This window comes from Enterococcus rivorum (genome assembly GCF_001742285.1).
In the GTDB taxonomy this organism is placed as follows: domain Bacteria; phylum Bacillota; class Bacilli; order Lactobacillales; family Enterococcaceae; genus Enterococcus_L; species Enterococcus_L rivorum.
In genome coordinates this window covers 1-57671 of the sequence record NZ_MIEK01000078.1, presented here as the reverse complement: position 1 = coordinate 57671, position 57671 = coordinate 1, and the positions used below count along the sequence as shown (strand labels likewise).

The following is a 57671-nucleotide window of genomic DNA, read 5'->3' as shown; positions in this document are numbered from 1 at the left end:
GTAAACGTCTCTAATTCAAACTTGATATGATGTTCTTCCGCTAAGTCCCTAGCTGCTGGCGTTATAATCGTTTGCTCGGGAATCATACATTTTTCTTGTTTCGTCTCAATTAACTGTTGAATGTCTGTGATACAGATAAGTTTCTTCATTTTCATCACCAACCTTTTAGTTTCTAAAAATGGCAATCTTCATCAATAATACCAATGACCGTTGCATCAATAGGAATAGCTGTTTCCTTGAAAATATTTCTAGAAGATGATCCAGTACATATAATCACTCTGTCCCCTATTCCTGCACCGATTGTGTCTGCCACAATTAGATACTCTTTGTTTTCTTCATGATTAATGATTTCTGCCAACATAAATTTCAGTCCATTGAGGGATTCTATTTTTCTAGTTGCCCACACGTTATCTACTAATTTTGCTGCTAGCATATTAATCACTGCCTCTACTTTTTTTCATTTTTTGTTTAATATCACTTATGGCTGTTTCTACCGAAGAAGTATCACCAAACAACGCCAATAGAATCATATTTTGCGGACAACTTCCTCGAATATCAACTGCGATAATTCCCGCAGCTTTTTCTGCTAAATCAGCAACATAAACCATATCAATTAGTTTTCCCTGAATTAGTCCTATAGCATCATACTGCCTAAATTCTTGTGTCGCAGACTGACTCATTCCCATTCTACGGGTAATGATATCTAATGCTCCATCTGAAGGAGATTGTATAATCCGATAATCCATGCTATCTCACGCTCCCTCTATAAAATTTCTTGGGTACAATTCAATGCTATTCCTAAAGGTGTTACAAACATTGGATTTTCTGGTTTAAATGTTGGAATATTCGTTTTCTTTTCAATAATGGTTTCAATCCCTGTTAAGCAACATGTACCGCCTACTAGATAGATTTCTTTTACTTGATAAGGTTCAACATAGTGATTAACGATACTAGAAACTTTTTCAATAACAGGACTTAAAACAGGCAATAATTCTTTATGATTTTTTTTGTTTCGTTTATATTCATCAGCTTTTTCAAAAGGAATGCCATAGGCTCCTGAAACAACTAATGTAAAGTGTGTTCCCCCAGTTGCTTCATCAGCTACTTCGACAACTTGACCGTTTTCTAAAATGGTAATTCCGGTTGTTCCACCGCCAATATCCACAATTGCTCCATCTTTAATGTTCAAAACAGCATTTGCTGCAGTTGGTTCATCTAACAGAGCCGTTATTTCAAACCCGGCAGCTTCTACTACATGCTGAATGACACCAGAATCTAACGTCTGAGTCCCAGGGGGTAAGGCTGCTGCACAATAGCGTAATTCTTCTCCAAGCTTTTCTTCTAACTCTTCTTTTAGCTGAGTTACAATCTGAATCGCACCTAAGTAGTCCACAACCATTCCATCTTTCACTACATTGGCATAACGATAGCTTCCTGCAACCGGTTGACGCTTTTCATTTAATACGGAAAGGACAATACATGACGTCCCTAAATCAACGCCTGTATAATATATGCCCGTAGTCGATTTTTTAGGTGTGGCAATCACTTTTTCAAAATCGGCAATTAGTTGGTTAGAATAGCTAACCTGTTCTTTTAATTGTTGGCTCACTGTCTTTCACTCCGAATCATCTGGGTCATTACCATTAGCAGTGCCCTTCTTACTTGCTCCACTTCCGTCTGCACATTGTTCTCTGCTTGTTCTTCCTTGTTACAACCTATGCTTCCTTCATTCAAAAAAAGGGAGAGTTCTATCAGACTAGTATTTAGACAATTTAAAATCGCCAACTCTCGACCATAAGGAAGTTGGATATGAAAAGCAGATATTTCTATATTTTCTAGGTTAGCTTCCTCAATAGACACTCTGTTGTCTTGAAACGTTGGTATTTGTTTTCCCTGCTGCCAAGCCTTTTTGACGTCCTCAAGGTGTCTTTGCCAACATAATACTTTTTCTGCTAACAACACATCTTTTTCTAACAAAAAACTAAAACTTAGTAAGAAAAAGGAGAGTGTTTTTTGAAAAGAGGTAATTGCTTGCTCGTTGCTTATACCTTCCTGATTTTGAGGTTCTACCTTGCTTTTGTTTCCTTGTTCCATCTGTTTAACATCAATCTTTCGATCTACCAAAAATTGTCTTGCTTCTGGGGTTAAACGTGTTTCAGAAGGCAACTTATAACTGGAAAAAGGAGCTTTTCTATACTGGACTTTTAATTCCATTTCAGTAATAAATCTCATCGTTCCTTCCCCCTTCTATTTAAGTTTTGCCAACCAACACTCTTTTTCCTTCAATAATTCCAGATCCTCTATATCAAATACAAAATATGGTGCCCTCACTCCCGCTTGGTCCAACATCGCTTCTGCTTTTTGCTTCTCTTCAATAGTGTCATAAGACTTCACCAGTCCAACAACTGGACAAGAAAATGTTTTAGCGAAATTGGGAGGATAAACACTTCTTTCATCTTTACCATTTGCTAAAAACAGAACTATGGCTGCTGTCTGAGAAAGAGAAAAAATATATTTATACATACAGGTATTCTCTAAATAGGCCGCTGGAATATCAATGGTAATCGCCCCATAAATTGCATCTTGTCTCTTCTTTAAGGGTTTATTTTCATCGTTTAACCAGTTAGCTACCGTAGATTTTCCGCTTTGCTTGCCACCAATAATCATGATTCTTTTTTTCATGTTCTTGTCACATCAACTACTGAGAATTCTAGTAATTTTTTTAATGTCTGATTTACAGCGTGCAAGGAAGTCTCTACACTGGAGAAATCTCCTGTAATCACTAAAGATCCTGTAAACCGATCTAAAAATCCAATTTCAACATCAGCCGCTTTCGTAGCAACATCCGCTGCAATGATGGCCGTTTCTGAAGGGGTAAAAGTCATGATTCCTATCGCACCACTTTCTTCCACTCCTAAACGTTCACAAATATCAGACATTGGGGATGCTAGAATATGTGCTAACGTGACCTGTTTCCCAGGGACGGATTCTTGAATAATTCTTTGCATCTTGCTCCCTCACTTCCATTAATGACGAATAACTTTGACTGGAAAATCATAGTGCTTAATTTGCTGCTCAATCAAGTCCAAGTCCTCTTCTGATAAACTTAAGTCTTGTTTCACTGTATATATTTTGTCTAGCTGATCGTACTTATTCACACCTAATTTATGATACGGAAGTAAGTCAACCCCCTGAAAATTCTTCCGATCCTTATAAGGTTCAAGAAACTCAATCGTCTTTTGAATTGTTTCAGGATCATTGTTTAGTCCCTTCATCAAAGGCATCCGAACTTTTACGTTATAACGGCGTTCAATTAACTCTTTTAAATTTTCTAAAATCCGTTCATTACGAACCCCAGTATATTCTAAATGCTTTTCCGGATTAATATGTTTCATGTCATAAAGAAATAGATCACAAAATTCGGCAATTTTTAACAGAGATTTTAAAGGCGCATGCCCACAAGTTTCAATGGCTGTATGAATCCCTGCATTTTTACATTCCATCAATAAATTGGCGGCAAATTCTGGTTGTGTCGCAACTTCACCACCGCCTAATGTGACCCCTCCACCGGAAGTTTGATAAAAGGGAATGTCTTGAATTGCAATTTCCAATAGATCAGAGATTAAGCGATCTTCTCCAGCGATAGATAAGGCTCTCTTTGGACAAACCTGTTCACATAGTCGACAACCATTGCAATTGATGCTGCGGTCTACGTAATGAATCCCTTCCTCCATCTTATGAATGTTTAACGGACAAACCTTCACACATTCTCCACAATCCACACAAAGCTTTCTTTGATACATTACTTGGTATTTTCTTTCGAGACTTTCTGGATTCGAGCACCACTTGCAGCGTAACGGACACCCTTTAAAGAAGAACAAGGTACGAATCCCTGGACCATCGTAGATCGAATACTTCTGTATATTAAAAATACGTGCTTTTCTCTCGATTTGAATTAAATTTTCCAATTTCTTCACCCTTGTTCTTCATTTTTAAGCCTAATTTTTTAGAAATGTTCCAACATTGTACGGCTGATAATTTCATCCTGTACTTCTTTACATAATTCAGTAAAGTAGGCACTGTAGCCTGCAACACGGATAATTAAATCACGGTATTCATCTGGATTTTCTTGTGCTTTCTTCAAGACTTCATCATCTACATAGCTAAACTGCATTTGACCATTCCCTAGAATAGAGGCTGTACGAAGTAAAGTAATCAATCCTTGACGGCCTTCTGGTGTTTCAAGAATTCCTCTTAATAGCTTAAAGTTGTGTACCATCCCAATATTCATCGCTGCTACATCCATTTTCGATACCGATTTAATAATCGCTGTTGGTCCTTTTTTATCTGCTCCTTGCGAAGGGCTAATCCCATCAGAAAGTGGGGACCATGCACGACGGCCGTTAGCACTTGCTCCAAGCATTTCACCAAATGGCGTGTTGTTAGAAATTGATAACGTTCCATGACTAAAGATCGAATAAAGTGTTTTGTATTTACGATGTTCTTTTTCTGTCCAGTTCACAATGTCGGCTGCAATTAAATCTGCATAATCATCATCATTTCCATATTTTGGTGCTTCCAAGCAATCACGACGAATTTCTTCATAGCCTAAAAAGTCAGCTCTTGTTGCTTCACGAATTTGCTCTAATCGATATTTTTTATCGTCAAATACTAATTTTTTAATTGCTGCCATTGAATCCACATACGTTCCCAAACCAGACCAAATCAACCCAGGTCCCCAGTTATGAACACAACCGCCTGCTGTAACATCGCGACCATTTTCCATACATCCTTCCATCATTAATGACATTAATGGTTTCGGAGCAATATCTCTATGAACCCGCTGACTGATGACTGTTCCTACAGCTGATAATCGTGTAATATAAGCCATTTGTTCTTTAACCGCTTTTTCAAATTTTTCATAGGTAGTAAATTGGCTTAATCCACCTAAATCTAAACCTGGTTTTAATTTGCACCACAACATTTCCCCACGATTTAAAACAAACTCAATCGCTACTGGGAATTGTGTATAACCGGTGGATGTCCATTGATAAAGACGTCCAGATTTTTGCGGTTCAACACAGCCCATCAGACAATAATCTCTTGAGTCTTCCATATCAAAGCCTTTAGCAAGCATCATTTTTATATGGGAATCGTCAAAGTGAATTGCAGGGAATCCTAAGCCAGCTCGAACGACATCTACAATTTTTTCCAAGTATTTTTGTGGTGATTGGTTGTGAACACGACAAGCTAAGGATGGCTGATAAACCCCAACATGTCTTACTGCATCCATTAACAGGTAGGTCAAATCGTTACAAGCATCTCCACCTTCACGCTTCACACCACCTACACACATGTTGACAAATGGTTGATAGCCAGCAAAGTGTTTAGAACCACCTTCACTTGATACCCACATCATTTCAGAACATTTGATTAAAAATGAACCTGCAATTTCAAATGCTTCGTAATCTGTTAAACGACCCGCTTTTTTATCTGCTTCATAAAACGGATAAACATATTGATCCACTCGTCCAACCGATAAGCCTGTTTGATTTTCTTCAATCATAAACAACGATTCAACTGTCCAAACAGCTTGAAGAGCCTCTTGGTAGGTTCTTGGTTTATTAGCTGGAACATGAGCGTTAACTTCTCCAATTTTGCGTAACTCTTCTTTACGACAAGGATTGGTTTCTTTTTCTGCTAATTCATAAGCATGATCTGACAAACGTTTTGCGTAAGCCATAACCCCTTCAGTTGTATCAATAACAGATTTATAATAATAGATACGATCAATATCTTCTGGATTTTCCATTGATAATGTTTCTAAATGATCTAGTGCTTCTTGTTGGATGTCTTTCATCCCTTTTTTCATTAGGACAACGTCATAACCTGGATTAGAGTCCCCACCACCATTAATTTGGTGATACGATAAGTCACTAACAAAAGCTTCTCCCGAAAACTCCCATAAACCAGCTTCTCGATACTGTTGTTCACATATTTCATCTAAAGAACGACCTTCCCAATATGGGAAAAGTTCTTCTCTCATAACTCTTTTATCTTCTTCAGAAATATAAAATGGATCTTGAGGACGATTATGAATCGTATCTAACTCATCTTTTAACCAACGCCAAGCAATATCTGGAGTAAAAGAACCCGCTCTAGGCGCTCCATTAGGATGACCAACAATTAATTCATCATCTTGAATCAGTATAGGTGCTGTTTCACAAGCTTCTCTAAAAGCTTTTGCTCGCAGCATAATTTTAGGCAAGCCAGGATTTTCTTTGACGATTCTAGTAAATGCTTTTGCACGATGGATTGTAATTGAAGGTGTAATTGTCAAATAATGATCTTTTAAACGTTTTAGACGTTCCGTCATTCCTTTTGGATAACTACCATCAGCTGGAATATCTGGATTTGCAATAGACGTACTTGTTGCGCAAGACGCATTAACACATCCATCTGACTTCCCTAATTCTTTTGAAATACCTTGGAACAGTTTTAACATAGCGGATTTTTCTTGTGGTGACATGTTTTTTGTCACATCAGCAAATTTTTCAGTAATTTCATTCACGTTCATCGGTAACCCTCTCATTCTTCTAAATGTTAGTAACTATTTTGATAGATTTTTTCTAATGCTTCTTTCGTCGGTTCAATCGGATTTGTCGGTGTGCAACGATCTAATAAGGCTGCCTCTGACATTTCAGTGATTGTTTTCATAAAGTCAGCTTCATTAATCCCTAACTGACTCAGTTTATTCTCAATACTTAGCTGTTTCTTCAGTTGAGTAATCGCATCTAAATAACTGACAACCCCTTCTCTAACTGTTCTTGCAGGTAAATGTAAAAGTTCAGCCAATTGAGCATATTTTTTTGCAGCTTCATTATCAGCCGTTCCTTTAAGATTCGCATTATAAGCAATCACTTCTTCTAGTAACAGTGCATTGCAACGTCCATGTGGAATATGAAATCTTGCTCCCATTGCATGAGACAAACTGTGAACAATCCCTAAGCCAGCGTTATTAAAAGCAATCCCTGATAAACAAGAAGCATTGTGGACACGATCACGAGAATCATCTGCTTGACAATCATTAAATAAAATCGGTAAATGCTCAAAAATAATCTTAATCGCTTTTTCTGCCAGTGCATCGGTAAAATCGGTCGCATTTTTGGCAACGTAGGCTTCGGTCGCATGGGTTAAAACATCCAATCCTGTATCCACTAATACTTTTTGAGGAACACTACTGATACAAGTGGAATCTAAAATAGCTAAATCAGGACTCAAATATTCATCTACAATGACTACTTTTTGTTCATCCGCAGTAATAACTGAAAAATCGGTCACTTCTGAACCTGTACCACTTGTAGAAGGAATGGCAATAAAATAAGGTTTCTTTAGTGCATGATTGTTCATTTTTGCTACAGAATAGAAAATCCCTTTAGCCGCATCAATTGCTGACCCGCCACCAATTGCAACAACGACATCTGGTTGGATTGTTTCGTACATTTTTATACCCGCAGCAATGACTTTCGTATCTGGATCAGGTTTTACGTCAACAAAGACAGATGAGATAATACCTGCGTCCATCAAATAACTCTTTACCTTATCTAAATAGCCTAACTCGTCAATAATAGCGTCTGCTACAATTAGCGCTTTGGTTCCTGAAACCTTTTTTAAGGCTTCTAAAGAACCTCTATTTAATAAGATATTGGTTCTTAACGAAAATTGATTAATGATTCTTCTCACTCCTTCATTTCATTGATAATTTTTCTAAGAATTACTTCGATAGATTCTTGTGTATCCTTAGAATGTAAGGATTGATTGCCACTTTCGTTAAAGCAGTCATTCAACGTACGAACACCATACCCAACTTTTCGAATTCTCACTAAATGTTCTGGTGAAATATTATCTGACGCTTGAACAATGCCTAAAGAAGTACTTCCTAATGTCATAGAAGGAAACAAATTCGTCGTCGCTCCCATTCCTCCTAATGTAGACGGCGTGTTGACCAAAACTCTCGCAACAGGTTTTTTAATTGAAAATTCTCTAATCACATGCTCGTCATTAGAATGAATCACTAAAGTATGGCTTTTAGCCCCTTCCATCAGTAACTCGATACATTTTTCACAAGCTTCCTGCCAATTCGGTTCCACAAATAGAGCTAAAATTGGACTAAATAACTCTTGGGCAAAGGGGTTATTTTCAGAAACATAGGCTTGTTCATAGATAAAGATTTTAGTAGTAGGCAGTACTTGAATCCCCGCTTTTTTTGCTAACTCACAGGCTGAACAGCCTACACTTTCAGGATTTAAATCGCCATTTTTTTTCATTAATACGTTCACAAGCTTCATCGCTTCTTCTTCTGATAAAAAATGAGCGCCTTGACGTGTCAATTCTGATTTCGCTTGCTCTACAATTGGCCCGTCTAATACAATTGACTGTTCCGCCGCTGAAACAATTCCGTTATCAAAAGTTCGGCTTTCAATAATGTCATGAATGGCTTGTTGAATATTGCATGTTCGTTCAATAAATACGGGACCATTTCCGCTACCACCGTAAATAAAAGGTTTATTAGCTGCTTTCAATTTAGGTAAAAGCTTAGGGATCCCTGTGACTAGTGTTAGTGCAGTCTCTTCATGATTCATTAATTCGTTGGTACTGGTTGAAGAAACTAGTTGCATATAATTGATGCCATCTTCTGGCAATCCTGCTACTATTGCTGCTTCTTTTAATAATTTCACCGTTCGCTGAATTGTTTTTTGTGCTCTAGGATGTGGTGAAAAAATAATCGGATTCCCGGATTTTATCGCAATAAAAGCATTATGAATCGTTGTTGAAACCGGACTAGTTGCTGGAATCATTGCAACAATGACACCAATCGGAACGCCAATCTCTACTGTTTTTTGTTCATAGTTTTCTTTTATTACCCCAACATATCGCTGATTTGCCAGTTGTTGTGGCAAATATTCACAAGCAAAACGATTCTTCAGCAGCTTATCTTGACACAAACCGTAATGGGTTTCTTCCACTGCTTGTTTAGCTAATTCTTCTAAATGAGGCTTAATTGCAATAGCCATCTTATTTACAACTACATCTAATTCTTCTTGTGTAAAATTCCGTAACTCAATAGCTGCTTCCTTAGCACCTTCTATATGAATTCTTGCCTCTTGAATTGCTAAAAGATCTTTGTCAACTTTGTACATTAGACACCTCACCCTCCTTTATTCATCTAAATATCAAAAGAATAACGAGAAATAATCTTTTCAATATCTCGATGTGGACGAGGAATTACGTTGTGACTATACACTTCTGCTCCCATACCTTCAACTGCCTCAACACCTGCTGATACCGCTGCTTCAACAGCTCCGACATCCCCTTTTACTAAAACAGAAATATAGCCAGATGCGACATTCTCATATCCAATCAGTTCAACATCTGCTGATTTACACATTGCATCCGCCGCTTCCATGACAAATACTAATCCAAATGTTTCGATAAAACCTAAAGCTTCAACCATTCTCTCTACCTCCTCCATATTCCATAAGCTGCTGACATTCTTTGATATAACTTAAAATAGCTAGTTGTTTTGTAACTAGAATTGATGGTTACTGTTAGAACCCCAGGTGCTCTAGCTACTTACTTAAAAGCATCTATACAAATTGCTTAAGACACTATACTTTATTCAGCATCAATATCGTGGGCCATTACTATATTTCCAATCGGTGGAATAGGCCTTGGCATCACATTACAAGCTGTTACTTTTCCTACTTTCTTTGCCGCTTCAACACCTGCTTCTACTGCTGATTTAACTGCTGCTACATCTCCTTTTACCATTACTGTTACTAACGTAGACCCCACATTTTCGTACGATACTAGTTCCACATCTGCCGCTTTCAGCATCGTATCTGCTGCTTGAATAGCAGGTACCATACCAAGTGTTTCCACTAAACCCAATGCTTCATTCCCACGATAATCCATTTTTTCTCTCCTTTTCTTATGGGTTTGATTTTATCTAAAGCTTTATAGCTATAGTTCTTAATACTATTGCCTCTAGATAACTCTCACTTCTCTTAAGTAACTTTATAGTAGCATGAACTGAAAAAGGAAAACCGTAGATTCTATAGCTTATTTTGTACTTTTGCAACCGATTTCTTTTATGTTCTTGTACAATTTTGTTTTTTTTGTACAAATCCGCTTTTCTCTATAAAAAATGACTCTATTTATGCGGGATAAAAAAATACAATAAAAAAGATTGTCCATTTTGGCTATAAAAAATAACTATTGTTATTTAATTTGATAAATCAGTCTTTCTAGATAAAAATGAGTACATTCAAAACCTCTTATCCTTTTTTTCACATTTGAAATAGAGTATAATGGCATCGTGAGGATAGTTTTTTATAAAAATTGATTGGATGTTATTTCATGATAAATCGGAAAAAAATACATGACTCTTTAAATATAGATACCATTATCGATGAGAAGCTGCAGGAATTTTTCAATGACCCAACCTTGCACTTCGACCGGTCTTTATTCACTGGTGGATTAACTAACTACAACTATTTGATGCATATTCATGGGCATGATTACGTTATTAGAGAACCAGGAATTCTAACCGAAATAATGATTGATCGCCAAATAGAGCAGCAGAATACCGCACTTATTTCTACGTTAAATGTCAACTCTAGCTGCGTCTATTTTGATGCAAAAACAGGGATTAAAATTAGTGAATTTATTCCAAATAGTAAAAATTTAGCCCAAGCCGATCCATTTATTCCTAAAAATTTGAAAGCTGTTACAGACATACTGAAAAAAGTCCATACTTCAGAAGTACCATTTTTAAATGTGTTTGACTTGAAGCATGAGCTAAACAAGTATGAAGAAGTAATAAAATCGATTAATGGAGCACTTTTTTTTGACTATCATACATTGAAAGAAAAAGTCTATCACTTTTTTGATGAATATGTAAAAAATGTTCAATTAGTTCCATGTCACAATGATACGGTTCCTGAAAATTTTTTAGTAGATGATAAAACGAATTACTTTTTAATTGACTGGGAGTATTCTGGACTAAATGATGCTACTTTTGACTTAGCTGCCTTTATCGTAGAAACACGACTTTCCAAAGAAGCCATTCAACAGCTTTTAAAAAACTATTATGGAAACACCATTCCTGTGGATGCTATTCAAAAGATCAAAGCTTATATTTTAGCTCAAGATTTACTTTGGACCGTTTGGGCATTGATTCGTCATTATTCAGGAGATAACTTCTTGGATTATTGTGACATGCGTTATGAGCGTTGCCGTAAAAATATTTTGGCTCTTTCAAAAGACCCTGAATATCCTTTGTATCAAATGGTTGCGAATGATTAAAAAATATACCTTCTTGTATTTATAAGATAAGGAGTAAGACTACAAACAGAGTTGAAGATAAACCTCAACTCTGTTTGTTTATAGTCTTACTAGATTAATATTCTCCTATTTTATTTTTCAGTGAAATAATCTGCATAAATTGAAACATCAAAATTCGTTGTCATACCTATTGTTTTTGGATAATAAAATGATGAAAAAAAGCCATGTCCATAAAAGGGGACTCTTCGGCAACCGCTAACTCCAGTTCCTGCATATACGTATACCAGTCATCAGTTCCTTTCATTTCATTATTTTGACTCAAACTATACATACTGCGGATTCCTAAACATTTTTTTATCACAGCATTTGAATGTCTACACCATTCTTCAATTTGATTTCTATCATAATAATTTACTGTGCCGAAATAACTCTTCTTAAGGCTATAATCTGCCAGTTTTTCAAACCAATTTAGAGCCTTTTTCGGATTGTCCATTAATACCGCTTCTTGAACTATAGCACCTATTTGATTATGTTTAATTAATGATAATTGTCCACCTTTTTTTAAAAGATAAAGCAATTTAGAAATGATTTCCTCTTTCTGTTCAAGATTAGTATATTCTAAAACATTATGACAAATAATAAGATCAAAACTATTTTTGCAAAATCTATCTAGTACTTCTTCATTTCCTAATAGTTGCTGGTATTTTCTTGCTTCGTTTGATAAAGCTAACATATCTGGATTTGGTTCAATTGCAATCACTTCATTTTTTTCAGCGTAATAACTCGCTGTAATGCCAAAACCACTTCCAAAATCTAATATTTTTAATCCAGACGCTATTTTCAATTGCTTGAATACACAATCATAGAATAGTTTTCCCCAAGGTGTTTCTGTTGCTTGTGTATAGTAATTAATGATATTCTTTTCCATTCTTATTCCCCATTGCTAAAAATATTTTATATTATGAGCTATTCACAATTATTATACAGGAAAAAAGAGTCCAGGATTCAACTCGATGAGTTATTCCTGAAACTCCTAGACTTCATATAAAAGATAAGATTAGAAATACTTCAAGGCTAAATTTTTTTAGCACAGCCTCTATAACTTCTCTATTTTACCTGCCTCACATATTCATCCGCAACCGTAATCTGCTCACCATATAAATTAACTTCCAACGGCGCTCCTTGTAAGAGTGTCAATTTTACTCTTTCATGATCTACCTTTACTTGTAACAAACGCTCCTGATAGTTGACTTTGAAAGAATAGCCTTGCCAATTTTTCGGCGTAAACGGTTTAAAAATTAATTTACCAGTCAATGTCCGCATTCCTGCAAAACCATGAACTAAAGATAACCAACCACCACTCATAGAAGTAATATGCAGTCCATCTTCCGTATCATTATTGTAGTTGTCTAAATCCAGACGAGCGGTTCGTGCATACAATTCAACCGCCTTTTCTTCCATCCCTAATTCAGCGGCTAGAATACTATGAACACAGGCAGATAAAGAAGATTCATGCACCGTCATTGGTTCATAAAAATCAAAGTTCCGTTGTTTTTCTTCTGTTGTAAATTTGTGGTTTAAAAAATACAATCCTTGTAAAACATCTGCTTGTTTAATAAACGGTGAACGTAAGACTTTGTCCCAAGACCAATTTTGATTTAAAGGTAAATCCTCTTTATTTAAAGAAGAAACTGGTTGTAAATCCTTGTCTAAAAAAGTGTCATGCTGAACAAAAATACCCAGCTCTTCGTCTTTCGGAAAATACATTTTAGCAATGATCTCTTGCCATTTAGTCATTTCACTCTCGGTAACTTTTAATTCTGCTAGTTTTTCTTTTGAAACTTTTTTTAGTCCATCCAAAGTGTACCGTAAAGTCCAAGTAGCAATGGTATTGGTATACCAGTTGTTGTTGACGTTATTTTCATATTCATTCGGTCCTGTTACTCCATGAATCATGTATTGCTTTTTCCTTCTAGAGAAATGTACTCGATCTGCCCAAAAGCGTGAAATCCCTACTAAAACATCAATTCCCTCATGTAGTAAATAGTTTTCATCACCTGTATAGGATGTATAGTTAAAAATGGCATGAGCAATTGCTCCGTTACGGTGGATTTCTTCAAAAGTAATCTCCCATTCATTGTGACACTCCACACCCGTAAACGTAACCATTGGGTATAACGCGCCTTTCAGCCCTTGTTGTTTCGCATTATGGAAAGCTCCTGGTAACTGTTGGTGACGATATTTCAATAATTGTTCTGTCACTTCTTTTTCAGCAACTGACAGATACATAGGGACAATATAAGCTTCTGTATCCCAATACGTTGCACCCCCATATTTTTCACCAGTAAATCCTTTAGGACCAACATTTAAACGGGCATCTTCCCCATAGTAGGTTGAGAATAATTGGAAAATATTAAAACGCATGCCTTGCTGTGCTTCGTCGTCACCTTCGATTACTACATCGGCCTTTTCCCAACGAGCTTGCCATACTTGGCTATGCTCTGCTTTTAACGGGCCCCAACCTAATTGAACTGCTTTAGTAAGTAACTTTTCAGCTTTTGATGCTTGCTGGGATTCTAAAACATCACGGCTAGTAACGACAGCCACATATTTTTCCAAACAAGCGGTTTCATGAGCACTTAAATCATATTTATAGGTTTCTGCCACATATTTGTCTGTCTCTTTTTGACTGTGCTTCTCTGCTGAGGTAACAACTTTCATCGCGGTAGTCACACTAAAACGAGGCGTACCAAATGGATTTTCAACCGTTTCCATTGTCAATAATGGCTGCTTGCCTAATTGCCGATTTTTTTCCAGCCAAAAAAGTTCCTCATAATTACTATCCTGATTGGTTACATTTCCATCTAGTTTTGGTGTCAATTCAACGGTTCCTTGCCCTTTTAACAATTCAACTTCTACTTTAACTAGCGCCAATTCTTGCGTTGCCACACTCACATATCTTTCAAATCGAATTTGAGCTTCTAATCCAGCTAACTCAACCGTATACTGACGATTCAAAAGACCATTTCGCATATCTAACTCTAAATAAAAATCGCGATGTTTTGTCTTAGCTAAATCTATTTTTTCACCATTAATAACGATATCTACGCCAATAAAATTCGTCGCATTAATAACTTTTCCAAAATATTCTGGATAGCCATTTTTCCACCAACCAACTCTGGTCTTATCTGGAAACCAAACTCCAGCAATATACGTCCCTTGATGATGATCTCCTGAGTAGCCTTCTTCAAAGTTCCCACGCATCCCCATGTAGCCATTTCCAATGGAGGTTAGGCTCTCTTGTAACCTTTTGTTTTCAACATCTAATTGCCTTGTCTTCACCTTCCAAGGATCAATTTCAAATAACCGTTTGAACATCTTTACTGCACCTCGCTTCTTCTATACTTTTTGGTATTTACTCCTTTTGTTCTGACTATAACTATCATTAAAACGAGTTTTGACAAAAACACCTAACAACATTAAAACTAAACCTAGTGACTGAATGCTTAAAACTAAACTCATGTCAAAATGAATCAAGCCAACCAACATTCCCAGAAAAGTACTAAGTCCCAAACCATTGAGAATTAAATTCAAGGATTCTTGATAGGTTTGAATGGAAGAAAATTGATTTTTCTTCGTCAACCAAATGAAAAATGCTCCTCCAAAAACTAAAATCACATGACTCACTAAAATAAGTGAACCACTCATCGCTATCATCGTAAAAACAACAAATGCTCTGTTTTGAGTTAACCACTGAGAACTAATTCCCTGCTTCAACTCATCGACAGTTTGAAATGAAGAAGGATTGAAGTCTTTACTATATTGCACTTTAAAATTGTACCCTGTCTCTGCTTTTATCAGCATCGAGGTTTCGCCAAAACTAATGCCATTTTTTATATCAGCTAGTTCCGCTTCATCTAAATGAAAGCCCACAGTTCCTGCTTGATTAATCATTCCTGTTTTCGCCTTCTTTAAATAGCCATTTTGAAAGTCAGCCTGTTGAATATTCGTTAATCCTTCTTGATCTAACTGTTCAAAAGTTTCTGGCATAATATCCGCTAACTGAAAATTAGTTGAACGAGCCAAATTTATTGTAACTGGAATCAACATAATTGAAGAAATAAAAATAAAAATCAACCCAATTTGAAATCTTGATAACGCCTTTCTCCCTTTGAAGACTCGTTTGGGAGTCACTATATTCATAAAATAGCTAAATGGAAATGGTAAGTTATCTATGATGATCGCCTCCTTTTTTAAGTTCAGAATTGATTAGCCTTTCGTACCTCCAGCAACCAAGCCTGAAACAAAATGCTTTTGAAGGAAAAAGAACAAGGTTGTAATCGGAACAGCAATCAAAATAGCCCCTGCTGCAAACAACGCAATTTTCTGATCTTTTGTATTACTAATAAATGATTGTAAGCCTACTGCTACTGTCAGTTTTTCCTGTGATCGTAATAAGAACCGAGCCAACATGAAATCACCGAATGGACCCATAAATGCCCATAAAGCTTGAACGGCCAACATTGGACGAACTAAAGGTAAAATAATTTGCCAAAAAATTCTAAAATGACCTGCTCCGTCAAGCTTTGCACTTTCATCTAAATCAATGGGTACAGTGTCAAAATAACCTTTCATCAACCACGTATTCATAGGAATTCCGCCACCGATATAAATCAGCGTTAAAAACCAGTATTGATCCAAAGCATTTAACAAAAAGGCCATCACATAAAATGCTGTTAAAGCAGCCATCGTTGGAACCATTTGTACAATTAAAAAGAACTTCAGACTACTTTTACGACCGACAAAACGATAACGGCTATAAGTATAACCTGCTAAAGTAACAATAATCACCTGACAAACCATTGTGAAGAAAGCAATAATTAATGTATTTTTATACCAACTACCATATAATGTTTCCGTAAACAAACGACTAAAGTTATCTAATGTCCACTTGCCACTAAAACTCAAGCTAAAAGCATTCACGTTTCCTGCTTTAAACGCGGAACTAACGGTAATCAGGAGTGGATAAATAATGATAATTGACAATACTACCATGAATAAGTACGTAAAGAATTTGGTTAAAAAAAGCGCTCGTTTTTGTGAATGCAGTTTTGTTTTCATTTACATACCCTCCATATCAAAAGCTTTTGTTCGTTTGAAAACAAATAGTGAAACCGTAATAACAATCGCCGAAATCATCAACGTAACTGCCGCGGCTACTGAATATTGCGGGGAAGTTCCTGTCGTTAATTTATAAATCCAAGAAATCAGAATATCTGTTGAGCCTGCTCCACCACCAACACTGCCAGGGCCCCCCATATTAAAAAGATAAATCATAGAGAAATTATTAAAGTTCCCTGTATATTGTGTAACAAAAATAGGAGCTGCCACATATAAAATCATTGGCATCGTAATTTGACTAAACCGTTGAATCGCGTTCGCCCCATCAATTTTAGCTGCTTCATATAAATCTGCAGGAATCGATTGTAAAATGCCCGTTACCATTACATATATATAAGGAAACCCTAACCAACCTTGAATCATAATAATCGCAACTTTTGTCCAAAAAGGGTCTGTTTTCCAAGCAATCGCACCAATATCTACAAACGGCAAATGATTAAGAAATGGAATGACTTGAGCATTAATCGCACCGATACTGTCATTAAAAATATTTGAAAAACTTAAAATCGTAATAAATGCAGGAACTGCCCACGGAAGTAAAAAAATTACGCCGAAAAGACGACGACCTTTAATAAAATCTTGATTGGCAACTACTGCTGTAAATACGCCTAAAGTAATCTGCAATGTAGAGGCACATAACGTCCAAATTAAGGTCCAAGAAAGCACAGCGCCAAACGTATCACGATAAGAGCTTAAGAAAAAAATACTAAAAAAGTTTTTGAATCCCACCCAATCAATTAAACTAGCAGGTGGAATATGATAAAAGTCGTAGTTGGTAAAAGCCATAAACAGAGTGACTAACACAGGGAAAATAATGGCAAAAATCATTACAACGTAAGCTGGCAATGTCAAAACATATGGAAAACCATTGTCGAACATATTATTAATAATTGCTTTTGCTGATACATTTACTTTCGCCCCAGCATTCCATTGTTTTGCTACCATTCGAGCGTCTCGAATATTAATTGCATAAAACAAGAGGAAGATGACCGTTACGATAATTTGTAACGTTCCTTCAATCATTAAAAATAAAGAGTGATCTTCCATTGGTACACTACCTAACGTTACGAAACCGTATAACGCATTAGCACCAAATAATGCCATTTCAATTACAAAAAGAATAAACACACCTAAAAAAATAAACCCTTTAAACTTTTGTTCGTTGTAAAATTGACCTAACCCAGGGATAAGAGATAAGAATGTTGCTTTGTTGACATTCTTTTTATTCGTTGCAGTCTCCATCTTTTTTCTCCTATTCTTTAAAAGAACGGAGGCTGAAGCAAAACGAAAATCATTTTGTCACAGCCTCTTAATTTTATATTATAGGGGAAACAATTTTTTGAATAGAACTTGCGCTTGTTTCACCTATAAAATAAACCATTCTATTTTGCATATTTTTGTTCAATCGCATCTTTAATTACTTTAACCGCTGCATCAGCAGCTTCTTGAGCTGTTTGTTTTCCAGAAGCAGCATCGAACATTAAGTTTTCGCCACCAGTCCATACTTCACCCATCTCTGGAATGTTTGGCATTGGATCAGCATTCACATATTGATTAATTACGGCTTTCGTAATTGGATCGTCACCAGACGAAGCAACCTCACGAGACTTATTATTTGCTGGAACTTCATTCGTTAATTCATAAAGTTTGGTCTGATTCGCTTCTGTAGTTAAGAAATCAATGAATTTTTGTCCCACTTCTTTATTTTTTGAATAGTTGCTCATTACCCACGCTTTACCACCACCAAAAGCTTTGTAGGCTTCACCATTGTTTAGTGTAGGGATTTCCACTACACCAAAATTGACACCTGATTCTTTATAATTAGCAGCCGCCCAAGGACCATCAATGACCGCGGCAGTTTTACCGTTCACAAATTGGTCGGTAATAAAATCACCCGCACTCTTCACATCTAGCATTCCTTTTGGCCAAACATTTTGGAACCATTTATTAGCGTATTCGATTCCTTCAACTGCGCCTTTAGAATTCAACCCAATATCACTTGGATCTGTTCCATCTTCACCAAAAACATAGCCTCCATATCCCGCTAATAAACCATAAGCAAAATAGAAATCTGTCCATTTGGCTAAGAAACCAACATTTTTGCCTTTTTCAGCAGAAAAATCGAATTTAGGGTCTTTGGCAATCGCTTCTAAATCAGCAAATGTCTTAGGCGCTTTATCAATTAAGTCTTTATTGTAATAAAGTACTAACGTTTCAATAATCGCTGGTTCACCAAAATATTTTCCATCAACAGTTACTTGTGTTTTATCCGTATCATTGTAGTTTGCTTCATTCCCTAATTTGACCTCTGCTAAATGCCCTTGTTGTCCTAAAGGTCCTAAGCGATCATACGCTGACATCATCACATCTGGTGCTTTTCCAGCTGGGCCATCTAAAGACAGAGCTTCCAATTGTTCAAACATATCACGTTCTGTTATGTCAATTTTCACGCCATTTTCTTTTTCAAACTCACCTTTAATTTCTTCTAGATACTTCACATAGCCTTTATCAACCGAAACGGTTAATGTTTTTCCATCTGATTTGTTAGCATCTTCTTTTGCTTTTTCTTTTCCTCCACTACAGGCTGCTAATCCCAAAACTAAGCCTGCTGCTACTAAACCTAAGCCAATTTTCTTGAAACTTTTCTTCATTAATAATTCCCCCTGCACATTTTGTGTTTCCGCTTTCATCTTTATTATTATCTGTTACAGGTACCATTGCAATCTCTTTATTACTGTTACCGCTAACAAAATAACTCTTTAGACCAAACCATAGATAAGAACAACAACCGAGGTTTCATCAAAAAACAAAGCGGAACTACAGCAGTCCTTGCCAATAATCGTGCTTAAAAATCCGATGTGAATTGCTTGGACTTGCTATTTCTTTAGCCTAAGTTTGAAGCTCTGAGACTTGATTTTCAGGCTCAGAGCGGTCTCACGGTTTTGTACTGACACAAGCTATTGGTAGTGAAGCAGTCTAGTCTTCCTTTGATTCAACCAATACGACAAAACCTTTTTCTTGAATCTGATCTTCTGATAAACGACTCATTGCTAAAATTTGCTCTGCTTTTTTTGGATAGGATTGAAGCTGATTCCCACGATTAAAATAGGCAGTTAGAACTTGTTTGTCATTTTCTCTTTTAAAGCCGATAAACTCTTTTTCATCGTCTGCTTGGATAAATTCCAAGGTGCCTGACGATAACACTTCTTGGTATTGCTTCCGCAATTGAATTAATTCCTTCGTAAAGGCTAGAAATTCCTGATCTTGAAGTTCCTTTTCCCAAATCATTGGTTTTCGGCAATCTGGATCATTTTCACCTGTCATTCCCACTTCTGTACCATAATAAATACAAGGAGAGCCATGTTGTAAGAACGTAAATGCTAAGGTCATTTGGGCAACAGCTTTATCTTCCTCTGCAATTGTTAAAAGCCTAGCTGTATCATGCGAATCTAGCATATTAAACATCACTTCATTGGTTTGTTGGCGATACAACATTAGCTGTTCATTTAACCCACTAATCATTTTAGTCGCAGAGATACTTTGCTCTACGAAGAAATTTTCAATCGTTTCCGTATAAGCATAGTTCATTACTGCGTGAAATTCATCCCCAGTTAACCAGCTTTGAGAAGAGTGCCAAATCTCCCCTAAAATATAAAAATCTTCTTTTATTGCTACCGTTTCTTGATAGAACTTCTTCCAAAAATGATGATCTACTTCGTTGGCAACATCTAAACGCCACGCATCTATATTAAATTCCTTAATCCAATAAGTAGCAATATCTAGCAAATAGTCTTGTACTTCTGGATTTGCCGTATTCAATTTAGGCATTCTCGGTGTAAAAGCAAAAGTATCATAAGAAACCGTCTTAGCCCCTTCTTCATTTCCATTAGTCCCAAAAGCAACTGGATAGCTATGAATATGAAACCAAGAAGCATATGGCGATTTTTCTTGATTTTTAACAACATCTTGCCACTGTGGCGACTCATAACCCATATGATTGAAAACTGCATCTAACATAATCTTGATTCCGCGTTTATGAGCTTCATCTACTAATCTTCTAAAGAGTTCTTTATCTCCAAAATCAGGATCGATTTCATAATAATCAATCGTGTCATACTTATGATTAGAATGCGCTTTAAATATCGGACAAAAATAAATCCCGTTGATCCCCAAATCTACTAAATAATCCAGATGATCGATTACTCCTTGCAAATCGCCACCAAAAAAATCTTCTCGTCCTGGATGCTCTTTACTTTTCCAAGACAACGTCCCTTCTGGATCATTACTGCTATCTCCATTAGCAAATCGTTCGGGAAAAATCTGATACCAAATAGTTTCCTTCACCCATTTTGGCGCTTTAAACCGATCAATTTCTTGAAAATAGGGCATTCTAAAATAATTTTCAGCTTTAGCAATCACTTTTTCACTAAAATCAAACAGCCCTCGATCACCATAAAAAACTTCTTCCCCATCTTTACCAATCAACTGAAAAGCATATTGCAAACGTTTGAATGCCGCATTTGTTTCAATAAGCCAATAGTCAAACTGTTCTGTAGTTGTTAGTAGCTTCATCGGTTCAGAATCCAAGTACCATTTATCCTCAGTAATTAAATACGGATCACCTTTAATAACATTGACCGTTTGAACATCCCCCTTTTTCGTTCTTAAACGAATATGAAAATTGTTTTCTTCATATAAATAGGCATACTCGCTATCTGGGCGGTGCAAAATTGCTGCTTTTTCCATTTTTTGATTTCCCACTTCCGTTATTTTATCATTTCTAATAGTGCTTTTAAGCTGGTAGTTAATTACGCTACGTCGCTAATTTTTTTCTTCAGCCTTGTATTTATCTCCTCTCAAGCATACGAAATGTTACAAGTAACAGCAACTATAGAAAAGATGGTACCGGTAACAAAATAGTTGTCGAAGCATTTTATTCTATAGCATTTATTATACCTTCAGATAATTCAGCTTCAAAAAAAGCCAGCCTCCTATTTGTAGGAAACCGACCTCAATTACAATTTTATTTTTTGGTACTTTCACGAATAATTAGTTCTGGTTCAAAATATTGATTTCCTTGTGGCGCTCCTTTTTGCTGGATTTTCTTTAAAAGCATTTTTCCACAAGCTTGCCCCATTTCAATCACCGATTGCTTGACGGTTGTTAGACGAGGATAAGCGATTTGATCCAAAAACACCCCATCAAAACCAACAACTCCATACTCTTCTGGAATCTTAACCTTCTTATTTAATAGCCCTCGCTCAACCCCAATCGCCAAACGATCCGAGCTACAAATAAATGCAGTATTCTTATCAAAATCAGAGAAGTTTGCCTCAATAAACTCAGCCGAATAACGAGAGCGGTTCTCAAAACGATATATTTCTGGCAAACGCTGATGTTTTTGCATGGTATTGATATAACCTGCTTCACGTGAAAATTCAAATGTTTCCTTCACATCAATTCCAATATAGATAATCCGTTGATACCCCATTTCGATAGCATGTTCAGTGGATAACGTCGTTCCTTTTTTATTATCCGTATCAACAAAATCATACCCATAATTATTCTCACCAAACAAAATAACAGGCTTTTCAATCTGCTGAATCCACTCATAATCCTTGTCTCGCATTCCTGTGATGATATAACCATCCGATGCGCCAACATCAAATGTATTTTCCGTAACTAACTGAAGAGAATATTGGTGTTTATCTAACTCTTTTGAAATCCCCATCAGCAAATTCATATAATAAGGCTCTGTCGTATCCATTTCTTCTAACACAAACATCTTTACTACTTGGGTTCGATTATTTGCTAATGCTTTAGCAATCACATTTGGTTTATAATCCAACTCTTTCATTGCTTGAAAAACCAGTTTTTTTAGCTCATCTGTCACTTTATCAGGGTGATTAATCGCCCGTGATACTGTCATTTTTGAGACATTCGCTTTTTTAGCTACATCCGTTAACGTAACCATACTAGTCTCCCATCCCCCTTTTCAGCCTATCTACTTTTTATTATAGTCATTTCATCAAAAAATTACTAGATTAACAGGTAGTACTACTGAAACAAAATCGTTGACTAAAATCATCAAAACAGAATCCCTTTTATTAGAGCATAGACATTAGAAAAAAATCGCTAGAACATGTAGGTATTTTTTCTAGAAAATAGGAGGTATATTTTATACATTCTTTAATAAAAAAGGTATACTTTAATTAAGTTGAAATGTATCTAATCAAACTATTTCTTCTCAACGTTTCGTAAGAACTAGATGAAATAACTTTTCGAAATCCCCTTGTCAATACTAATTAGGAGAGGTGGTAATTCTGGTGGTAAAGCAAAAATTACAAAGTATTTTGATTCTACTTCTTTTATTTATACTCGGTCAAATCCCTAGTATACTGATTGCGCTAATTAGAAAAAACAACACATTATTCACTCAGATGATCTATTTAATCATATTTGTATTCATTATTTTCTTAGCAATTACAATCTCACGAAAAGCAAAAATCTGGACTTTTAATGAATTAAAAATAAAAAAACATCAAATATTTAATTATCGGACTATTGGCAACAAGAGGAATTGCTTTTCTGGGAGGATACCTGATTAATTTGCTAGAAAAAACATCCACATCCAGTAATGATGCTAGTTTAAAAACTACTTTCCAAGGTGTCCCACTATGGATTATTCTTCTCACTGTCGCAGTTTTGCCTGGAATTATCGAAGAAATTATCTTTAGGGCTGGAATTATGCACACTCTATTTTCAAAACATGATAGCATTGGAGTAATCATTAATTCGGTATTGTTTGGTGCACTTCATATGCCAGCTACCTTATTAGAGTTCGCTATCTATTTTTTAATGGGCTTGGTATTCTCTGTTATCTTTTTAAAATCAAAACAATTAGAAATATCCATTCTTGTTCACATATCTAACAACTTATTAGCAACCATTGGTATGTTTTGAAAATAAAGTACTTTATAACGCCTGTATGATTTAAAAATCGTACAAGCGTTATTTTTTCTTAATCTCTTTCTTTTGCTTTTTTTCTGCTTGATATGTTAGCATCGTTTTTGCGAAACTAGCAATAAAAAGGGTCATTATTCCTACGCCAAGTAAAACATATAGAATCGTAAACATTTTTCCTAAATCTGTCGTTGGATACAAATCCCCATAACCAACCGTTGTCAAAGTCATCACACAAAAATACAAAGCATCTAAATAAGAAAATTGTTCTACATTATGATAGAACACCGTGCCAATTAAAAGCGTAAATAAGAAAAAGGAAAAAATCACTTTCTGGGATTCCTGTTTAAAAAAATAGTGTAACAACTTTATGGTTCTTTGTAGCATTAAAAAAAAACTAATCATTGGTCTTTTTCCCTTCTTTAAGCCTATTGTTATTTATCTTACTAGAAAATATGCTGAACCCTCAATTCGATTCTGACCTTAGTTAATGAGTGAGTCATTTCTATCCAGTATTATTTATTCCATTATAACGAACTTTTCAGTTTTTTCCATTTTGTGACCTATTGATTAAATCCTTTCCCTTCAAAGAACACTAACATTGATGACTTGATTCAATTGTCTAATTAAAATATAGTAATGAAGAGAAGCACAAAGAAGACTGAAACAACTATCACTTTGTTCCAGTCTTCTATTATATTCAATGTTTAGCCAACTTAATGTCACTATCATCAAACCATTTTAAAGAAACTCTCGCAATAGAACTCCAATCCCATTTTCATCATTTGATAAGGTAGTTCTATCCGCTATTTTTTTCAGCTCTGGTACAGCATTACCCATTGCTACACCAATTCCAGCATAATCAATCATGGAAAGATCATTATGACCATCACCAAAAGCAATCGTTTTAGCCCGATTAATCCCCATTGGTTTCAGGACCGCATCTAAGGCTTTTGCCTTGTCAATTCCTTTAGCCGTAAACTCATAATAAACATCTGCTGTGAACATACTATTTAACGTTTCTTCAAAAGGTTGGGCCATTTCTTTATACACTTTCTGCAGATATTCTGGATCTCCCGCAGTTAATATTTTGCTTATTCTATAATCCAAAAATGCTGCTAAATCCTCTACTTCACATAACTTAAAGTTCCCACCCCGTGACTCATATTCAATAATATTTAATTCTTGCCCTTTATAAGTAACAGTATGGTCATACACATCATTCACGTACAGATAATCATCTTTATCAATCATCACTTTAACATCAAAATTTTTCATATGTTCTAAAACGGCTTTACCTTCTGCTATGGTCATTGATTGATCGAATAGCTCTACTTTTGTCTGACAATTAATCACTTTCGCACCATTATATGAAACAAGCAACCCTTGATATTTTTCCATCTCTAACTGTTCTACATACTTCAGCATCCCCGTTGTAGGTCTCCCTGAAGCCAAAATTAGTTTAACGCCCTTTTGTTGTGCAGTGATAAGCGCTTCTTTTGTCATCTCAGTAATTTCCTTGTTACTATTTAATAAAGTTCCATCTATATCTAAAATAATTGCTTCTATTTTCACTTTTCCCAGCTCCTTTTTATAAATTATATCATCGAAGAAGGTTAAAAAAGCACTGGTTGCACCTATTGAAAGTTTTTTTTCAAGACTCAGGACATTCAAGTGATTTTTGAAAAAATCATATCAACTCTTTATTCATTTTTTGATAGTTACTAATTTTGTATTGAAGGTTTTTCTCGTAATCATGATTAAAATAAATCGAGTATAACAAGTCAAAAACACTAAGTAATGACAAGCGTGTTGAGAAAGAAGAAACTTTATTGTAATGATTTTCCGCAGAAGCTAGATACAATTTATGTTTTGCATACTTAATTAAAGGGTTCTCCTGCATCGACGTAATTAAAACAATGTCCACTTCATTGTCCCTTAATATTTTTACAACTTCTTTTGTTGTCTGACCTCGACCACCATAAGAAACTACAATTGCTACATGCTCTTTATCGCTATTTGCTGCCGACAGTCGTTGAACATAGTCCTCTTCCGGCACATTGACTAAAACCCCAATTTCCTGCATTTGAAATTTAAAATTTTGCGCAAAAAATAAATTAGCTGACGCTGTATAAACATCAATCACTTTTGCTTCTAGCAACCTTTTCCCTACCTTTACTAGTTCTTCCGGATCAGAAAAAGCCACGGTTTCATCAATTGTGTAGTTATAGATTTTACTTAAATTTTGCATTATCTGAAAAGGCGTATCGGATTCTAAAATAGGATAATCATAATCAATTTCCGTTTCTTTTTCTATAGTTCTAAAAGTAGAGGCAAGCTCAATCTTTAACTCTCCAATTCCACTCAGACCAAGCTTATTAACTAATCGGTAAATGGTCGCTACTGAAACAAAAGCTGCATTAGCAATTTCACTAGGTTTTTTATTAATAATTTCTTTGGAATTAGATAAAATATACTTAACAAGGACCGCTTCATTGTTGGTCAAGTTATCTAATCCCGACATTTTGGTTAATATATTCATAAAAGCAACTCCTTTTTAAACTAACATACTTCCTTACTTTCCAAATCAACTATTTTTACTTAGCAGATAAAGAATTTACTTCTCCATTTCTATAAAAATCATAACATATTTTGGAACAATTTTTTCCCTCAGTTTATAAAATAGAGACAAATAAAAAAGACTACATCAAAATAAGATGTAGCAACTTTTTAGCCATAATTTTTCTATGATTACTTACTCCCCAAGTCCATATTCTTCCCAAACCTGTCCCAAAATCGATTGGTGAATCAGCCTGATCCTCTGTTCAAAGTTACTAATAATCGTAATAGTCAAATCAATCTCAGCTATATGTGAGGAAATGAAAGTAATCCCTGGATCAACTCCAACCATACAAGGAATTTGAATCCCTTCTTTTTCTAATAAATAGACACCATAACCATATCTATTCTTCTTTTCCTTTGTTTGATTAGCAATCATTTTCTCTAACAGTTCTTTAGATAGTAGTGTTCCGTTAAACACCCCTTGCCAAAACCGCGCAATTTCTTCTCCATTACTATAACCACCACCAGCACCTGTTCCTTTTACATCAATGGAATAGATATTCGAATAGTACTCTTCCTGTTTTTCATCCCAAAGATAAGCATTCGCTGTATTCTTAGGCAGTCTGTCCAATTCATAGTAACCACTTCTAGCCATCCCAACCTTATCAAAAATGTGTTCTTGAATGTATTCATCAAAAAGTTGATTGGTAATTTTTTCAATAATGGCTGCCAATACAATATAGCCACTATTATTATAACGAAAAGTCGAGCCTGGCTGCTCTTTCATCGGTAACTCTCTAAACAAAGAAAATACCTCTTGATTGCATCGAATTCGATAATTAGGACACTCCTTCCACAAAGAAGCATAATCATCATTTTCTTCTTCATCAAAATAATCTGGGATTCCAGAAGAATGATTCAAAAGCATCTTAACTGTTACATTTTTATCAAAAGGCCAAAAACTATTTTCAAAAATTTCGCTAACTTTTTGATTTAAAGATATATTTCCATCTTGAACCAATTGTAAAATTGCTACTGCAACAAACGTCTTTGAACCAGAAGCTATTTCAAATAATGTCTCAGGATTGTTCGCTATTTCATTCGGATAGTCGCGATACCCATACGCATTATTGATGATTGAGCGTCCTTCTTTTATCACCGATACAATTCCCGAAAATTGTTCTTCTACTACTACTTTCATTCGTTATCATCCCTCCTTCAACCTTTGTATCCCTTCTTAAATATGCTTATATCAAAAAAACACCCGCAACACCATCAACAACATAGTTATCGTTCCTGTTAAAATCATAACTATCTCATAAACTTTGGGAATTTCTTCTAAAGGTTTTGGACGTAATTTCAAGATTTTTACTTCTGGAAAATTTTTTTCAAGGTCCGCTTCATAGTCATACGTCTCTGGTATCAATCCAACGGTCACATTTTTTGAATGTTGGTTTAACCGTTCCGTTAATTCCTCTATGGAAAGGACTTGCCAATAAATAGTCGGATAATCCCGCATCACCTGACGTAAATTGTCATAAGTAAAAACTTCTTTTTCTTTTGGTGTCCTTTTTTGACTCATTTTTGTGCCATTTGCTAAAACATACCCAGTTGTTCTTCCTATAACCGCAGCTTTAGGTGCAATTTGCCGCATAAATTTATCTGCATTAACTCGTATCATTTTGATATCTCTATTCAATTCATGAATTCTCTTATAGAAACTATTTGAAAGCGGCGTTATCGCAACTGCATCAAATGTTTTCATACGCTCTTCTGTCAGCTCGTAGATAGGAACGATTTCCCAGCAATATTCCTTGAACTCCATGTTAAGATAATTCATTAATCGTGGCAAATAATTTTGATCTTGACCTGACCAAAAAATGCCATTGTTAGCTTGAAGCCTAGTAACAGGAACTAACCCCTTCATTCAACTTCTCTCCCTAGTTATTAATATAGACTCCTTGTATAGCAATCGTCACCACTATCATACTTAAAAAGAAGATCCATAAATAAATCCCTAAATCATACATATTTTCACCTTAACCATATAAATTAGCGATTCTTTTCGTTCGGCGCAAGTAATCTGTCACAATGAATAATCCACCTAATGAATAGAGCAAAATATATTGCATAGAATAAGGATGGAGAATTAATTGAACCACTAACATAATCACTGACCATGCAATTAGAATTAACATCGCTCTTTTCCCTACTTCTATTTTTTTACTCGTTTGTTTTTGGAAATTCTCTTGATTAAGCAGCTCATTTATTGAAACCTGAAAAACTTCACTCAATAAAATAATATTTTCTAACTCCGGTTGGCCCTTATTATTTTCCCAATTAGAAATCGTCTGACGAGTCACATAAAGCTGCTTCGCCAGCTCTTCTTGCGTCAATTGATGAGAGATTCTAAGTTCTTTCAACCGATTACCAAGCATCATTCGCCTCTTCCTTTCTCCTTCTAACAATAAACTCATTATAGCAAAGCATTCTCTTTATTTACTATAAACAATTGAAATCACCACGTAAAAGAGAGTATACATCCCTGTAAATCAACATTTTGTTGAGCGAATATCTATAAACTGCACTTTATTTTAAAGCTAACAATCCTCTTTCCATCATTTATAAAAAATAAAAAAGCTCTAATTCCTAGATAACTAGGAGTTAGAACTTCAAATTTAAACCTTATTTTGTTTCACGGTGTTACTTTTATACAATTTAACCAGATATAACATAGTTAAACAAACTAGTGTTTATAGCTTTTCATAGTTGGATAACCCTAGCTAGATTAAACTGAATCTAATCAGTTTTGTAATCAAAAGTTGTAATCAATTTCAATTGACCTGGGGCATATAAAATATTGTTCAAACGATTTTCCTACATTATCTTTAGACATTCATACCAATTATCCGTCAGTCCTATTTTAGAAGGTATTAGTATACCAGAATTTGAAGCTAGATAGATTTGCATCCCATTCAAAAAAACATTCCATTCACTCTGGGTTACTAAGGAATGAAAAACCAAAATATTTTTTATTGCTAACATGTAGGCGAATAAATCTTTATTATGATTTTTCTTTTTTCCGTACTTTTTTATTTTTCTAAAATCTATAGAAAAAAAACCTGGATTGGCCACATTAAAATTACATCCATATAATCTACTATAATGTGCACATCGGTTGCGAATATACCATGCTGCAGAAAACCATCCGTATATTTTATTTTTTAATTCTTCACCATGAATTTTCCTATCAATCCTATTTAACGAAATAAATGAGTCCTCTATCCACTGATTTTTAATTTCATCTTTCATAGATGAAATTAAGCCTGTAGTCTCACCAAATGTAAGTTCAGGCATTACAACCCATAACGGGATCTTCCCCTTTTTATTCTCTAGATGATGTCGGATAGGCAGTGTTTTACTTTCCGAAACTATTCTTTCCATTATTAACTTTACTTCTTCAAATTCTTCAATATTTCTATATAGGTTACTATCTAAGTAACATTCACCTTTTTGTAACTCACCTTCATAATTTTGGCAAACACTTTTCAAAAAGGATGATTTCAACATTAACTCAATTTTTCCTGTTATTCTATTAAGTTCTGATCTTAGGTAATAGTTAAAATCATATAGAACCATACAATCTGAAAAAGAATAAGCTTTCCCTGCTTTTTTCGGCAATTGTTTTTTGTAAATAGAAAATGAATAATAATTTGTATACGAAAAAAATTCTTGGGCAAATGAGATTTCACTTTCTGTAAAAGTTAACGGATCAACTGTAGAATAACGTAACTCTTCTATAAGTTGATCAACAGTATAAAAAGGCTTCATCTTTCTATCTTCATCTGGCGTCAATTCAAACATCTTGTTTTCTGTCATTTAAATTCTCCCTAAAAAAAAAGACTCGTAACGCTGTGAACTAACAGGGAGCGATACAAGTGCTGGTAATTTAACATTAGCAAAATAGTTGGCCTATGTCAAGTTTTTCAAGAAATATTCATTTTTTTATATTGAGTGTAAAAATGAATATTTCGCTTGTAAACTATTTTCTCAGCTACTTGATTGTATACAAACCTTATTAGAACGGTCTTTTAAAGCCCATCTCCTATTCTCTTATTCCACATTTAAGCAACTCTCCCAACCTTTTTTCAAAAGTCTACCATCCCTAATTTATTTATCGCCCCAACCAACTGTGTTTTTTTGTAATATCCATTTAAGCAAGGAGGAAAAGTTATCTCTCACCTTGCTTAAATTAATATTATATTAAAATTGTCCTCCTAATTGTGATTGAATGAATACACGACAAATAATCTGCGCTCCAATTCGTGCTAGTTTGTTCGGCTTTATTTCGATTGTATGATTTTTGGAATCAGTCCCTTTTTTAGACAATAAAAAAAGACTAGAACCCTTTATCATACCAAGGTTCTAGTCCTATCATAAAATGATTATTTTGTTTCACGGTGTAAAGTAACTTTTCTTTCACGTGGACAATATTTTTCTTTTTCCAAACGATCCGGAGTATTACGTTTATTTTTGCTTGTTAGGTAGTTACGTTCTTTACAAGAAGTACACTCTAAAGTAATGTTTACGCGCATTTTTTTCCCTCCTAGTACAATTTCAAATTGCTAAAATCTTTTTTCAGCCTCAACTATCATACCATGTTTATTTTCAAATTTCTACCCTTTTAACTAAATTTGTAAAGTAGAACTACTTTACAAATTTAAGGTTTCTGCTTCGATTCAGCATAAGCATTAATAATCGCTTTAGTAATTGCTTGGCTCGTTTTAGCTCTCTCACTATTTAAGTGAGGCATAATGACACTAACCGCTATTTCTGGATCTGCTGCTGGTGCATAAGCCACGATATTACTATTGACAGTTTCAAAATCTCTACCTGTTGCTTCATCTCGATAAAATGTTTCTGCTGTTCCTGTTTTTGCAGCAGTATCTATCAAGGCATCTGAAAGGTAACGTGCCGTTGTAAAGGCGCCGGTTCCATGAACAACTTGATAAAACCCGCTTTGAATAATCTGCATCTGTTCTGGACTAATATTCACTTGATTCATTACTTTAGGATCGAATTCTTTTTCTGCTTTGCCCAAAGTACCATCTTCATTATTGCCATAAATCCCTTTCACTACACGTGGCGCTACACGCGTGCCTCCATTTGCAACGGTAGAAACATACTGTGCTAGTTGCATAGCTGTATACGTATCATACTGCCCGAAAGATAAATCAAGCAAGTTCCCTCCATTTGGTGCATAAGTTGGATTATCAAAAGCTGTATTCACAATTCCAGTAGATTCTCCTGGCAAATCAATCCCAGTTGAAACACCCATACCATATTCTCCAAAAGTTGAACGTAATTCATTAAAAACTCTAGGATCCTTTGGCGAATAAGGGAGTGTCATATTATAAGAATAATCTGTATCTAACATTTTTAAAACAAGCTTCATCATGTAAGAGTTAGATGAGTATTCTAACGCTTGCTCTGTAGTTAGAGGCATTTGCGTGTAATTATTATAGATAGACGACTTTAAACGACTCCCATTAATTTGAATCGGTTCGTCAATCAAAGTATCATTCCCGCTAATCACGCCAGCTTCATATCCTGCACTGATTGTCGCTCCTTTAACAACTGATCCAGGCTCAAACGCTTTATTGATTGTTGATAAGGGGTTAGGAATTACTTCTCCAGTAGCCACATTTCGATCATAGGCTACCATTGCCATCACTTCTCCTGTTTTTGGATGCATGACCACCACATATACCCCATCAGAATATGGAGCATCTCCAGAAGCCAATAATTGATCATATTGAGCTTTAACAACATCTGATACTTGATTTTGGAAATTCAAATCCAATGTTAGCTTTAAATTGGAACCTTTTTTTCCATCCTTCACTAAAGTCTGACTAACGATTTTACCATCGCTGTCTAACACCAATTCAGATTTTGATTTCGTTCCTTGTAGTATGTCCTCATATTGTTTTTCTAAATAGCTCGTCCCTACTCGATCATTTCGGGCATATCCTTTAGCCAAATATTCTTCCACATTATCGGCAGGCAATCCTGCTTTTTCAGACGAAACTGTCCCTAAAATACTTCTTAAGCTATCTGTATCGGGATAATCTCTTGACCAATCCATTCCTGTTGAAATTCCTGGCATCTCAGAAATATGTTCACCAATAACTGCAACTTCATTTTCTGTGACGCCATCATTTTTAATAAATGCTGTGTTCATTTCTTGCACGGAATTCATCCGTTTAAAAATAGTCGCTGCACGCAACGTCGCTTCGTCAAAATTAATTTCCTCAGGCTTAACTTTTCCCGCTGTAATCGCATAAAGTTGCCCTTCATCGGTAATTCTATTACCTTTTTTATCTTCTCTATCTTTGTCTTTCACACGCTTTTGTGCCGTTTTCAAATTTTCTGGATTTGCCAACCAATAGTCTTTTTTATCACGTTCAGTTAAATCATCAGCTGGTACATCAATCAAACTATTCACTTTATTCGCAATTTCTAGCATATCTTCGGCACTAACCTTTTTGCCTCTAGTATATGTTACTGCTAAGTTTGATTTATTTCCAACTAGAACAGTACCGTTAGCATCATAAATCTGTCCCCTTGGCGCAGCGCTTTGGATACTTAAACGATCGTTTGCTTCTCTAATTCGCTCTTGAAATTGTTGTCCTTCAGCAATTTGTAAATAACCTAAGCGAACAATCAATGAAACAAACAAGGCAAATATCACAAAAAAGACCAAGTTTAGCCGAAATGGTATATGGGATTTTTTCATCTTTTGTATTTTTGGTTCCTCGTTATTCTTTTTAAACTTATCTAAAAAATCTATTTTTTTCATTCTCTTTAGTCCTTTCAACGTGAAAAGTCTTGCCCCTTCATTGTACCTAAAAACAGAACAAAAAAACAGAGCCAATGCTAGGTCTAAGAAAATATTTAATTTTCTATAGAAAAAAGAACTTCTAAACAGCTCTTTCTCGTCTTTTAAAAGAAAAAAACTTGTAAGAAAAGAGACTTCTTCTCCTACAAGTTTTTACTAATATGTTCTTTAGCGACTATAGTTCGTTACTTCTGCTGCCATACTATCAACAAAAATATTCAAATCCATTACTTCTGTTTCTTTACTGCCATAACGACGAATATTCACTGTCGCTTCATTCATTTCTTTATCCCCAACAACAACTTGATAAGGGATTTTTTGTGTTTGAGAAGCACGGATTTTATACCCCATTTTTTCGTTGCGGTTATCTACTTCTACACGTAAGCCTTGTTTTTGCAGACGCTCTTTAACTTTATAAGCATAGTCACCATGAGCCTCAACAGATACTGGAATAATAGTCGCTTGGATTGGCGCCAACCAAGTTGGGAAAGCACCTTTGTATACTTCTGTTAAATAAGCCACAAAACGTTCCATCGTTGAAACAATTCCTCTATGGATAACCACCGGACGATGACTATTTTCTCCATCTTCCCCTACATAAGTTAAATCAAATCGTTCAGGTAACAGGAAGTCCAATTGAATGGTTGAAAGAGTTTCTTCCATTCCTAAAGCTGTTTTCACTTGCACATCTAACTTCGGACCATAAAAAGCGGCTTCGCCTTCTGCTTCAAAATACTCCAAGTCCATTTCGTCCATTGCTTCTTTTAACATAATTTGCGCTTTTTCCCACATTGCATCGTCATCAAAATACTTATCTGTATTATTCGGATCACGGTAGCTCAAACGGAAACGATAATCTGTAATGTTAAAATCTTCGTAGACAGCAACCATCAATTCTAGTGTACGTTTAAATTCCTCTTTGATTTGATCTGGACGAACAAAAGTATGTCCATCGTTTAGTGTCATCTCACGGACACGTTGCAAGCCAGATAACGCCCCTGATTTCTCGTAGCGGTGCATCATCCCTAATTCCGCAATTCTAATAGGTAACTCACGGTAGCTATGAATATCATTTTTATAAACCATCATATGATGGGGACAGTTCATTGGACGTAGGACAAGCATTTCTCCATCACCCATATCCATCGGTGGAAACATATCTTCATGATAGTGATCCCAGTGTCCAGAAGTTTTATATAGATTTACATCTGCCATGATAGGTGTATAGACATGTTGATACCCTAAGTTAATCTCTTTATCTGTGATATAGCGTTCAATTGTGCGACGAATTGTTGCCCCCTTCGGTAACCAGAATGGTAAGCCTGAACCAACTTCTTGAGAAACCATAAACAAATCAAGCTCTTTCCCTAATTTACGATGATCCCGCTCTTTAGCTTCTTCACGCATTTTAATAAATTCTTTCAAATCTTTTTTATCAAAGAAGGCTGTACCGTAAACCCGTTGCATCATTTGATTATCTGAATTACCACGCCAGTATGCTCCTGCTACCGACAACAGTTGAAAGACTTGAATTCGTCCAGTTGATGGTACGTGAACACCACGACAAAGGTCAACAAAATCCCCTTGATCGTAGACAGTAATCGTTTCGTCTGCTGGTAATTCTGTAATCAGCTCAACTTTGTATGGATCATCAGCAAATAGCGCCAATGCTTCCTCTTTGGTCACAACTTTACGAACAATCGGATTATTTTCTTTCACAATCTTCATCATTTCAGCTTCAATTGCAGGTAAATCTTCTTCAGATACAGGATTTTCACCATTATCTGTATCATAATAAAAACCAGAATCAATCGCTGGCCCTACACCAAACTTGATATTTGGGAAAAGACGGCGTAACGCGTTAGCCATTAAATGCGCTGATGAATGTCGTAAAATCCCCAAAGCATCCTCATGGTCTGGTGTAACAATCTCAAGACTACCATCTTCTTCGATTGGACGAACTAAATCAATCAGTTCTCCATTTAGTTTTCCTGCTAAAGCTTTTTTAGCTAGGCTGTTGCTGATACTTTTAGCAATATCTTGTGTTGATGACCCAGACTCGAATTCTTTGATTGCACCATCTGGAAAAGTAATTTTTATTGACATATATATCCTCCTAAATTTTAGTTGATTGCGAAATAGACCCTTCTCTTTTTCCTTGTTTTGTTAAAAGTAACAAAATAAGTTCGTTTAAGCAAAAAAATAAGCCCCAGTATCTAATAAAATTATTAGATACTAGGACGAAAAATTCGTGGTTCCACCTATTCTTTAAACACAACAAATAACTGTGTTCCTTAAACGTGTTAACGGTCCGACCGCCTTTGCTTCAACAAAGGTTTCGAAAGTGGTCATTCCTTGTGCTTGTTTAGAAAATTTTCAGCCAAGATTTTCCTCTCTAAAAAACTGCATACAAGTTCAGTTGTCTTTCTCATCAATCATTTATGTTCTCATTTAAACACTTATCGGAATAAAAATCAAGCGTTTGTTTTTATTACTTACTTAAATCATTCATTGAAACTTAGCTATTCTGCTAAATAGTGACTGGAATTTCTTTTGTTTACTATACTAAGACCACACAAATTTATAAACCATTAAGTAATTTTAACTCAAAAGATATCCTATCTTAAGTCATGTATCGGTTTATAACGTATTTGTTCACTCTTGTTGCATAAACAAAGATTCTTCTTCTAGATTTATCCAGTTTTCAATAAAGGAGTTGCTTCCAAAGAAACAGCGGAACTACCCGCAGTTGGTGCCAGTAACCGTGAACAGAATACAATGAGAATTACTTGGGCTTGCCATTTTATTTAGCCCAAGTTTGAAGCTTGGAGGCTCTGAGACCAGACCTCTGGGCTCATAGCGGTTCCACAGTTTTCCACTGATATCAACTGCTGATAGCGGAGCCTGTTGCCCTTTTTTTTATTGAAAGAGCAGAATTGTCTCATCTAGTTTATACAAAACTAATTTTATTTGTTTATACATATGGTTTAACATTATAGGGCTATCTTATTTTTTCCACTCGCCACCTTGTGCATAGCGATCCCTCTTTAATTCATTAACGATCACATGGATGTTTTCTTTTGGCGCCCCTGTATTTTTTGTAACTGCTTCAGTAATGTCTCTTACCATGTTTGTTAACTGTTCTTCTGAACGTCCCTCAATCAATTCTACATGAATAAATGGCATGTTAATTCCTCCTACTTTTTAGTTACTTACATTATAATAAAAAAGCAAAACGTTGTCGTCCATTCAGACAATCGTCTTGCTTCAAACTTTTCTTAAACCGGTTCGCCATAATCAATTGGTTTATCAAACTCTCCTGGTGCATTATCATAAATATTACCGTAAATAATTACTGGCATTCCATCATATGAACCACTGAAAATTTTACTCATGGCTTCCCCTGGCGTATTAATACAGCCTAAACTTCCAAAATTCGTTTTGTAGGCTTCTTTATTCCCAAATTGTTCTAATTTATAATCCGAATCATGAATCCCAATTTGAGTGACGACTCCGCCATAACTTAATAATGGCATCCAAAATTTAACTGGTACACTGTAGGGTGAACCGTCTGGCATCGTTCCTGACAAACTAGTATCCGTCGCTTTGTATAGAATCGTATGGAAGCCTGGAATCGTAGCCGTATTTTTGGCATAACGGCCTGTGATAATAGCTGTTTCAACAACTTTTTCACCATTTTTAAAGAAGTACATCATTTGATTATCCATATCTACTTCCACATAATCTTTACTAATGGTAGAAGATTGTGCTGGATCTCCAGTTATTGGAACTGCTACTGCTTCGGTATCATTCTCACTATTTAATGCTTGAACAAGGGCTGCTTTGGTTTTAGCTGAATCGACACCCCAACCGTAGCTGCCATTATTCTTATATTTTTTAGTGACACCATGAATATTTTTAAAAATGACTGGTTTTGAACTTGCACCATATTGCTGACTCATCTGAGCTACCCAAGCATCAACTTTTGCTTCATCAATCGTTCCATCATCTTTTAACACACCTTGAATTTCAGCTTTGGGAAATTCAACTTTTTCACCATTTACATCTAAGGTAATTGCTTTATTGACCTTCTTATTCAACGTTGCCAATTGTCCATTCAAGCCTTGATCGTTCTTAGTCAACGCTGGTTTTTGGTAAAAATCTTTGACATCATACGTGTAGCTGCCTTTTCCTTTACCTGTATCTGCAATCACTTGCTTAATTAGCGCTTCTTTGTCAACCACTGTACCATATTGTTCAGGAGCAATTTGGAAGCCCCCATCCACTCGCTCAATCCGAGCATCCTGACTTGGTATTCCCTCTTCAAATGCAAGAGCATTCAGTTTATTGGTTAAATCTGTTTGAAATTCCTTGTTTAAAGGTAAATCAATCGTTTGTTTTCCTATATTTTCTTCTAAATACTTTTCAGTAATGTCATACTTTTTAGGGAGCTCAATCTGTTCTTCTTTGTCCCCTACTTTAATGACAACTACTTCCGTTTTGTTTAGCTTTTCTAACTTTTCCTTAGCAGCTTTTGCATTCAGCATACTAATACTCACATCATTTGCTTTGGCTGTTACAAAAAAATGCGATTGAAAGAAAAGATACGCACCAACTGCCACTATTGAAAGTAACAAGAGAGCACCCATTAAAGGCATAAGTAACTTTTTCTTTTTAGTAGGTTTCTTTCGACTAGTGGTTCCTTTTTCCGAGTTATCCAAACGAGTGCGACTAGTAACTTCTTTCTTTTCATTATTCATGTTTTTATCTTCCTTTTGTTTATTATGTATTCATACCGCTTTTTGAAAATGTCTACTATCAACTATAAATATCTTTTTTCCTTTGAAAAAATAGAGTCAAATAAAGAAAAGCGTATCATCAATAGCATCAGAAAGCAACTACTTCCAGTTTTTATTAATAGAATCTTCTTATTTCGGACAAATTTTTTAAATCAAAAAGACATTCGTAATAATCGTAATATAAAAGACTTCATTTTGCAACATTTTGTTTTTTCCCACACAAAAGAGAGATAAGCCTCAATCACTTATCTCTCTACAACTATTCTATTAAACTAAGACACAGACAAAATCAAACACTATTAGTCTTATATAAGCTAGATTATCTTGTACTTTCAATTAAGAAAATGGACGACTAGGCTCCACTGCCAGTGAAAAAACAGAGGAATCGCTCTGCTTCCAGTGAAAGTAAAGTGTCTTTCAACCACTGTATACTTTGCATCAACAACTCACTGCATTCTTTATGATTTGGGTTGAAACAATCCATAGCGAAGTCACTTGTAAGCTAGCTGCCTAGTCTTTGATTTTGAACTTTGACTGAATTATTACTTTGTCAGGATACTAGTTTCATCCACTTTTTTAATTATCCCTATTCATTATTTGATTGATTTCTTGACTATACAAATCTGCTTTACCACCGAACACAGCTTGGATACCACCATTAATCTCAAATACAGCCGTTGCACCCAACTGTTGCATTATTTTTTTCTGAACAATTTCACTATTTTTAACCCCTACACGTAAACGCGTGGCACAAGCTTCTACTGAAAGAATATTTCCTTCCCCACCTAAAGAATCGATAATGATCTGAGCTTCTTGATTCAATGAAGTGTTCGTATCTAAAACAAAATGGTTCTCTTGTAAATCATCCGCTTCCATTCCAGGTATACTGACTTTGAAGCGCTTAATAAAGAAAGTAAATACAGCATAATAGATAAACGCCCATAAAAGGCCAACTGGAATTACTAATAGCCAATGCGTCCGCGCATTCCCTTGAAAAACACCAAATAACAAGAAGTCAATCAATCCTCCTGAAAAAGAATTTCCAATTCTAATATTCAAAAGATCCGCAACAAAGAAGGAACAACCATCTAAAAATGCATGAATTACATATAACCACGGAGCACTAAATAAAAACATATACTCGATAGGTTCTGTAATCCCAGTTAAAAAAGACGTTAAAGCACCACTAGCATAAAGTCCACCACTATCTTTTCTTCTTTCTTTAGGGATGGCATGATACATGGCTAGACATGCTGCTGGCAAACCAAACATCATTGTAGCAAATCGCCCCGCAAAGAAACGCGTACCATAAGTAAATAGTCCTGTGTGATTAGGATCTGCTAACTGAGCAAAGAATATATTTTGAGCTCCAACAATTTGTTCCCCAGCAACCGTTTCAACACCACCTAAAGAGGTATACCAAAACATCGGGTAAATTGTATGATGTAACCCAACGGCTCCGGTTAACCGTAATAAAAATCCATATAAAAAAGTACCAATACTTCCCATTTTTGCAACAGCTTCACCTACATTGACCATCACATTTTGAATCGGAGGCCAGACCAAAAAGAAAAATACGCCTATAAAAATAGCTGTAAAAGAAGCAATAATTGGAATAAACCTTGAGCCACCAAAAAATCCTAAAAATCTAGGTAACTCGATCTTACGATACCGATTATGAAGAAACGCAACCGTTCCCCCTATCACAATCGAACCCACAACACCCGTATCAATTGTTTTATCTGGTGTAAAAAGCTGTAACAGACCACTAACGGTTGCTGTATAAACTAAGAAGGCCACACCGCCAGATAAACCAGCCGTCCCCTTATCCCCATTCGCTAATCCAACCGCTAATCCAATAGCAAAAATCAATGCTAAATTACTAAAAACCGCATTTCCTGCATTGCTCATCACTGACAAAATCGTTTGCAACCACTGTTGATCCAACCAAGGATACGCTTGAACAGCACTAGCATTCGATAACGCGCCACCAATTCCCAACAAAAGCCCCGCTGCTGGTAAAATAGCAATCGGAAGCATAAACGCTCTACCTAACTGTGAAAATTTTTTAAACATTCTATTCTCCTCCTAATTTTTAATTGAGCTATCTAAAAAAACTCTAATCTCTTGTCATCACTAGCTTTCTATTGGGCTCTGGGACTATTTCCCTCCACTTTTTAAACACTCATTTCACACTTCATCAAGTGAATCATTAGGCAAGAAAAATAGCTCCACTACTAGCAATTAGTGCCAGTAACCGTGTTGACAATCCAATGTGAATTACTTGGGCTTTCTAACAGATTTAGCCCAAGTTTGAAGCTTGGAAGCTTTGAGACCTGATTTTTGGGCTCAGAACGGTTCCACGGTTTTCCACTGGCAACAACGGCTAGTAGTTAAGCGGAATTAGTTTCCTAATTCACCCTTAATCCCCATTTGCAACGTCTTCTAAAGCCCTTACAAAATTAGCCGCTATTTCCTGTGGTCTAGTAATTGCCCCACCAACAACAATTCCCACGACACCTAAAGCTTTTATTTCTTTCGCTTGTTGAGGTGTTTGGATTTTCCCTTCTGCAATCACTCTAATTCCAGCTTTAACTAATTTAGACATCAACTCAATATTTGGACCCACAACCTCTGCACTTTCTTCTGTATACCCAGATAAAGTCGTTCCTACAAAATCAACGCCACATTCCCAAGCATTCACTCCCTCTTCTAACGTAGCAATATCCGCCATTAATAGGATGTCAGGATACTTCTCTTTAATCTCCTGAATATGTTGATTAATTGTTTTGCCATCGACTCGTTCACGCAAAGTACAATCCAATGCAACAACATCTACTCCAACGGCTACTAATTCATCTACCTCACGCATTGTCGCTGTAATAAATGGTTTTTGTGGCGGATAGTCTCTCTTAATAATGCCAATAATCGGCAAATTTGTTACCGCTTTAATTTCTTTGATATCGCGAATAGAATTGGCTCTAATACCTACAGCTCCAGCATTTTCTGCCGCTTTAGCCATTAATGGCATAATTCCCCCTGACTCAGAATATAGAGGTTCTCCCGGTAAAGCTTGACAAGAAACAATAAGCCCTCTATTAATTTTTTTTTGAAAAATTTCTCGATTCTCCATAAAATCCTCCTAAAAACAGTTTTCGGATTTTTTATCCAAACAAACTATAACATCATTCTCCAAAAATGTAAATATGGAGAATTTGAAAAATTGACAAATCTTGAATTTGAAGAGAAAATACTAAGTATACTAACTAAAAGGATGAAGCAGATGAGCTATTTAAAAAATATACATGATACCTATAATCTATTAACCAAATCTGAAAAAAAAGTTGCAGATTTTGTCGTTTCTTCACAAAAAAAAATCCTGCATAGCACAATGCAAGATATTAAGCGAGCAACTATGGTAGGAGATGCTACCATTATTCGTTTTTGCCAAAAGATGGGATACACCGGTTTTTCAGACTTGAAAATTGATATTGCCAAAGAGGGGTTCAGTGCGCCACAACGTTCAGAGGACTCATTTATTGATACTATTGAACATAAATTAATGGATGCTATTCACGATACTCGGGCATTGGCAAACGAAGAACATCTGAAACAAGCAGTAACAATGATTCATCAGGCTAAAAGAGTCTTTATTTTTGGTGTTGGCTCTAGTGGTATTACTGCCTTAGATATGGAATCTAGATTTCTTCGCAGCGGTTTGCAAGTAAAAGCTATCATAGATTCCCATTACCAAGCAATGAATGCTGCTCTTTTTGATGAACATGATCTAATTATCGCCTTGAGCTTAACAGGAAAAACACAAGATGTTTTTGATTCTCTTCAAATAGCGAAAAAGAATGGAGCAAAAATTATTGCCATTTCAAATTATGTTCTTTCACCTATTGCTCAACTAGGAGATGTGATTCTCCAAACAGCTATCGAGGAATATTTACTAAACGGTGGCTCATTATCTGGGAAGGTCTCACAGATTTTTGCGATTGATCTACTGATTACTTATTATGAATTAACTTACGACATTAATGGTATACAGATGCGCGAAAAAGTTGCTCGCTCCGTCATTAATAAACAAATAAACTGATTCCTCCTAAGCTTCACTACAAGAAAAAAACCTTAGAAAGTATTTAAAAAAGCGTTAAGAACAATAAATAAAACAACATCCTCCTCTTTCTTTTATTACACTTAGACTTGAAAGGTTGTGTTGTTATGAAGTGGGTCAAAAAAATGATCATTTTTCTTTTTGGTATAGGAATAATCTATCTATGTATTGTTTTTGCTCTAATCTTAAGCGGAACGAAAGACACTCCAACGAACTCTCCAGACACACTTTTAATTTTGGGGGCTCAAGTAAGAGGCAAAACTAAAAAAGAGGCATATCCTAGTAAAGTGTTAAAAGAACGACTTGATACAGCTGTACCTTACTTAAAAAAACATCCACAAACAATCGCAATTGTTTGTGGTGGTCAAGGAAAAGACGAACCTGACTCGGAAGCAAACGTTATGGCAATCTACCTTGTTAAACAAGGAATTCCAAAAGAACAAATTGTAACTGAAAGTACCTCCACACGCACAAAAGAAAATATCATTAATGCAGAAAAAAAGAAACCGCTAGGAAAAACCGTTATCGTCTCTAGTGATTTCCATATCTATCGTTCAAAACTGTTGGCAAAACGTTTAGGATTGACTAATATTACAGGTTTACCTGCTCCTTCTCGCTCGTCAGCGACAGTAAAAAACTATCTCAGAGAAATAGTGGCGCTTAGTTATGGATTGCTTTTTGATTGGTAATTGGAAAGCCTATTCAGCTTTTAGGACAGCCCTATACCATTCTAAACGCTACCTTTTTCTCATTTTTTTACAATTGCATCGAAATATTTGAGAAAAACATTTTTTTATGATATTATACTGTTGTTGTGAGTTTTTTCATTTTGTGTTTCCCTTCATACCTATAATGTATGGAGGGTTTTTTGTGCCTAATAAATTTTTTTAGAGCTATTTTATCAAAAAAAAGCTTTTTTTTTTTTAGGCTACATTAATTTTTTTATTGAACAATTGCTTATTATATGGTAGCATCGCATTATGCACTTATTTATACATTTAATGTTGATTTAATTTATTTTCTCACTTTATCAATATAAATATTTTCAAAACTTAACTGACTAGGGTTAGGTTTGTTAAGCAACTCGTTTTTGAAAGCGCATCCAATTGAATTATATTTATAAATTACTATAGAAAGGGTTGGAATATGTATGGAGAACAAAATTGTTGGGCATTCCACGACTAGATGGGATGCTATGGCTAAAGTGACAGGAAAAGCCAAGTTTACTGGAGATTATTTTTTCAAAAATTTACTTCATGGAAAGTATTTACGCTCAACTATCGCTCATGGCTATGTAAAAGAATACGATTTATCCGAAGCTGAAAAAGTTGAAGGAGTAATAAAAATCTTACTCCCTGAAGATGTACCACAAAATTTCTATTCAACCGCTGGCCACCCATGGAGCTTGAATCCTGATAAAAGGGATATTCAAGACAGATCCGTACTAACTAGAAATGTTCGGCAATATGGCGAAGAAATCGGTGCTGTTATCGCAACTACTGAGCTAGCTGCCATTACCGCTCTTGAAAAAATCAAAGTAATCTATGATGAATACCCTGTATACTTAACACCAAAAGAATCAATGGCAGACGGCGCAAGAAGAATTCATGCAGAACGAGAAAACATTATCGCAAACACATGTGTTTCAAATGGCGATATAGAAAAAGGGTTGAAAGAAGCAGATTATGTTATTGAAGAAAGCTTTAGTACGCCCGTTCAACAACATGCTCATATGGAAAATCAAATCGCGATTGCCTACTTAGATGAAGATCAACGTTGGACTTGTATTTCTTCTACCCAAATCCCTCATATTTGTCGTCGAGTAATTGGACAAGCTTTAGGGGTACGTTGGTCAACAATTCGAGTAAAAAAACCTTTTATTGGCGGAGGCTTCGGCAACAAACAAGACATTACAATAGAACCCCTAGCAGTCGCTATGAGTATGGCTTGTGGTGGACGTCCCGTTCAAATAAATATTACAAGAGAAGAATCACTCGCTTATACTAGAACTCGTCATGCCATCGACTACACCTTTAAAGTAGGAGTAAAAAAAGATGGAACTATTACTGCGATTGACTGCGAAGCCATCTCTAATCAAGGTGCTTATGCTTCTCATGGACACTCTGTCGGTGGCAAAGGCGGTGGCTTTATTAACGCTCTTTACAAAACTGAAAACATTCGTTATGCAGCTAAAACAGTTTATACAAACATTGGTGTTGCCGGAGCGATGAGAGGTTATGGAATCCCACAAGTAATGTACGCTTTAGAAGCAGTCATGGAAGATGTTGCTCGAAAAATTGGCATGGATTCTATTGAATTTAGAATCAAAAATAAAGTCCCCGAGGGCACTTATAATGAACTAACTAGAATAAATATCTTCCATAATAAACTTGATCTTTGCCTAAAAAAAGGAAAAGAACAGTTTAAATGGGATCAAAAATTAGCACTCTCTAAACAACATAAATCAGGTCCTAAACGAAGAGGTGTCGGTGTCGCTTCCTTTTCATATGGATCTGGAACCTATCCCTTCGGACTGGAAGTAGCAGGTGCTCGAATTATTCTAATTCAAGACGGATCATTTAAATTACTTGTTGGAGCAACTGAAATCGGTCAAGGTTCTGATACTGTTTTTTCTCAAATGGTAGCTGAAACGATCGGCGTTCCTGCGAAACATATCATAACTGAAGCTTTAACAGATACAGATATTGCGCCATTCGATACTGGTTCTTACGCTTCTCGTCAATCCTATATTACAGGATTTGCAGTCAAGGAAGCCGCGGAAGAAATGCGAATGAAGATTCTAACCCTAGCAAGTAGAGTCCATGACTTAGAAATTAGTACAATTGACATCGTTGACTCAAATATTGTTTTCAAACATAACCAACTTTTAGTTACAACACTCGCAGACCTAGCTATGATTTCTTTTTATGACCAATCTTTTGGTAAGGCTTTAGTCGCTGAATCTGCTGTTAACATTCATCAAAACTCATATGCTTATGGTGCAACATTTGCAGAAGTAGAAGTTGATATCGAAACAGGAGAAATTGATGTTTTAAGTGTCTTAAATGTTCATGACTCAGGAGAAATCATTAATCCTCAAACAGCCGAAGGACAAGTACATGGCGGAATGGTCATGGGATTAGCACTAGGTTTAAGTGAAGGTCTACGCTATAGCAAAGAAGGCAAACCTTTAAACAACAATCTATTAGACTACAAAATGCCAACAACCATGGATATGCCAGATTTAGAGGTTGCTTTTGTTATTGACAAAGACCCAATCGGCCCTTACGGAAATAAATCGTTAGGAGAAAATCCGCTATGTTCCCCAGCAGGAGCGATTAGAAATGCTGTTTTAGATGCAACCGGAGTTGCCATCAATCACATTCCTCTTGCAACCCAAACAGTCTATGAACAAATGAAGCAAGCAAAACTGAGAGATTAATGGAGGAATAATCATGTTTGATATTAAAAGTTATACTGAAGCAAATACACTAAAAGAATTATTTGAGATACTAGATAACAACCATGATGCACGCATTGTGTCTGGCGGAACGGATATATTAATAAAAAATAGAGATCGTGACCAAAACTTTATTGGAAAAGATTTAGTAGGGGTTACAAGAATTCCAGAGCTGCATGGGATTCACCTAGACGCCGAAGAAACTCTTTGCATTGGTGCAGCCTCATCTTTTACAAATGTTTCAAATAACGAATTAACAAAACAACTAGCTGCCACACTAGCCTATGCTGTTTCAACAGTAGGCGGACCTCAAACAAGAAATGCTGGTACAATCGGTGGAAATGTTTGTAATGGAGCCACTTCAGGTGATAGCGGAGCCACACTTTTTGCTTATAATGCTATTCTAGAGGTTCAAAATAGTCGCGAAACGAAGAATATTCCGATTCAAGAATTCTATCTTGGTCCAGGAAAGGTCAACTTGAACCAGGGGGATGTTTTAGTAAAAATCAAAATAAAAAAAGAAGACTACCATCAGCTTAATGGTCACTATACTAAATTTGCTCAAAGAAAAGCGTTGGATATTGCCAATTTAAGTTGCGCTACTTTAATTAAAGAAAAGAATGGCGTTATTGAAGATTTGAGAATTGCTTATGGTGTTGCAGGTCCTGTTCCTATTAGAGCCACCATTGCCGAAGAATTTGCAATTGGAAAAAAAATCAGCGAGGAACTCCTAAATGAAATTGGCGAAAAATGTCTTGAATCTACAAAGGCAAGAACCTCATGGCGTGCTTCAAAAGAATACAGAGAACATTTAATTCAACTTTTGCCAGTCAGAAATATTACGACGGCCTTAGGAGGGAACTAGTATGAAACGACAAATAGAATTTAATTTAAATGGAGAAAAGGTCTCCATCGAAGTTGATGTGAGAAAAAGTCTTTTAGAAATGCTGCGAGATGATTTCGGACTAGTCGGCTCAAAAGAAGGCTGTAGCGTTGGCGAATGTGGTGCCTGCTCGGTAAGTGTAGATAAAGAAGTCATTGACTCCTGCATCTACCTCGCTGTATGGGTTGATGGAAAAAACGTTGTCAGCATTGAAGGCATTTCCAACGAAGATGGCTCTCTATCAGATATCCAAAAAAATTACGTTGAGTCTGGCGCTGTTCAGTGCGGTTTCTGTATTCCAGGTTTAATCGTTTCATCAACTCAACTTTTAGATGAAAATTCAGCTCCAACTAGACAAGAAATACGTCGCGGCCTTGCTGGCAATCTTTGCAGATGTACTGGATACCATAAAATTATTGACGCTGTTGAAAATACTGCAAAAGAGCGGAACGAGAAAGCTCTTAATTCATCAGAATAGGAGCTTTATAAATGAATAATGAAACTATTGCTCATCCAATCGATGAAAAATTATCCAAAGGAAAAACAATTTCCTTAGCTATTCAGCATATGTTGATAGCTATTTTATCAGCCATTCCTGTACCATTGATTATTTCCCAACATGCTGACTTGTCTAAAGATGACACTACCTACTTTATTAGTGCAGTTATCCTTGCCAGCGGCATTTCATCTATTTTGTGCAGTATTGGCCCTAAAAAAATTAGTCCGCGAGTTCCGATGGTTATGGGTGCCAGCTTTTCAGCTATCCCAATTTGTATCAAAACGATTAACAGTGCCTCATCCGTGTCCAGTGGTTTTCAATTGATTGCTGGAGGAACACTTATTGCGGGGCTCCTAATGTTTTTATTAGCTCCTGCATGGTCGAAATTGAAGCCTTTATTTCCTTTGGTAGTGGTAGCAACAAACACAATGATTCTTGGTATCTATCTGATGCCCAATACATTTCACTGGATTATTCAAGGGTCAAAAGTACCTGGTCAAGTAGATTTAAGTAGTATCTTATTAGCACTGTTTGTTTTTCTTTTAAACATTTTCTTTTCAAAATTTTTAAAAGACTTCTTAGCTAATTTAAATGTATTGCTTTGTTTGGTGATTGGTACAATCGTAGCTGTAGCTTTTAATATGGTAGATTTCAACCCAGTTATTGAAACAAACTTTCTAGAACCGATTGTACCTTTCGTCAGATACGGATTACCTAAGTTCAATTTGGTCACAATGACCTCGTTTGCAATCGTTGCAATTCTTGGAATGGTAGAAATCTCTGGAACTTCCATGGGACTGCATAATATTGTTCACAAGGAAATGGATGATGTTCAATTGACAAAAGTTTTGAGAACAAGTGGCATCAATGCTGGTTTGTCAGGTACTTTTGGTGCCGTCCACCCCGTTCCTTTCGTTCAAAATTTAGGGTTACTAGATATGACTAAAATATTTAGTCGATTTGTGGTTGCTGTAGCTGGAATCTTACTAATTCTATTAAGTTTTTTCCCTCAAGCAGCTGCTTTTATCAACGTTATTCCTAAACCAGTTTTAGGGGGCGTAAGTTTATCCATCTTTGGTGGCATCGTTGCCAGTGGCGCTAGCATGCTAAAAGGTGTTGAAATGGAAGGAAATCACAATAAATTGATTGTCGGTCTAGCTATTGGCGTCGCGATGCTTCCTGCTTTTTATTCAGATTTCTATGGTGGTTTCCATCAAATTATTCAAGATATCTTTGGCAATGGAATTGTTGCAGGAGGATTAACAGCGATTCTACTGAACTTATTGTTTAATTTTAAAGAGATAAAAACAGCTTTTTCAGAGAAAAAGAAAAAATAACTGTCATATTAGGGATTCAAAAAATAAGAAAATAGAGATAAAACAAGACTACTTCCTTCTTGTTCTATCTCTATTTTTAACTATATTTAGCACTACAGCGAACAATTAGAAAAATAGACAAACAGTGTTAGGAATGAAATCGGCACATTTTTTTGCCGAGTCCTTCAAGACCTTGGTGCTTTAGCACTTAGAGCTTGATGAGATCGGAGCTTCCCTATAGCGTAGTTGCTTCCGGTTGGGTGCCTCTTCTTTGATGTTTGATCCCTCTCTTTTTTCAGTTGTTTTCTTTAGGGATGAAGAAAGTGAGACAGTAATCAGAGTTACTTCTGATTATTGTCCCACTCTCCACTCGCATTTAATCTATTAGCAATTATTCAGAAGGCATTAATTAATCCAATTCTACATTATGATAAACTTTTTGAACATCGTCTAGATCTTCCAATACATCAATCATTTTTTCAAATTTTTCTAAATCTTCGCCTGTCAATTCTACATCATTTTGAGCAACCATTTCAATTTCAGAAACAGTAAATTCTTCAATGCCTTTTTCTTTCAATGCTTCCTGAACAACATGGAAATCCTCTGGCTCTGTGTAAACAATAATTTGGCCGTCTTCTTCTGTTACATCACGAACGTCAATGTCTTTTTCCATCAAATATTCTAGCACTTCGTCAGCATCATTCCCTACAAATCCAATAATCCCTGTGTTATCAAACATGTAAGCCACAGCTCCACTAACACCCATGTTTCCGCCATTTTTCCCAAAAGCAGCACGAACATCCGAAGCTGTTCTATTCACATTATTTGTTAAAGCATCCACAATGACCATTGAACCATTAGGACCAAATCCTTCGTAACGCAACTCTGAATACTGCTCGTCTCCTGAGCCTTTTGCTTTTTCGATTGCTCGATCAATAATATGTTTTGGTACATTATATGTTTTGGCGCGTTCCACTACAAACCGTAATTTTTGGTTAGTATTAGGATCAGGATCCCCTGACTTTGCTGCTACGTAAATTTCAATCCCGAATTTTGCATAAACTCGGCTGTTATTAGCGTCTTTGGCAGCTTTTTTCTCTTTAATATTTGCCCACTTACGGCCCATATTTTCACTTCGCTTTCATCATTATTTTTTTATTTATCACACTTTGTTTATTATACTTGTGAAAAGAAAATTTGTTAAGTGTTTTTTATCTCTCCAACGATTTTATAGGAAATCGGCCAAAATTTTGTTCAGTGATTGTTTCCTTCCCTAATTGATATATTTGGCCACTCCTAATATCTAAATCTAGAAAGCTTTTGTTTTCTTTAGAAATCCTCGAAATAATAGGCAGGTCAACTTTTTTCTTCTGCTCTTTTAAATATTTTTGACCTTTTTCGGAAAATCCTAATAGTCGTAAATAACTCTTTTCCCAAACTAATTGAATTTCTTCTTTTTTTACATTATGAAGAATGTAGGTTGCTAACCGTTGGATTCTCGCCCAAGTATAGCGTTTCGTTTTGACTATAGCAACAAATTCGCCAAAAGAAGTTGCTTTTAGACTAGCTTCTTTTAACCGGTATTCAATTCCTTCTGTCACTTGATATAGGGCTCTTAATTCGTCATAAGAGCTGCTATTCAACTTATAGCGTAGATAGGGCCAGTACAGTTCCCAATGAGCCAATGGATACTCTGACAAATCTTGATAGGTCTCTTTAGGCAGCACCTGCTCTAATTCACTTAGCTCATTCTCTAAAACTTTTTTCCGAATCGCTGTAGCACTAGCAAACTGTTGATGAATCGTTGTTTCATGGTAAGCTGACTGCTCTCTTTTCAAAGGATAGAGCTTCATAGGGGTTTGGTAGACTGCATTTTCTTTCCCATAACTTAACCCTAAAATATGATTTGGGGAAGAGAAATCAAGCATCATCTCTGGGTATAGCTCTTGAAAAACAGCTGTCATTTGCTGTGGATAGCTTACCCTCGCCTTATTTAACTCTTTATACTTTTCCTTAATCAACTGATTATTTGCAACGACAAAACGTCCAAATTTTTCATAATCTACAGTTTCAGAAACATCGGTGCCAAAACATAGGCTTTTACAACCGATCCCTTGAAGGAGCTTGACAGCGCCTCTGGCAAAATAATCTGCTGATTGAACTGCCCAAGCAAAAGGCAATTCGATGACAATATCTACCCCATTGTCTAAGGCTTCGTTAGCCCTTACCCATTTATCCATAATAGCTGGCTCGCCTCTTTGCAAAAAATTCCCACTCATTACCGCAACAACCACATCTGCTCCCGAAAGCTTGCTTGCCTGTAGCACATGGTAACGATGCCCATTGTGAAAAGGATTATATTCAACAATTATTCCACATGCTTCCATCTCTTACCTCCTCACTATAAATCAAAAAAGAAGTCGAAACAAAACCTTTAATCAGTTCCGCTCCTCCTTCTCTACTGTTCCTATTTTCTACAAACAAAAAACCAACGTCGACTTTTCTCAGAGGGCTTTTCATCCGTAAAATCTGCACAGACCCGTACATCAACAAAGCCAGCACTCTCTAACATCACTAAATAATTTTCCAATGTATACGTACGCTCTTTATGTAACTCATCTTGGCGGATAAAGAGTGCTTCATTCTCTTGACTTTTGACAAAAAAAGTTAAGAAATGTTCGATACTATGCTTTTTTTCCCCTTGATAGCTATCCCATAAAAAAGCAAACTCATCTGTTTGATAATGATAGCTGTACTCTGGAAATACTTCATCTATTTGATAAATAGAATGAACATCAAAAACAAACGTTCCTCCTGCTTCCAAAGCTTGATAAACTTCATCAAATACTTGTTGCACTTCTTGACGATTAGCCATATAGCATAAAGAGTCAGAGAAACAAGTGATTGCTTCATATTGACCGATTTCAGAAAGATCTAACATATTCCCTTGGACAAATTGAACGGATACATCGGATTCTATCGCTCGTTCGCTTGCCATCATCAACATCTCTTCTGAAAGATCCAAAGCAGTCACATCATAACCTTCTTTAGCAAATTCAACCGCGAGCGCACCCGTCCCACAAGCTAGTTCCAAAATGCTTTCCGTTCCTTCAGGCAGATGTCTTTTTGAGAAAGTTAACCATTTTTCATATAGGCCTTCATCCATTACTTCATCATAGACAAAAGCAAATGTTTCGTAAGCCATTTTAGCTTACCCACTCATTCACATTAACCATTGGTGCATCTGACCAAAGTTTTTCTAAATTGTAAAAAGCCCGTTCTGAAGATTGGAATACGTGGACAATGACATCACCAAGATCAATTAAGACCCATTTGCCGCCATCTTTTCCTTCAATTCTTTTGACTTCTACTTGCGCCTTCTCAACTTGCTCGACAACCTCATCTACAATGGCATTAATTTGCCGATCGCTGGTTGCTTGACAAATCATAAAATAATCCGCAAGCAATGATACCTCATGTACATCTAAAGCAACAATCTCTTCTGCTCGCTTCGAATCGGCAGCTTTTACAGCTATTTCTAAAACCTTTTGACTATCTATAATATTTCCCTCCTATTTTCTTTCCACTACCCAGTGATTGTATGTTTCAATCGTTTTCGGGTAAATTTTCTGTTCTTGTTCAACTAAATGTAGTAACGTTTGTTTGGTTTCATAAGCAACGGCCTCATCCAGATTAATTAAGGCAATATCTCTCGCCTCTTTAACACCTGGAAAGTGACGACCCGGTTCGATATAATCTGCCACATAAATAATTTTATCTAGTAAAGTCATCTCTGCAGCACCTGTTGTATGCAAACGAATCGCCTGTAATATTTCTTCGTCATTAATTTTAAGCTCTCGCTGTACTATGCTAGCACCTACCAAACCATGCCATATCGCATTGCCATAGTTTAGTAAGTCCAAATCATAGCCATCTCGCTGGATAATCATTTGAAACTCATCATCAGGGCGTTCCTTAGCGTAATCATGCGTTAGAGCAGCAATACTTGCTTTTGCTTCAGAAGCACCATATTTAGCTGCCAAAGCAACGGCCATTTTTTCAACACCTAATACATGTTGAAATCTTCTCTCACTCATTTGCATTTGAACCCTTTGAATTAGTTCTTCCCGTTGAGCTTCTGTATACTCAGTGTTCAGATTCATCCAAATACAGTCCCTTCTCATGAATATATTTTATCACACTATCTGGCAAAAGGTACCGCGTGGAACAACCATTTTTGATGTTTTTACGGATTAAGCTAGAACTTATGTCCATCTGTGGCACATCTACCCACATAATCGGATAGGGTGTAATCACACCATAGTTTGGTCGTCGAATCCCAACAAATTGAACTAAGGTTATCAGCTCATCAATTTTATACCACTTTGGTAAATATTCTACCATGTCTCCTCCAATGATAAAATAATAATCAGTATCAGGATTATTTTGCGTCAAAGCTTTCATCGTATCATACGTATAGCTTTTTCCTTCACGGCTCAGTTCAATTGGTTCGACAGACAACTGTGCATTATCTTCGGTTGCCAATTCTAACATAGCCAAGCGATGTTCACTATCGATTGTCTTTTTTTCATCCACATGAGGTGGGCAATTTGACGGCATCAAATAGACTTCATCCAGTCCAAGCTGTTGTTGTACTTGATCTGCAATCACTAAATGTGCCAAATGAACAGGATTAAAATTCCCACCCAAAATGCCAACTTGTTTTCTTTTTTGATAAAGTTCCAGCTCTTCTTCTACAATTGTTCCTATTTTCCCTGCTGCATTCGTAGCTGTCCCCATTGGTTATTCCTCCAGACTTTAAATAGCTTTCACTTCATTAGAAATTTTTTGGTATTTCTCTTTTGATGATGGCTTAAATAAAACCAGAACACGTCCAATAATTTGTACGATGTCACAATTTATTTCTTTTTTCAATGAAGCTGCAACTTCTTCAGCAATTTCATCAGTATTTTGCAATAAGTTGACTTTAATTAGCTCTCTTTTTTCTAACGCTTCGTTAATTTGAACGATCATCGCAGAGTTCAAACCACCTTTACCTATTTGAAAAATTGGTTGTAAATGGTGTGCTTGACTACGTAAATAACGTTTTTGTTTGCCCCGTAATTCCACTTTTTTTCCTTCTCTCTTCTATAAGTCGCTTCTAAATAAGCGCTTTTCTTCTAATAACATCCACACCTTTTGGCGCCCAACCAGCGACAACACATGGTTCGGTAACAGTAATCCAGCCTAATCCAGCGAAGACAATATCTGTTTTCTCTTTTACTGAAAATTCAAAGCGAACAAGTTCTGGAAACTCAGGAACTTCCTCTGGACGAGGTGGCTGTAAAAGTCCTCCAACATGCTTTTCATAAAATTGATCGGCATTCGCTAACTTAGTCCGATGAATGGCTAAATCATTGGAAACATAAGCGATAAAGGAGCTTTTCTTACCTTGTATAAAATCAAAACGAGCTAGGCCTCCCAAGAAAAGTGTTTGCTCTGGATTCAATTGATAAACTTTCGGTTTTATTTCTTTTTGTGGCGCAATAATTTTTAAATCTTTCTTCCCTAAGTAATGAGCCATTTGATGGCGATGGATAATTCCCGGTGTGTCTATCAGAAAATGCCCATCATCTAAAGGAATCTCTATCTTATCCAAAGTAGTTCCTGGAAATTGCGAAGTCGTGATAACATCTTGTACACCAGCAGTTTGCTTAATAATTTGATTAATTAGTGTTGATTTTCCAACATTGGTTACACCAACAACATAAACATCTTTTCCATCTCGGTATTTCTCGATGGTTTTAAGCAACTCTTCCATTTCTTGTGGCTTCTTCCCACTGGTTAATAGTACCTCTACAGGACGCAACCCTTCTTCATGAGAACGTTCACGCATCCACTGAACCATTTTAGACCTTTTAAGTGATTTAGGTAAAATATCTACTTTGTTTCCTACCATTAAAACAGGATTATTCCCAATAAATCGATGTAATCCAGGAATTAACGACCCATTAAAATCAAAAATATCTACGACATTTACAATCAAAGCATCTTCTTGTCCCAGCTCATTTAAAAGCCTCAAGAAATCATCATCCGTTAAATGAACATCTTGAATATCGTTATAGTGTCTCAAGCGAAAACATCGTTGGCAATAAACCTCTCCTGTTTCCATTCCTTTTTCAAAAGCTGCTTTAGGTGTATAACCTAACTCATCTGGTCGTTCTGTTTGAATGATTGCACCACAACCGATGCAATGAATAGCTTCGCTCATTCTAGTCCGCCTTTCCATACCATATCTGGATGTTTCTTTGCTAAATGTTTCATAATCTTACGCTCGAAAAAGCGATTAATCCTCGTATTCCAACCGTCAGTATCGACAATAGGTTGAACCAAAATATTACGAATCCCCGCAGCATTTGCTCCACGTATATCGGTCATAATCTGATCTCCTACCATCACTAGCTCTTCTCTTCTTAAATTCAGCTTTTCTTCCGCTTCTCTAAACCCTTTAGTTGTAGGCTTCATAGCTCTAGCAACATACTCCAAATCAAATTTTTCTATCGCCCGTTGAATCCGGCTTGATTTGTTATTAGAAACAACAATCACAGGAATCCCAGCCTTTTTCATGTCTGAAATCCAATGAAGTAACTCTTCCGTACCATCTGGGTTATCCCATGCAATTAACGTATTATCTAAATCCGTTAAAACAGCTTTTATTCCCAAGCTTTTTAATTGATCGGGAGTAATTTTATAAATTGCATCTACCATCCACGTTGGCTTAAATTTTGAAAACATGTTCTTCTTCCTCTTTCTAACTAGGACGCGTCCTAAATCCATTGATTCATACTTTCAAGGTTATTCTATTTAAATATTTCTACTCTGTCGAATGAGTCCATATTTTTTCATAATGAAAGGAGCACTAATCTTAGTACTCCTCCACGCTTTATTATACTGTATTTTCAAGGAAATTTCTATAAATCCTCTTTAGAAGTTTCAGAAACTCAGCTAATCCTTATAAAACTTTTGAAAGAAAATCAATCGTTCTTGTGTTTTCAGGCTTTTCAAAAACATCTCTTGGCGTTCCTTGTTCCACAATGATTCCCTCATCCATGAAAAGAATATGATCGCCAACCTCTTTTGCAAAACCCATTTCATGGGTCACAACCACCATCGTCATGCCTTCTTTTACTAAATCATTCATAACTCCCAACACTTCTCCTACCATCTCTGGATCTAATGCCGAAGTAGGTTCATCAAAAAGCATGACATCAGGTTCCATCGCTAAAGCTCGAGCAATAGCGATTCGTTGTTGTTGCCCACCAGACAAGGATTGTGGATAAGCGTTTGCCTTATCCGCCAAACCTACTTTTTCCAGCAATTCCTGCGCCAATGTTTCTGCATCTTCTCTCGTCATTTTTTTAACCTTCATCGGTGATAATGTAATATTATCCAAGACTGTCATATTAGGGAACAAGTTAAATTGTTGAAAAACCATGCCCATTTTCTCTCTCATAGCAAAAATGTCATTGGACTTATTAGTAATATCTGTACCCTCAAATAGAATATGTCCCTTAGTTGGAATCTCCAGTAAATTCAAACAACGCAAAAAGGTACTTTTTCCTGAACCAGAAGGACCAATGATAACTGTCACTTCCCCCTTTTTTACTTGATAATCAATTCCTTTTAAGACTTCATTTTTGCCAAAATTTTTATGTAAGCCTTGTACATCAATTAACGAATCCATCATATTATTCCCTCCTAACGTTGATAGCCTTTGCCTAATTTTTTCTCAAACAAATTTAAAACTCTTGAAGTAATAAATGTCATAACAAAATAGATGAGCGCTGCCACATAATAAGGTTCTAAAGGAATGTATGTATTAGAAATAACCGTTTGCGCACTACTTAACAATTCATTAATCCCAATAATCGATAGCAAAGAAGAATCTTTGATTAAAATAATAAATTCATTTCCTAATGCTGGCAAAATATTTCTCAACGCTTGCGGTAAAACAACATAACGCATCGTTTGAATCGGGCGAAGTCCTAAAGAATGAGCAGCCTCCGTTTGCCCAAAATTAACTGCATTGATTCCTCCCCGAACGATTTCAGCAACATATGCACCAGAATTTAATGATAAAACAATCATTCCTGGAATCAAGCGTCCTAAATCAATCGTTAAAATACCGATGGGAACATTAATTGTAGGGAAACTTTTTTGAAGAATTCCATAACCAATTAAAATTTGAATCAACATTGGTGTTCCTCTAAATATCTCTATATAAATATTTGCCAACCATCTAAAAATAGATACTTTTGATAATTTTAACAATGCAATAATTACACCTAGAACTGTCCCTAAAAAAACCGTAACTACCGAAATAATCAATGTTACAATAGAACCTGATAAAAAATACTGATAGTATATTTCAAAAAAAGAAAAATCCATTTCACTTCCTCCATTCACTTTCAACTCATTTTTTTTAAAGAAAAAAGACAGCTTTAGCGATTTTCCTAAACTGTCTCTCCCTTCACAAAATAGACTCTTTTATTCTTTATTGATTCTTTTTATCCGCAAGCTCCATTGCTTCTTTAACAAATTGATCAATTTTGCCTTTTTCGATCATTTCTTTAAGAATCGAATCAAGTTCTTTTTTCAAATTTGTATCCCCTTTTGGCATTGCAATTGCGAAAGCTTCATCTTCACTAGATTTCAACTCAATATCAGCGAACATTAACTCTGAGTTTTGATTAATGTATGACTCTGCAATCGTTTCCTCTAAAACAAGTCCATCGATTGATCCTTGATTCAACTCTACAATTAAATTAGGAACACGAGGAATTGAAACAATCTGAGCATCTGATATTTGAGATTCTACAACTCCTTCTTGAATTGAACCTTTTTGAGCACCCACTTTTTTGCCTTTCAAGGATTCTATTGAAGTTAAAACATCTTTATTCTTTTTATTAATCACTACTTTTTGTGGTGGATTGTAGTAAGGAATCGAAAAGTCAAATTTTTTCTGACGCTCTGTTGTTGCTGAAATCCCTGATACAGCAATGTCTACTTTCCCTTGCTGCAACGCAACTAACACTGCATCAAATTGCATATCCATAAATTCCACTTTAACATCTAGCTTTTCTGCAATCGCTTTTACCATTTCAATATCAGAACCAACAAATGTGTCTTTCCCATCAACTAATGTTTTAAATTCAAATGGAGAAAAATCAGCAGAGGTTCCAACTACTAAAGTTCCTTTTTCCTTAATCGTTTTCAATGTATCAACTGTTTGTTTGTCCTTTGCATCATTTTGCGAACTAGCACTTTTTGAAGAACTACCACATCCAACTAAAAGCATAATTCCTATCAACATTATGATTGTTAACTTCATTTTTTTCATACTTAACTGCTCCTTCACTTCTCATTATTATTCAACCTTATTTTGAATATATACATAATACCACATAAAAAATGAAAAATCATCCATTATATTCATAAATATGAATTTTTATTCATTAATAACAGCTGAGAATATAAATAAATACTAAAAAAGAGAGTGGGACAATAAACTACTATTTATAGAAAACAGAGACGATTTTGACTATTATTATCAAAATCGTCTCTGTTTTTTCTTTTGAAAGAGCTTT

General features: G+C 35.9%; 55 protein-coding genes (1 of these 55 running past the window's edge). 8 read left to right on the top strand and 47 right to left on the bottom strand.

Going from position 1 to position 57671, the window contains the following annotated elements:
- The 13 genes from BCR26_RS16975 to BCR26_RS16915 form a co-directional block, all read right to left on the bottom strand.
- Positions 1-155, bottom strand: the start of a protein-coding gene (locus BCR26_RS16975; RefSeq protein ID WP_069700141.1) for a cupin domain-containing protein. The gene continues 451 nt to the left of window position 1, outside the view; the window shows 155 of its 606 coding nt (coding positions 1-155); the start codon lies at positions 153-155; the stop codon falls past the left edge of the window.
- A gap of 17 nt (positions 156-172) precedes the next feature.
- The gene (locus BCR26_RS16970) at positions 173-433 is read right to left on the bottom strand and encodes a EutN/CcmL family microcompartment protein (protein WP_069700140.1); all 261 of its coding nucleotides are present in this window, start codon (positions 431-433) and stop codon (positions 173-175) included.
- A gap of 1 nt (position 434) precedes the next feature.
- Entirely contained in the window at positions 435-746 is a 312-nt protein-coding gene (locus BCR26_RS16965; protein WP_069700139.1) for a BMC domain-containing protein, read from the bottom strand.
- 17 nt (positions 747-763) lie between these two features.
- Positions 764-1609 (bottom strand): ethanolamine utilization protein EutJ, encoded by an 846-nt coding sequence (gene eutJ / locus BCR26_RS16960; RefSeq protein WP_069700138.1) that lies wholly within the window; start codon positions 1607-1609, stop codon positions 764-766.
- Complete coding sequence (locus tag BCR26_RS16955; RefSeq protein ID WP_069700137.1) at positions 1606-2232, bottom strand: hypothetical protein; 627 nt, start codon at positions 2230-2232, stop codon at positions 1606-1608. Before BCR26_RS16955 ends, eutJ begins: the two co-directional genes overlap by 4 nt.
- A gap of 15 nt (positions 2233-2247) precedes the next feature.
- Complete coding sequence (locus BCR26_RS16950; protein ID WP_069700136.1) at positions 2248-2682, bottom strand: EutP/PduV family microcompartment system protein; 435 nt, start codon at positions 2680-2682, stop codon at positions 2248-2250.
- Positions 2679-3008 (bottom strand): ethanolamine utilization microcompartment protein EutS, encoded by a 330-nt coding sequence (gene eutS, locus BCR26_RS16945; protein WP_069700135.1) that lies wholly within the window; start codon positions 3006-3008, stop codon positions 2679-2681. Before eutS ends, BCR26_RS16950 begins: the two co-directional genes overlap by 4 nt.
- A gap of 18 nt (positions 3009-3026) precedes the next feature.
- Complete coding sequence (gene cutD / locus BCR26_RS16940) at positions 3027-3968, bottom strand: choline TMA-lyase-activating enzyme (protein WP_069700134.1); 942 nt, start codon at positions 3966-3968, stop codon at positions 3027-3029.
- A gap of 38 nt (positions 3969-4006) precedes the next feature.
- On the bottom strand, positions 4007-6577 hold the full coding sequence (gene cutC / locus BCR26_RS16935; protein ID WP_069700133.1) for a choline trimethylamine-lyase: 2571 nt from the start codon (positions 6575-6577) through the stop codon (positions 4007-4009).
- A 26-nt stretch (positions 6578-6603) separates the two neighbouring features.
- Positions 6604-7743, bottom strand: a complete 1140-nt coding sequence (locus BCR26_RS16930) for a 1-propanol dehydrogenase PduQ (RefSeq protein WP_209591803.1) — start codon at positions 7741-7743, stop codon at positions 6604-6606.
- Positions 7740-9200 carry an aldehyde dehydrogenase family protein gene (locus BCR26_RS16925; protein WP_069700132.1) on the bottom strand — a complete coding sequence of 487 codons (1461 nt, stop codon included), beginning with the start codon at positions 9198-9200 and terminating at the stop codon, positions 7740-7742. The genes BCR26_RS16930 and BCR26_RS16925 overlap by 4 nt, the downstream gene beginning before the upstream one ends.
- Positions 9201-9226: 26 nt before the next feature.
- Positions 9227-9514, bottom strand: coding sequence for a BMC domain-containing protein (locus BCR26_RS16920; protein WP_139124988.1), 288 nt, complete (start codon positions 9512-9514; stop codon positions 9227-9229).
- Positions 9515-9675: 161 nt separating this feature from the next.
- Positions 9676-9975 carry a BMC domain-containing protein gene (locus tag BCR26_RS16915; RefSeq protein ID WP_069700130.1) on the bottom strand — a complete coding sequence of 100 codons (300 nt, stop codon included), beginning with the start codon at positions 9973-9975 and terminating at the stop codon, positions 9676-9678.
- Positions 9976-10419: 444 nt separating this feature from the next.
- Between BCR26_RS16915 and BCR26_RS16910 the strand changes: the two genes are divergently transcribed.
- Complete coding sequence (locus BCR26_RS16910; RefSeq protein ID WP_069700129.1) at positions 10420-11367, top strand: phosphotransferase; 948 nt, start codon at positions 10420-10422, stop codon at positions 11365-11367.
- 166 nt (positions 11368-11533) lie between these two features.
- Here BCR26_RS16910 and BCR26_RS16905 read toward each other — a convergent pair whose 3' ends face one another.
- From BCR26_RS16905 to BCR26_RS16870, 8 genes are all read right to left on the bottom strand, one after another.
- Positions 11534-12274: a class I SAM-dependent methyltransferase gene (locus BCR26_RS16905; protein ID WP_069700128.1), complete on the bottom strand. Its 741-nt coding sequence runs from the start codon at positions 12272-12274 to the stop codon at positions 11534-11536.
- 179 nt (positions 12275-12453) lie between these two features.
- Positions 12454-14724, bottom strand: coding sequence for a glycoside hydrolase family 65 protein (locus BCR26_RS16900; protein ID WP_069700127.1), 2271 nt, complete (start codon positions 14722-14724; stop codon positions 12454-12456).
- A gap of 21 nt (positions 14725-14745) precedes the next feature.
- Entirely contained in the window at positions 14746-15549 is an 804-nt protein-coding gene (locus tag BCR26_RS16895) for a hypothetical protein (RefSeq protein ID WP_069700126.1), read from the bottom strand.
- A 66-nt stretch (positions 15550-15615) separates the two neighbouring features.
- Entirely contained in the window at positions 15616-16467 is an 852-nt protein-coding gene (locus BCR26_RS16890; protein ID WP_069700125.1) for a sugar ABC transporter permease, read from the bottom strand.
- On the bottom strand, positions 16468-17769 hold the full coding sequence (locus BCR26_RS16885; protein ID WP_069700124.1) for a sugar ABC transporter permease: 1302 nt from the start codon (positions 17767-17769) through the stop codon (positions 16468-16470).
- A gap of 140 nt (positions 17770-17909) precedes the next feature.
- Positions 17910-19178: an extracellular solute-binding protein gene (locus BCR26_RS16880; protein ID WP_084387188.1), complete on the bottom strand. Its 1269-nt coding sequence runs from the start codon at positions 19176-19178 to the stop codon at positions 17910-17912.
- Between the two features lie 325 nt (positions 19179-19503).
- Positions 19504-21273, bottom strand: coding sequence for a glycoside hydrolase family 13 protein (locus BCR26_RS16875; protein WP_069700122.1), 1770 nt, complete (start codon positions 21271-21273; stop codon positions 19504-19506).
- Positions 21274-21550: 277 nt separating this feature from the next.
- Positions 21551-22501, bottom strand: a complete 951-nt coding sequence (locus BCR26_RS16870) for a LacI family DNA-binding transcriptional regulator (protein WP_069700121.1) — start codon at positions 22499-22501, stop codon at positions 21551-21553.
- Between the two features lie 590 nt (positions 22502-23091).
- On the opposite strand from BCR26_RS16870, the gene BCR26_RS16860 reads away from it, so the two are divergent.
- On the top strand, positions 23092-23490 hold the full coding sequence (locus BCR26_RS16860; protein ID WP_211272317.1) for a CPBP family intramembrane glutamic endopeptidase: 399 nt from the start codon (positions 23092-23094) through the stop codon (positions 23488-23490).
- A 48-nt stretch (positions 23491-23538) separates the two neighbouring features.
- Here BCR26_RS16860 and BCR26_RS16855 read toward each other — a convergent pair whose 3' ends face one another.
- From BCR26_RS16855 to BCR26_RS16790, 14 genes are all read right to left on the bottom strand, one after another.
- The gene (locus BCR26_RS16855; protein WP_069700118.1) at positions 23539-23895 is read right to left on the bottom strand and encodes a potassium channel family protein; all 357 of its coding nucleotides are present in this window, start codon (positions 23893-23895) and stop codon (positions 23539-23541) included.
- A gap of 336 nt (positions 23896-24231) precedes the next feature.
- On the bottom strand, positions 24232-25065 hold the full coding sequence (locus BCR26_RS16850; RefSeq protein WP_069700117.1) for a Cof-type HAD-IIB family hydrolase: 834 nt from the start codon (positions 25063-25065) through the stop codon (positions 24232-24234).
- Positions 25066-25180: 115 nt separating this feature from the next.
- On the bottom strand, positions 25181-26032 hold the full coding sequence (locus BCR26_RS16845; RefSeq protein ID WP_069700116.1) for a MurR/RpiR family transcriptional regulator: 852 nt from the start codon (positions 26030-26032) through the stop codon (positions 25181-25183).
- Positions 26033-26245: 213 nt separating this feature from the next.
- Positions 26246-27253: a serine hydrolase domain-containing protein gene (locus tag BCR26_RS16840; protein WP_069700115.1), complete on the bottom strand. Its 1008-nt coding sequence runs from the start codon at positions 27251-27253 to the stop codon at positions 26246-26248.
- A gap of 51 nt (positions 27254-27304) precedes the next feature.
- Positions 27305-27979, bottom strand: coding sequence for a hypothetical protein (locus BCR26_RS16835; RefSeq protein ID WP_069700114.1), 675 nt, complete (start codon positions 27977-27979; stop codon positions 27305-27307).
- Between the two features lie 112 nt (positions 27980-28091).
- Positions 28092-28493 (bottom strand): helix-turn-helix transcriptional regulator, encoded by a 402-nt coding sequence (locus tag BCR26_RS16830; RefSeq protein WP_169818910.1) that lies wholly within the window; start codon positions 28491-28493, stop codon positions 28092-28094.
- Positions 28494-28929: 436 nt separating this feature from the next.
- Complete coding sequence (locus tag BCR26_RS16825; protein WP_069700112.1) at positions 28930-29931, bottom strand: Abi family protein; 1002 nt, start codon at positions 29929-29931, stop codon at positions 28930-28932.
- A 566-nt stretch (positions 29932-30497) separates the two neighbouring features.
- The gene (rpmG, locus tag BCR26_RS16820; RefSeq protein WP_034685451.1) at positions 30498-30647 is read right to left on the bottom strand and encodes a 50S ribosomal protein L33; all 150 of its coding nucleotides are present in this window, start codon (positions 30645-30647) and stop codon (positions 30498-30500) included.
- Positions 30648-30772: 125 nt separating this feature from the next.
- Entirely contained in the window at positions 30773-32911 is a 2139-nt protein-coding gene (locus BCR26_RS16815) for a peptidoglycan D,D-transpeptidase FtsI family protein (RefSeq protein ID WP_069700111.1), read from the bottom strand.
- A gap of 207 nt (positions 32912-33118) precedes the next feature.
- On the bottom strand, positions 33119-35056 hold the full coding sequence (gene thrS, locus BCR26_RS16810) for a threonine--tRNA ligase (RefSeq protein ID WP_069700110.1): 1938 nt from the start codon (positions 35054-35056) through the stop codon (positions 33119-33121).
- A 900-nt stretch (positions 35057-35956) separates the two neighbouring features.
- Positions 35957-36136, bottom strand: a complete 180-nt coding sequence (locus BCR26_RS16805; protein ID WP_069700109.1) for a 2-hydroxymuconate tautomerase — start codon at positions 36134-36136, stop codon at positions 35957-35959.
- Between the two features lie 92 nt (positions 36137-36228).
- On the bottom strand, positions 36229-37608 hold the full coding sequence (locus tag BCR26_RS16800) for a L,D-transpeptidase family protein (protein WP_338070471.1): 1380 nt from the start codon (positions 37606-37608) through the stop codon (positions 36229-36231).
- Between the two features lie 717 nt (positions 37609-38325).
- Positions 38326-39825, bottom strand: coding sequence for a PTS transporter subunit EIIC (locus BCR26_RS16795; RefSeq protein ID WP_069700108.1), 1500 nt, complete (start codon positions 39823-39825; stop codon positions 38326-38328).
- A gap of 346 nt (positions 39826-40171) precedes the next feature.
- On the bottom strand, positions 40172-40882 hold the full coding sequence (locus BCR26_RS16790) for an N-acetylmannosamine-6-phosphate 2-epimerase (protein ID WP_069700107.1): 711 nt from the start codon (positions 40880-40882) through the stop codon (positions 40172-40174).
- 150 nt (positions 40883-41032) lie between these two features.
- On the opposite strand from BCR26_RS16790, the gene BCR26_RS16785 reads away from it, so the two are divergent.
- The 6 genes from BCR26_RS16785 to BCR26_RS16760 all read left to right on the top strand — a co-directional run bounded on the left by BCR26_RS16785 (position 41033) and on the right by BCR26_RS16760 (position 48045).
- Complete coding sequence (locus BCR26_RS16785; RefSeq protein ID WP_069700106.1) at positions 41033-41848, top strand: MurR/RpiR family transcriptional regulator; 816 nt, start codon at positions 41033-41035, stop codon at positions 41846-41848.
- Between the two features lie 125 nt (positions 41849-41973).
- Positions 41974-42555 (top strand): YdcF family protein, encoded by a 582-nt coding sequence (locus tag BCR26_RS16780; RefSeq protein ID WP_069700105.1) that lies wholly within the window; start codon positions 41974-41976, stop codon positions 42553-42555.
- Positions 42556-43016: 461 nt separating this feature from the next.
- Positions 43017-45308 carry a xanthine dehydrogenase subunit XdhA gene (gene xdhA / locus BCR26_RS16775; RefSeq protein ID WP_069700104.1) on the top strand — a complete coding sequence of 764 codons (2292 nt, stop codon included), beginning with the start codon at positions 43017-43019 and terminating at the stop codon, positions 45306-45308.
- Between the two features lie 13 nt (positions 45309-45321).
- Positions 45322-46191 (top strand): xanthine dehydrogenase subunit XdhB, encoded by an 870-nt coding sequence (gene xdhB / locus BCR26_RS16770; protein ID WP_069700103.1) that lies wholly within the window; start codon positions 45322-45324, stop codon positions 46189-46191.
- Between the two features lies 1 nt (position 46192).
- Positions 46193-46687 (top strand): xanthine dehydrogenase subunit XdhC, encoded by a 495-nt coding sequence (gene xdhC / locus BCR26_RS16765; protein ID WP_069700102.1) that lies wholly within the window; start codon positions 46193-46195, stop codon positions 46685-46687.
- 11 nt (positions 46688-46698) lie between these two features.
- Positions 46699-48045 carry a uracil-xanthine permease family protein gene (locus BCR26_RS16760; protein ID WP_069700101.1) on the top strand — a complete coding sequence of 449 codons (1347 nt, stop codon included), beginning with the start codon at positions 46699-46701 and terminating at the stop codon, positions 48043-48045.
- A 388-nt stretch (positions 48046-48433) separates the two neighbouring features.
- Here the strand turns inward: BCR26_RS16760 and BCR26_RS16755 are convergent, their stop codons facing one another.
- From BCR26_RS16755 to BCR26_RS16700, 12 genes are all read right to left on the bottom strand, one after another.
- Positions 48434-49150 carry a YebC/PmpR family DNA-binding transcriptional regulator gene (locus tag BCR26_RS16755; RefSeq protein WP_069700100.1) on the bottom strand — a complete coding sequence of 239 codons (717 nt, stop codon included), beginning with the start codon at positions 49148-49150 and terminating at the stop codon, positions 48434-48436.
- 85 nt (positions 49151-49235) lie between these two features.
- Positions 49236-50411: a nucleotidyltransferase gene (locus BCR26_RS16750; RefSeq protein WP_069700099.1), complete on the bottom strand. Its 1176-nt coding sequence runs from the start codon at positions 50409-50411 to the stop codon at positions 49236-49238.
- An 80-nt stretch (positions 50412-50491) separates the two neighbouring features.
- Positions 50492-51229, bottom strand: a complete 738-nt coding sequence (locus tag BCR26_RS16745; RefSeq protein WP_069700098.1) for a class I SAM-dependent DNA methyltransferase — start codon at positions 51227-51229, stop codon at positions 50492-50494.
- A gap of 1 nt (position 51230) precedes the next feature.
- Positions 51231-51587, bottom strand: a complete 357-nt coding sequence (gene rsfS / locus BCR26_RS16740; protein WP_084387184.1) for a ribosome silencing factor — start codon at positions 51585-51587, stop codon at positions 51231-51233.
- 9 nt (positions 51588-51596) lie between these two features.
- The gene (gene yqeK / locus BCR26_RS16735; protein WP_069700096.1) at positions 51597-52187 is read right to left on the bottom strand and encodes a bis(5'-nucleosyl)-tetraphosphatase (symmetrical) YqeK; all 591 of its coding nucleotides are present in this window, start codon (positions 52185-52187) and stop codon (positions 51597-51599) included.
- Entirely contained in the window at positions 52171-52824 is a 654-nt protein-coding gene (locus BCR26_RS16730; protein WP_069700095.1) for a nicotinate-nucleotide adenylyltransferase, read from the bottom strand. Before BCR26_RS16730 ends, yqeK begins: the two co-directional genes overlap by 17 nt.
- Positions 52825-52842: 18 nt before the next feature.
- Complete coding sequence (gene yhbY / locus BCR26_RS16725) at positions 52843-53154, bottom strand: ribosome assembly RNA-binding protein YhbY (RefSeq protein WP_069700094.1); 312 nt, start codon at positions 53152-53154, stop codon at positions 52843-52845.
- A 31-nt stretch (positions 53155-53185) separates the two neighbouring features.
- Positions 53186-54295 (bottom strand): ribosome biogenesis GTPase YqeH, encoded by a 1110-nt coding sequence (yqeH, locus tag BCR26_RS16720; RefSeq protein WP_069700093.1) that lies wholly within the window; start codon positions 54293-54295, stop codon positions 53186-53188.
- A complete protein-coding gene (locus BCR26_RS16715; protein ID WP_069700092.1) occupies positions 54292-54819 on the bottom strand; it encodes a YqeG family HAD IIIA-type phosphatase in 528 nt (175 codons plus the stop codon). Before BCR26_RS16715 ends, yqeH begins: the two co-directional genes overlap by 4 nt.
- A gap of 217 nt (positions 54820-55036) precedes the next feature.
- Positions 55037-55771, bottom strand: a complete 735-nt coding sequence (locus tag BCR26_RS16710; protein ID WP_069700091.1) for an amino acid ABC transporter ATP-binding protein — start codon at positions 55769-55771, stop codon at positions 55037-55039.
- Positions 55772-55782: 11 nt separating this feature from the next.
- On the bottom strand, positions 55783-56472 hold the full coding sequence (locus BCR26_RS16705; RefSeq protein ID WP_069700090.1) for an amino acid ABC transporter permease: 690 nt from the start codon (positions 56470-56472) through the stop codon (positions 55783-55785).
- 106 nt (positions 56473-56578) lie between these two features.
- Positions 56579-57424 (bottom strand): transporter substrate-binding domain-containing protein, encoded by an 846-nt coding sequence (locus tag BCR26_RS16700; protein ID WP_069700089.1) that lies wholly within the window; start codon positions 57422-57424, stop codon positions 56579-56581.
- Between the last annotated feature and the right edge of the window lie 247 nt (positions 57425-57671).

Coding starts and splice junctions, on each gene's coding strand:
- BCR26_RS16750 (WP_069700099.1), bottom strand. CDS start 50,411: ATGGAAGCATGTGGAATAATTGTTGAATATAATCCTTTTCACAATGGG.
- BCR26_RS16705 (WP_069700090.1), bottom strand. CDS start 56,472: ATGGATTTTTCTTTTTTTGAAATATACTATCAGTATTTTTTATCAGGT.
- BCR26_RS16905 (WP_069700128.1), bottom strand. CDS start 12,274: ATGGAAAAGAATATCATTAATTACTATACACAAGCAACAGAAACACCT.
- BCR26_RS16920 (WP_139124988.1), bottom strand. CDS start 9,514: ATGGTTGAAGCTTTAGGTTTTATCGAAACATTTGGATTAGTATTTGTC.
- BCR26_RS16895 (WP_069700126.1), bottom strand. CDS start 15,549: ATGAATATAGTGACTCCCAAACGAGTCTTCAAAGGGAGAAAGGCGTTA.
- BCR26_RS16955 (WP_069700137.1), bottom strand. CDS start 2,232: ATGAGATTTATTACTGAAATGGAATTAAAAGTCCAGTATAGAAAAGCT.
- thrS (WP_069700110.1), bottom strand. CDS start 35,056: ATGTCAATAAAAATTACTTTTCCAGATGGTGCAATCAAAGAATTCGAG.
- BCR26_RS16950 (WP_069700136.1), bottom strand. CDS start 2,682: ATGAAAAAAAGAATCATGATTATTGGTGGCAAGCAAAGCGGAAAATCT.
- BCR26_RS16805 (WP_069700109.1), bottom strand. CDS start 36,136: ATGCCATTTATTCATGTAGAATTGATTGAGGGACGTTCAGAAGAACAG.
- BCR26_RS16970 (WP_069700140.1), bottom strand. CDS start 433: ATGCTAGCAGCAAAATTAGTAGATAACGTGTGGGCAACTAGAAAAATA.
- BCR26_RS16855 (WP_069700118.1), bottom strand. CDS start 23,895: ATGATTAGTTTTTTTTTAATGCTACAAAGAACCATAAAGTTGTTACAC.
- BCR26_RS16795 (WP_069700108.1), bottom strand. CDS start 39,825: ATGTTTAAAAAATTTTCACAGTTAGGTAGAGCGTTTATGCTTCCGATT.
- BCR26_RS16780 (WP_069700105.1), top strand. CDS start 41,974: ATGAAGTGGGTCAAAAAAATGATCATTTTTCTTTTTGGTATAGGAATA.
- BCR26_RS16700 (WP_069700089.1), bottom strand. CDS start 57,424: ATGAAAAAAATGAAGTTAACAATCATAATGTTGATAGGAATTATGCTT.
- xdhA (WP_069700104.1), top strand. CDS start 43,017: ATGGAGAACAAAATTGTTGGGCATTCCACGACTAGATGGGATGCTATG.
- BCR26_RS16845 (WP_069700116.1), bottom strand. CDS start 26,032: ATGAATATATTAACCAAAATGTCGGGATTAGATAACTTGACCAACAAT.
- BCR26_RS16840 (WP_069700115.1), bottom strand. CDS start 27,253: ATGAAAGTAGTAGTAGAAGAACAATTTTCGGGAATTGTATCGGTGATA.
- BCR26_RS16815 (WP_069700111.1), bottom strand. CDS start 32,911: ATGAAAAAAATAGATTTTTTAGATAAGTTTAAAAAGAATAACGAGGAA.
- yqeH (WP_069700093.1), bottom strand. CDS start 54,295: ATGAGCGAAGCTATTCATTGCATCGGTTGTGGTGCAATCATTCAAACA.
- BCR26_RS16890 (WP_069700125.1), bottom strand. CDS start 16,467: ATGAAAACAAAACTGCATTCACAAAAACGAGCGCTTTTTTTAACCAAA.
- BCR26_RS16745 (WP_069700098.1), bottom strand. CDS start 51,229: ATGGCTTACGAAACATTTGCTTTTGTCTATGATGAAGTAATGGATGAA.
- cutC (WP_069700133.1), bottom strand. CDS start 6,577: ATGAACGTGAATGAAATTACTGAAAAATTTGCTGATGTGACAAAAAAC.
- BCR26_RS16760 (WP_069700101.1), top strand. CDS start 46,699: ATGAATAATGAAACTATTGCTCATCCAATCGATGAAAAATTATCCAAA.
- BCR26_RS16790 (WP_069700107.1), bottom strand. CDS start 40,882: ATGGAGAATCGAGAAATTTTTCAAAAAAAAATTAATAGAGGGCTTATT.
- BCR26_RS16965 (WP_069700139.1), bottom strand. CDS start 746: ATGGATTATCGGATTATACAATCTCCTTCAGATGGAGCATTAGATATC.
- xdhC (WP_069700102.1), top strand. CDS start 46,193: ATGAAACGACAAATAGAATTTAATTTAAATGGAGAAAAGGTCTCCATC.
- BCR26_RS16900 (WP_069700127.1), bottom strand. CDS start 14,724: ATGTTCAAACGGTTATTTGAAATTGATCCTTGGAAGGTGAAGACAAGG.
- BCR26_RS16825 (WP_069700112.1), bottom strand. CDS start 29,931: ATGACAGAAAACAAGATGTTTGAATTGACGCCAGATGAAGATAGAAAG.
- BCR26_RS16730 (WP_069700095.1), bottom strand. CDS start 52,824: ATGGGGACAGCTACGAATGCAGCAGGGAAAATAGGAACAATTGTAGAA.
- BCR26_RS16785 (WP_069700106.1), top strand. CDS start 41,033: ATGAGCTATTTAAAAAATATACATGATACCTATAATCTATTAACCAAA.
- BCR26_RS16710 (WP_069700091.1), bottom strand. CDS start 55,771: ATGATGGATTCGTTAATTGATGTACAAGGCTTACATAAAAATTTTGGC.
- BCR26_RS16870 (WP_069700121.1), bottom strand. CDS start 22,501: ATGGTTACGTTAACGGATGTAGCTAAAAAAGCGAATGTCTCAAAAATG.
- BCR26_RS16715 (WP_069700092.1), bottom strand. CDS start 54,819: ATGTTTTCAAAATTTAAGCCAACGTGGATGGTAGATGCAATTTATAAA.
- BCR26_RS16910 (WP_069700129.1), top strand. CDS start 10,420: ATGATAAATCGGAAAAAAATACATGACTCTTTAAATATAGATACCATT.
- eutS (WP_069700135.1), bottom strand. CDS start 3,008: ATGCAAAGAATTATTCAAGAATCCGTCCCTGGGAAACAGGTCACGTTA.
- xdhB (WP_069700103.1), top strand. CDS start 45,322: ATGTTTGATATTAAAAGTTATACTGAAGCAAATACACTAAAAGAATTA.
- BCR26_RS16875 (WP_069700122.1), bottom strand. CDS start 21,273: ATGGAAAAAGCAGCAATTTTGCACCGCCCAGATAGCGAGTATGCCTAT.
- yqeK (WP_069700096.1), bottom strand. CDS start 52,187: ATGAATCTGAACACTGAGTATACAGAAGCTCAACGGGAAGAACTAATT.
- BCR26_RS16830 (WP_169818910.1), bottom strand. CDS start 28,493: ATGATGCTTGGTAATCGGTTGAAAGAACTTAGAATCTCTCATCAATTG.
- BCR26_RS16925 (WP_069700132.1), bottom strand. CDS start 9,200: ATGTACAAAGTTGACAAAGATCTTTTAGCAATTCAAGAGGCAAGAATT.
- BCR26_RS16880 (WP_084387188.1), bottom strand. CDS start 19,178: ATGAAGAAAAGTTTCAAGAAAATTGGCTTAGGTTTAGTAGCAGCAGGC.
- BCR26_RS16915 (WP_069700130.1), bottom strand. CDS start 9,975: ATGGATTATCGTGGGAATGAAGCATTGGGTTTAGTGGAAACACTTGGT.
- rpmG (WP_034685451.1), bottom strand. CDS start 30,647: ATGCGCGTAAACATTACTTTAGAGTGTACTTCTTGTAAAGAACGTAAC.
- BCR26_RS16885 (WP_069700124.1), bottom strand. CDS start 17,769: ATGGAGACTGCAACGAATAAAAAGAATGTCAACAAAGCAACATTCTTA.
- BCR26_RS16755 (WP_069700100.1), bottom strand. CDS start 49,150: ATGGGCCGTAAGTGGGCAAATATTAAAGAGAAAAAAGCTGCCAAAGAC.
- BCR26_RS16800 (WP_338070471.1), bottom strand. CDS start 37,608: ATGCCTTTAATGGGTGCTCTCTTGTTACTTTCAATAGTGGCAGTTGGT.
- BCR26_RS16835 (WP_069700114.1), bottom strand. CDS start 27,979: ATGAAGGGGTTAGTTCCTGTTACTAGGCTTCAAGCTAACAATGGCATT.